The following is a 54,394-nucleotide window of genomic DNA, read 5'->3' on the forward strand; positions in this document are numbered from 1 at the left end:
CGATGTGAGAATGGTGGCAGGCGTGGTAACCAGCTCCCCATTGAGCTTGATGCGCCCCGCCTCGATCATGCGCTCTACCTCGCGGCGGCTGGCGATACCTGCGCGTGCCAGCAATTTGGCGATGCGGTCGCCATCTTTCGCGGCGGGTTGGTTGCTGTCGGATTGGCCCATGCCCCGCGCCTTAGCGCCCTTGGGACGGGCGCGAAAGCCTTCAGCCTTCGCCTTCGTGATGTTCCAACTTGCGGTCGGTGCCGTGTATATCCGGTTTGAACCGTTCCCAGCCTTCGCGGGTGCGGATCATATTGGCCTTGCAGCGACGGCATCGGCTACGAAAATCGCGTCCGTCATGCCAGACACGGTGACGGTTGATTTTATGACCGATAATGGCGCAAAGCAGTGATCCCAGCATCTAGCATTCTCCGCCAATTCGCCGGTTTCAGCGCATCCCTTCCGTGAAGTTTCTGGTTGTCCTAGGTGTTTATACCAGGTTTTGGGTCGATTGTGTGAAATTTCCCTTTTGCAGGCAGGAAAAATCCTAAATGGTTGAAAGCAATGCCAATACATCGGGGCAGAGCGGCAAGGGTGCGGATGCAGTCCACACGAAGGCCGGTGCGGCACCTTCGGGATGGCGACTTTTTCTGACCGCTTTTACTAACCGCAAATCGGGCATCATGCTGATTTACGGCATGGCGGCAGGGCTGCCTTATGCGCTGCTGCTGGGCACGCTGTACGCCTGGCTGGGCGAAGTTGGCGTTGATCTTGAGACCATGGGCGTATTTTCGCTGATCGGCCTTGCCTACGCCTTCAAGTTCCTGTGGTCGCCGCTGGTCGACAAGGGACGCGTGCCGCTTTTGTGGCGGCTGGGGCGGCGGCGCAGCTGGTTGCTGCCCATTCAGGCGATGATCGGGCTGGTGCTGATTACGCTGTCAGCCCTTAATCCCCAGACCTCGCTGGGCCTGTTCAGCCTTTTGGCAGGCATCGCGGCCTTTGCCAGCGCGACACAGGATATCGTGATTGACGCCTGGCGCGTGGAAGTGGCGGACGAAGCCGCCCCGCTGGAGGTGCTGTCCTCGATTTACCAACTCGGATATCGCCTTGCCGCGCTGGCTGGAGGAGCGCTTGCGCTGGTTGCGGCCGCGCGGGTGGGCTGGCCGCAGGTATATTTCGGATTTGGCATGTTCATGATGGTGGCGATGCTGGCAACATGGTTCGCGCCCGATACGCGCCACGCGCACGAGCAGGCTGTCGAATCCGGAGCAGGCATAGCGGCACGGCTTTCGGTTAAGGTTCGCTCGCTTGCCCTGGCGGCGGTGGGCCTGCTGTGGGGCTGGGCGCTGGTTACCGTGCTCGTCTACATGGTGCGATCACTTGCATCGGATCCCGAATTGCGTCCCGATGCCACCGCCTTCATCCGCCTCTACGGCCCGCTGATCGTAATCGCTACCGTGGTCGTGCCTGCGTTGATCGCCGGAATGCTGGACAGCTGGCTTCGAAGCGGGCGGTATCTGGCCGCCGCGGGAGAAGATGCGCCCCGGCCGTTTCTTGATCATACATTCCGGGCGCTGGTCGAGCCGCTGATGGAAATGGTGGGCCGGCTGCGCTGGGCGGCATTTCTGGTGCTGGGCATCGTGCTGTCCTACCGGCTGACAGACAGCATCTGGGGGCCGTTCGCGCTGCCTTTCTACTTGCAGGAGCTGCAATACACGAACGACGAGGTGGCCTTTGCGTCCAAGTTTTTTGGCGTGGGTATGACCATGCTGGGCATTACGCTGGCGGCGGCGCTGTTTACCTTCATCGGGCGGATGCCCACGGTGATCCTGGGGGCGATTGTCGCTGCGGCTTCAAATCTGCTCTATGCGGATCTTGCGCAGGGTGGTGCCTGGCTGGATGCGTTTGGCCGGATTACAGGGCTTTACTGGTTTGCAGCCCAATTCGGCGTTGACGACCGGCTGGCGCGGTTATTGCTGGCGATCACCGGCGAAAACCTGTCGGGCGGCCTCGCCGGGGCGGCCTTTGTCGCTTACCTTTCGGCCATGACATCCAAGAGCCACGCAGCGGTCCAGTATGCACTCCTATCCTCTCTCACCGTGCTGGTGGGGTCGCTGGGCCGCGCGGCGCTGGGTGAACGGATTGAGCAGGTGGGCTATGCGCCGGTCTTTTTCCTGACGGCGGCGCTGGGCCTGATTGCGGTCGCGCTGTGTGTGGCGGATGCGGTAAGGCAGAGGCGTGTGGCGAAGCCTGTGGGCACCTGATCGCGCAGGATTAGTCCGGAATCTCGCCATTCGCCTTCAGCACCTGGCCTGCCAGATAGAGCGAGCCGGTGATGAGCACGGTGCCCTCGCGCCCCGGTTTTGTCGCCAGCGCGGCGAGGGCATCTTCCAGCGAAGGCGCCGTGCCCACCTCGGCCACGCCCGCTTCTACCGCCATGCGGGCAAGGTCTTCCAGCGGATGATGCTCGCTGCCGCTGATCGGTATTGCGGTCAGGCTGGCGAGGTGCGGGGCAATGGTGGCAAGCGTGGTGCGCGCATCCTTGGCGCTGAGCATGCCCACTACGGCATGCACGGGCTTTGCCGCCTGCGCATCCAGAAACTTCGCCATCGCCAGCGCGGCATCGGGGTTATGCCCGCCGTCGAGCAGGAACATCGCGCCGGGGATAAGCCGGGTCAGCGGCCCGTCGCCCAGACGCTGCAGCCGCGCAGGCCAGTGCGCGGCGCGGATGCCTTCGGCCATGGCTTCCGGCGAAACAACCACCTCATCCTGATGGCGCAGCATGGCCACGGCAAGCGCGGCGTTGTCACCCTGGTGGCTGCCGGGCATTTGCGGGAGCGGCAGGGTGAGCGTGCCCTTCGCATCGCGGTAGGCAATGCCAGTGTCGGAAACCTCGGTATCCCATACGCGCCCGCGCATGAACAGCGGCGCGCCCGCCTCCGCGCACAGGCCTTCGATCATGGCCTCCATGTCCGCGCGGTAATTCTGCGTCACCATCGGCGAACCGGCGCGGCGGATGCCTGCCTTCTCGAACGCGATGCGCACCATCGGGTTGGCGGGATCGGGCGCGCCTTCTTCGGGATTGAGCAGGAAGCTTTCGTGATCGACGCCAAGGCTGGCAATGCCGCAGGCAGCAGGCTTCACCATCACATTGGTCGCGTCGAGCCGTCCGCCAAGCCCGACCTCAATCACGCAGGCATCGGCGGGAATCCGCGCAAAGGCGAGCAGCGTGGCGGCGGTGGTGACTTCAAAGAAACTGGGGCCGAGGTCTTCAGACAGGTCGAGCACTTCCTTAAGGAGGTCTGCCAACATGTCGTCCGAAATCAGCTTGCCCGCCACGCGGATGCGTTCGTTGTAACGCACCAGATGCGGCTTGGTGGCGACATGGATGGTCAGCCCCTGCGCCTCCAGCATGGCGCGCAGGTATGCGCAGGTGGATCCTTTGCCATTGGTGCCCGCGACATGGAACACGGGCGGCAACTTGCGCTCCGGATTGCCGAGGCGATCGAGGATCGTGTGGATCACCTCCAGCCCGATACGGCCCTGCGGCAGCGAGAGCGCGGACAGGCGATCGAGCTGCGCCTGCACCTTGGGATCGCCCGATGACGCGAAATCCTTCATCGCTGCGCGCCGTTCGAAATCAGGCGGCCTTGGCCGGGCTGAGATAGCCGAGCAGGCGGGCCAGCGTCTCGCGCAGGTCGCGGCGGTGCACCACCATGTCGACCATGCCGTGCTTGTGCAGATATTCGGCGCGCTGGAACCCTTCGGGCAGCTTTTCGCGGATGGTTTCCTGAATCACCCGCTGCCCGGCAAAGCCGATCAGGGCACCCGGTTCGGCAATGTGGACATCGCCCAGCATGGCATAACTGGCGGTCACGCCGCCGGTGGTCGGATCGGTCAGCACCACGATATAGGGCAGGCCAGCTTCCTTCAGGCGGCGCGTCATCACCGTGGTGCGCGGCATCTGCATGAGGCTGAGGATACCCTCCTGCATCCGCGCGCCGCCAGCCGCAGTGACGCAAATGAAGGCGCAGCGTTCGTTCAAAGCGCGCTGGGCCGCGGCGCAGAAGGCATTGCCCACCGCCATGCCCATCGACCCGCCCATGAAGGTGAAATCCTGCACGCCGACCACGGCCTTGTAGCCATCTATCTTGCCCAGTGCGGCGGTGAAGGCATCGCTGTGCGTCGAACTGGCGCGCGCGGCCTTCAGCCGGTCGGCATAGCGCTTTGTATCGCGGAACTTCAGCGGATCTTCGGCCACCACCGGATCGGGCAGCAGCGTGAAGCCGGGGTCGAGCAGTTGATCGAGCCGCGCATCCGCGCCGATTCGGCCGTGATGGTCGCAGCGCGGGCAGACCGAGAGGTTCGCCTCATATTCCTTGGTGAACAGCATTTCCTGACATCGCGGGCATTTGACCCACAGATTGTCGGGGGTTTCGCGCTTATTGCCAAAGGGCAGGGCGTTGCGGACACGGGATAGCCAGCTCATGCCGCAGCCTTTCGCGCATTGTGCACGGCCTTGGCAAGACTTGCCGTCAGTTCGCGCAGGTAATCGGGCGCGTGATTGCCGTGCTCTGCCACCAGATCGATGAGCGCAGAGCCGACCACCACGCCATCCGCCACGCGGGCAATCGCTTCGGCCTGATCGGGCGTGCGTACGCCAAAGCCGACCGCCACGGGCAGATCGGTGTGCTGCTTGATACGCTTCACATTCGCCTCGATCGATTCGATCGCCGCCTGCTGTTTGCCGGTTATCCCGGCCACGCTGACATAATAGAGGAACCCGCTCGACCCATCGAGCACGCGCGGCAGGCGCGCTTCGTCGGTGGTGGGGGTGGCAAGCCGGATCGGGCAGACGCCCTTGGCGCGCAGGGCCGGGCCAAGATCCTCGTCCTCCTCCGGCGCGAGATCGACGCAGATCACCCCATCGACGCCAGCGGCAGCGGCGGCATCGGCAAACCATTCCGGGCCCCGACGGATCATCGGGTTGGCATAACCCATCAGCACCAGCGGCACATCCGGGTGCCGCTCGCGGAAATCTTCCGCCATGCGCAGGACGTCGGCAGTCTTTGTGCCAGCGGCGAGGCTGCGCAGATTGGCCGCCTGAATCGCCGGCCCATCGGCCATCGGGTCGGTGAACGGCATCCCCAACTCGATCACATCCGCGCCGCCTTCGACGAGGGCATCGAGATTGGCGGCCGTGTCGCCGTCACCTGCCGTGATGAAGCACACCAGCGCGGGGTGCGGTTTGCTGAATGCGGATTGGAAGCGAGTCACATTTCCACTCCCAGCGCCTCGGCCACGGTGAAGATGTCCTTGTCGCCGCGCCCGCAAAGATTGGCGCAGATGATCGCGTCCTTGGGCATGGTGGGCGCGACCTTGGCGACCGCCGCGATGGCGTGGCTGGGTTCCAGCGCGGGGATGATGCCTTCGGTGCGGCAGAGCAGCTTGAAGCCTTCCAGCGCCTCGTCATCAGTCACGGCGGTGTAATCCACCCGGCCGGTTTCCTTCAGCCAGGCGTGTTCGGGGCCGATGCCGGGATAGTCGAGGCCGGCGGAAATCGAATGCGCCTCGGCAATCTGGCCGTCCTCGTCCTGCAACAGATAGGTCTTGTTGCCGTGGAGCACGCCGGGGAAGCCGCCTGCGAGGCTGGCTGCGTGCTGTTTGTCGAGGCCATGACCTGCCGCTTCCACGCCCAGCATCTTGACCGTGGGATCGTCGAGGAAGGGGTGGAAAAGGCCGATGGCGTTCGAACCGCCGCCAATCGCCGCCACCAGCAGATCGGGCAGGCGGCCCGCCCGCTCCAGCAATTGCGCGCGCGCTTCCTTGCCGATCACGCTTTGGAAATCGCGCACCAGTTCCGGATAGGGATGCGGGCCTGCCGCCGTGCCGATGATGTAGAAGGTGTCGTGGACATTGGCGACCCAGTGGCGCAGCGCCTCGTTCATCGCGTCCTTCAGCGTCGCCGCCCCGCTGCTGACGGGCACGACTTCGGCGCCGAGCAGCTTCATGCGGAACACATTGGGCGCCTGCCGCGCCACATCGGTTGCGCCCATGAAGATGGTGCAGGGCAGGCCGAAACGCGCGCAGACCGTGGCGGTGGCCACACCGTGCTGGCCCGCGCCGGTTTCGGCGATGATCTTGGTCTTGCCCATGCGGATGGCGAGCAGGATCTGCCCGATGCAATTGTTGATCTTGTGCGCGCCGGTGTGATTCAGCTCGTCCCGCTTGAACCAGATTTGCGCGCCGCCCAGTTCCTCGGTCAGGCGGGGGGCGAAATACATCGGGCTTGGGCGGCCGACATAATGCGCCAGAAGGTCCTCGAACTCGGCATGGAAAGCGGGGTCTTCCTTCGCCGCCTTGTAATGCGCTTCCAGGTCAAGGATCAGCGGCATCAGCGTTTCGGCGACATACCGCCCGCCGAACTGGCCGAAATGGCCGCGCTCGTCGGGCTGGTTGCGGAAGGAATTGAGGTTTTGTTCGGTCATCTGGTCAACTCTGAATGGCGCGGGCGGCTTGGCAGAAGGCCTTTATCCTGTCCACATCCTTGATACCCGGCGCGCTCTCCACGCCTGAGGAGGTATCGACAAGCGGGGCTTTGGTCTGGCGGATCGCTTCGGCCACATTATCGGCATTCAGCCCGCCCGCCAGCCCCCACGGGATGCGATGGCGGTATCCGGCAAGCAGCGACCAGTCGAGTGCGATGCCTTGCCCGCCGGGCAGCTTTCCAGCGGGTGCGTCATAGAGCAGGCGGTCGAGCGCGCCGGCATAGGCTTGCGCCTCCGCCAGATCGGCGGGGGTCTTGATGCCCTTGGCTTTCCACACTTCCAGCCCGCTCGCTGCGCGGAAAGCCGCGCATTCCTGCGGGCTTTCCTGCCCGTGGAACTGCACCACATCGGGCCGGATTGCGGCGACCGCCTGCGCCAGCGCATCGGGGGCCATGTTCACCACCAGCAGAACGGCCTTCACACCAGGCGGCACCGCGCGGCGCAATTGGGCGGCCTGCGCGATCTCCACATGGCGCGGGGAGGGCGCGTAATGCACCAGCCCCACATGGCTCGCCCCTGCAGCAGCGGCGGAGGCGATGCTTTCGGGCGTGGAGAGGCCGCAGATCTTGATGAGCGGGTTTGCCATGGCTGGCGCGTTAGCGATTTGGCGGGTTCTGCACCAGCCTGAGCAGCGTGCCATCCGGATCGATCAGATAGGCGATGGTCAGCCCGCTGATATCCATCTGCGGCGGGACAAGCCGGGGAATCCCTTCGCGCGCCTCCGGCACACCGGCGGCGCGGATCTTCTCCACCATCGCGTCCAGATCGTCCAGCCTTAGACAGCAGGAGTGATTGTTCTGCGCAGGGTCAAGATCGGGCCAGGGAAAGAATTCCAGCGTCATCCCGCCATTTTGAAGGATCAGCCAATGGCCGGATCGGTAGGAGGCGGAAAAGCCGAGCTTGCTGTAGAAGCGCTCGGTCTTCAGGAACTGGCGGCTGGGCAGGTTGGGCGTGGCGTGGTCGGCCAAGGTTACAGCGTCGCCTCGATCGCGCGGGCGGCGGCCACCGGGTCTTCGGCGCGGGAAATCGGGCGGCCGATCACCAGCACGCTTGCCCCGTCATCGCGCGCCTGCCGGGGTGTGACCACGCGCTTCTGATCGCCCACCGCGCTGCCCGCGGGGCGCAGGCCGGGGACGACGAAGAAGCCTTTCTTCCACTGGCGGTGCACCTCGCCCACCTCGTGGCCGGAACAGACAATCCCGTCCAGCCCCGCCGCTTCCGCCAGTTCGGCAAGGCGCAGCACATGGTCATGCGCGGTGCCCGCAACGCCGGTGCGCGCCAGATCGCGTTCGTCCAGACTCGTGAGCATGGTCACAGCCACGACCTTGCAATGCTCGCCCGCAGCGGCCTTGGCATCTTCCATCATCGCGCGCCCGCCGCTGGCGTGGACGGTAACGATGGCGGGTTCCAGCACGTGGATCGCCTGCATCGCGCCTGCGACGGTGTTGGGAATGTCGTGCAGCTTCAGGTCGAGGAAGATCGGCAGGCCGACCTGCGCAATCTCGTGCACGCCGTGGTGGCCGTGGGCGCAGAAGAATTCCAGCCCCAACTTGAACCCGCCGACATGGCCGCGCACCCTTTCCGCCAGCGCCTTTGCCGCATCCAGACGCGGCAGATCGAGCGCGAGATAGACCGGGTTGCTCATGGTTGCGGGGTTCCGGGCGGGTTTGTTGCAGGCTGCGGGGTGAGCGTTTCGACCGGCTCTTTCGCTACCGCTTCTGCGGCGACCGGTTCGGAGGCGGGGGCGGCAGGAGCAGAGCTGCGAGCGGCCACTTCCAGCGCGGCGATCTTGCGGTTGAGCTGCCATTTCGCTGCGCGGTGATACATCCACATCGGCACAAAGCCGATCAGGAAGGACAGGATCACGATTGCGGGCAGCATCGTGTCGAGCAGCAGATTGTCCCAGATCCGCACCGACACCGGGATCCAGTTGGCATAGGTGAAGATGGCCAGGGCAACCAGCAGCAGCACCCAAAGGACTGTTCTTACGGTTTGCATGGGGCGATCCTTTCCCTGTTTCAGGCAATGCTAGGCGTTAATGCCGGACAAGTGAACCCTGCGCCGCAACAATCGATCCCGCAGGATCGGCCAAACCGCCTTAGCCGAACACTCTGGCGAAGATCGTGTCCACATGGGCAAAGTGGTAATCGAGGTTGAACTTGTCCTCCAGTTCCGCCTCGCTCATCGCGGCGCGCACTTCTTCGTCCGCCTTCAGCAGGTCGAGTAGCGAGAGCGCGCCGTCCGATTCCCACACCTTCATCGCGTTGCGCTGCACCAGGCGATAGGCGTTGTCGCGCGTGATGCCCGCCTGCGTCAGCGCCAGCAGCACGCGCTGCGAATGGACGAGCCCGCCCATCCGGTCGAGGTTCTTCTGCATCCGTTCGGGATAGATCAGCAGCTTGTCCACCACCCCGGTGAGGCGGGCGAGAGCGAAATCGAGCGTGATCGTGGCATCGGGGCCGATGAACCGCTCGACACTGGAATGCGAAATGTCCCGCTCGTGCCACAGGGCGACATTCTCCAGCGCGGGCAGGGCATAGGCGCGGATCATGCGCGCCTGCCCGGTCAGGTTTTCGGTCAGGATCGGGTTGCGCTTGTGCGGCATCGCGCTCGATCCCTTCTGGCCGGGGGAGAAATACTCCTCCGCCTCCAGCACTTCGGTGCGCTGCAAGTGGCGGATTTCCACCGCCAGCCGCTCAATACTGCCTGCAATCACCGCCAGCGCGGCAAAGAAGGCGGCGTGCCGGTCGCGCGGGATGACCTGCGTGGAGACAGGCTCTACCGCCAGGCCCAGCTTCTCCGCGACATATTCCTCCACCGCCGGGTTGATATTGGCGAAGGTGCCGACCGCGCCCGAAATCGCGCAGGTGGCGATTTCGGCGCGGGCATTGACCAGCCGCGTGCGACAGCGGTCAAACTCGGCATAGGCCTGCGCCAGCTTGAGGCCGAAGGTCGTCGGCTCGGCATGGATCCCGTGGCTGCGGCCGATGGTGGGGGTGTATTTGTGCTCCTCCGCGCGGCGGCGGATCGCGGCAAGCAGCGCGTCGATATCCTCCAGCAGCAGATCGGCCGCGCGCGACAATTGCACCGCCAGCGTGGTGTCGAGCACATCGGAACTGGTCATGCCCTGATGCATGAAGCGCGCTTCCGGCCCCACTTGCTCGGCCACCCAGTCGAGAAAGGCGATCACGTCGTGCTTCAGGATCGCTTCCTTGGCGTCGATCGCGGCAACATCGATCACCGGGTTGGTCTGCCACCAGTCCCACAGCGCCTTGGCGGCGGCCTGCGGAACCACGCCCAGATCGGCGAGTTTCTGCGTGGCATGGGCCTCGATCTCGAACCAGATGCGATAGCGCGCTTCCGGCTCCCAGATCGCGGTCATGGCGGGGCGGGCGTAACGGGGGACCATGGTGAACTCCGGTGTGAATCTGGCGTTTGGTTTATGCGCGCCGCGCTAGGGAAGGGGAACAGGGATGGCAAGGGCGCGGGCATCCAGACTGTTAACCACGCGGCGCGCCGCAGCGACAGTAAGGTGGCTTCCATCCCAATAGAGCAGCGTTTCGTCTTCGCGAATGATGCACCGCCCATCGGGGCACAAGGGTGCGGCGGCATCAAGATAAACCACCCGCGGATTTCGCGCGGCATAGGCGGCGAGCAGACGGCTCTCGGCGCGCCCTTCGGCCATGGCAGCGGGATATGCGTCGGGGCAGTGCGCGTTGAGATAGGCGCGGCAGCGCAGCCATCCGCCATACATCGCATCGCCCGCAGCCCAGGCCGTCGGCGAATTGCCCACCAGCACAAGCCGGGTTTGCGGCGGGAGCCGGGACAGCAGGCGGTCAATTGCGGCAAACAGTTCCGCCCCGTCGCGATCAGCCAGCGCGCCGAGCGATTGGCCGGTCGCGCTGTCGAACAATTCCCGTTCCCACCGCTGTGCCCAGATCACCAGCGGCGGCTGGCGTTCCGTGGCCAGTTCGACCAGCCGATCGACATGGCGGGCGCAAGCTGGCTGGTCCGGCCAGCCGTTGACGCCGGGGGCGGAAAGGCAGCCATTTTCGCTCAGCAGCGCGCCATTGCCCAGCCTTTCGACAAAGGCAGGGTAATATTGCCCGGCATGGCTGTCGCCATAAAGGATGAAGGGCAGGGACGCGCCGTCCGGAATGGCAAGCGGCTGGTTGAAATGCGCGGGCCGCGCACCATCCATCTGCCGCATTACGGCGGCACTGCGCGGTTCAATCTTCCGGAAATTGCCGGCAACACCCACCGCTGCGGCGATCAGCGTGGCGGACAGGCAGACTGCCGCCAGCGCGGCACGGCTGCGCAGGGTCCGCCGCTGGCGCACGGGTTTCTCAAGCAAGGCCCACGACAGCACCGCCAGCGCGGCGGATGCGGCGATCAGGGCAGCTGTTACCCATCCAGGAAGTGCGCCCACCCATTGATATTGGGCAAAGGCGAAGAGCGGCTGATGCCAGAGGTAGAGGCCGAACGAGACAAGCCCGATGCCCACCAGCGGGCGCAGCGCCAGCAGGCGGCCTGCGCTGTTCTGCGGGCTTGCGAACAGGATCACCAGCGCGGTTCCGCCGACCGGAAGCAGCATCATGGCGCCGGGCACCGATGTGGCTTCCCCGATCAGCGCAAACCCCGCTGTGATCAGCGCCAACCCCGCCAGCGCCAGCGCGCCATGGGGCCGGACATGCCGGATCGCCAGCGCGCAGAGCGCCCCGGCCGCCAGTTCCCACATCCGCGTGGGCAACAGGTAGAAGGCCAGCAGCGGGTGGCGAGGGGCTGCAAGAATCGCCAGCGCCAGCCCGCCCACCGCAATGACAAGAATTGCCGGCCCGATCAGCCGCCGGTTGAACTTCCACAAGGTCAGCAGCAACAGCGGGAACAGCAGGTAGAACTGCTCCTCCACCGCCAGGCTCCACATATGGATCAGCGGCGTGAAGCCTTCCTGCGTGGTGAAATAATCGGCCGAGCGGGCGAACAGGAAATTGGCCCCGAACAGCGCGGTAGCGGCAAGGCTTTGCGCGAACTGGCGAAAATCGTCCGCCGTGAAGATCGCCCATGCCGCGATGGTCGTGGCAAACAGGACGGGAAACACCGGCGGCAATATCCGCCGCGCGCGCCGTTCGAAAAACCCGGCCAGGGTAAAGCGCCCCTCGGCCAATTCGCCCATGATGATTCGGGTGATAAGGTATCCGCTTATCACGAAAAACACATCGACCCCGGCAAAGCCACCGCCGAAGCCGGGCACTTTTGCATGAAACAGAACCACCGGGATGATCGCGACGGCGCGCAGGCCGTCAATTTCCGGACGATAGGCCGGCTCTGTCACAGCAATCCCTTGGCGCGCAGCGAAACCTGCCCTTCGCGGCCCACAATCACATGATCGTGCACGGTAATTCCCAACAGCCGGCCTGCCTCGGCAATCCGGTTGGTCATCTGGATATCCGCCCGGCTGGGTTCGGGATTTCCGCTGGGGTGGTTGTGCACGAGGATCAGCGCGCTGGCGCCGATATCGAGGCCGCGCTTGATGACTTCGCGGGGATGGATCGTTGCTTCGTCAATCGTCCCGTCATGCACCAGATGATCGAGCAGAAGGCGATTCTTGATGTTGAGATACAGCACGCGCACACGTTCGTGGTTCAGGTGCGCCATGTCGATGGCGAGATAATCAAGCAGCGCCTGCCAGCTTCCCAGCACTGGCTGCGCCTGCACTTCGCTGCGCGCCATGCGCCGCGCGGCCAGCGCGGCGATCTTGAGCGCGCCCACGCCCGCATCGGAGAGACCTCTCACCTGTTTGAGCGCGGCCGGTTCGGCATTAAGCACTCCCGCCAGCGAGCCAAAGCGGGCGAGCAGCGCCTTGGCCATTGGCTTGGTGTCGCCGCGCGCATTGGCGCCGAACAGCAGGTATTCGAGCACTTCGTAATCGGCCAGCGCTTCCGGCCCTCCGGTCAGCAGCCTGTCGCGCAGCCGGGCGCGGTGGCCCGTTCCGGCATGTGCCGCACCAGCGCTGTGCTGCTGGTCGCTGAAAAGATCGCCGCTCGCCAAGCTCGTGCCCCTGATTTGCTCGGCAAGTCATTGCCTTTGTGCCGACGCTCGCGCAAGTGTTGCCCCGCATGACGCCCCAGACTGCATCCGAAGAACCGCCGCCAATGCCGCCGACGCGCGGTAACTGGCCGCGCCTGCCTTGGGGCAAGGCGCTGGCGGTATTCCTGCTCATGCTGGCAGTAGCCGCGGGAATCCTGTGGTCGCAGCGCAAGGGCATTGCCGATGACTACATCGCCGCCACGCTCGATCAGATGGGGATCGAGGGCACGTACGATGTGGAGTCGATCTCGCCCGAAGTGCAGGTCCTGCGCAATATCGTGATCGGCGATCCGGCCCGGCCCGATGCCGTGATCGACAGGGCGGAAGTGCGGTTGAAGGCCACTTTCGGTCTGCCGCAGATCAGTGCGATCACGCTGGACGGGGTGCGGGTCTGGGGACGGATCATCGACGGCCAGCCCAGTTTCGGCACGCTTGATCCACTGATTTTCACCGACAGCACCGAACCTTTCGCGTTCCCGGCGATACATCTGACCCTGCGCGAAGGCCATGCGCTGATCGAGGGAGATTACGGCCCGCTGGCGGCGAGCCTGACCGGATCGGGCCGGCTGGATGACGGTTTCGCGGGGGAACTGGCAGTGGTTGCGCCGCAATTGCGGCTCGCGGGCTGCGCGGCGGATCAGGCCACGCTGTATGGACGCATTGTCATAGATGACCAGCGCCCTTCCTTTGCCGGCCCCTTGCGCTTTGCCAGGATAGCCTGCGCCGTACAGGGTGTCGCGGTGGAAGGCGGGGCGGCACAACTGGCCTTGCGCGCCGATGCCGATATGCAGGGCGTGCGCGGCGATGCCGGTCTGCGGCTTGGCGTGGTTGGCGCGCCCTCCGTCAGGTTTGCCAGCCTGACGGGCGAGACGCGCCTTGCTTACCGGGGCGGCAATTTCAACAGCGATTTCGAACTGGCGGCGGTGGATCTGGCCGCGGATGCGGTGCGATTGTCGCGGCTGGAGGCCGAGGGGCGTTTGCGGATCTTCGACAACTTCGCCCGATTCGAATTGGAGAGTGAGCTTGACGGGCGCAATCTCCAGCCCGGCGGGCAATGGGTGGCGGCGCTGACCGAGGCCGAGGCAGGCGCGGCGGGCACGCTGGCGCAGCCGTTGCTGGCGCAGTTTCGCCGGCAACTGGGCGCACAGCTTCCCGGCAGCACGCTGCTCGCCAATCTGACCCTGCGGCAGACCGCCGGGGGGCAGCTTGGTCTTGTCATTCCCGAAGCCCGGCTGCGCGCGCGCGGCGGGGAAAGCCTGCTTTTGCTGACGCGCGCGCAGATGGGTCTTACGCCGCAAGGGGTGCCGCTGTTTTCGGGCAATATCCTCACCGGCGGATCGGGGCTGCCGCAGATCGCGGGGCGGATGGAGCAGGACGCTGGCGGCGCGCTGGAACTGCGTTTGCGCATGGCGGAATACGCTGTGGGGACAGACCGGCTGGAAGTGCCCGATCTGGTCCTGCGGCAAAACGACGATGGCGCGCTGACCTTTGCTGGCCGCGCCATTGCCAGCGGCGCCTTGCCGGGCGGTTCTGCGGAACGGCTGGAAGTGCCCCTGACAGGGCGGGTTTCGGCAGCGGGGGCGGTGAGCGTGTGGCCGGGGTGCACGCCGGTGCGTTTTGCGCAGCTTCAACTTGCCAATCTGGCGTTGGATGGCCGTTCTGTCATTCTCTGTCCCCCTTCGGGCGCGCCGATCCTGCGGTATGATGCGGGTGGTCTGCGGCTCGCCGCCGGCGTTCCCGCGCTCCAGCTTACGGGGCGGTTGGGCGAGACGCCGCTGCGCCTTTCGACCGGCGCAGTCGGTTTCGCCTTTCCTGGCGTGATGACGGCCCGCACGATTGCCGTGGAACTGGGGGACACCATCGCGCCCACCCGCTTCACGCTGGCCGATCTGACTGCCCAATTGGGCGACGATATTGCCGGCTCGTTCAATGGTACCGATGTGCGGCTCGCCGCTGTTCCGCTGGATGTGCGCGATGCGAGCGGGGAATGGCGCTATGACGCCGGAGTGTTGTCGCTGGTGGGGGCTGCATTCCGACTGGAAGACCGGCAAGAAATCGACCGGTTTCATCCCCTGGTCGCACAGGGCGCGCGGCTGACACTCGCAGACAACACCATCACCAGCGCGTTTACCCTGCGACATCCCGCCACGGGAACGGCGGTAACCGAGGTTACCCTGCTCCACCGCCTCGACAATGCGACGGGCAGCGCCAGCATCGCCGTGCCGGGCATCACCTTTGGCGAGGCGATCCAGCCGCGCGACCTGTCCGAACTCGCTTATGGCGTCGTCAGCCTGGTGCGCGGCACTGTCACTGGCAACGGGCGCGTGGACTGGACGGCAGATGCGGTGACAAGCAGCGGCGCGTTCTCCTCCACCGGGCTGGATTTTGCCGCCGCCTTCGGCCCGGTCGAGCGCGCGCGTGGCACCGTGGTCTTCACCGACCTTCTGGGCCTGACCACCGCGCCGGCGCAGCGGCTGGAAATCGGCATGGTCAATCCCGGTATCGAGGTCGATAATGGCGTCGTCACCTTCTCGCTGACCGATGGCACGCGGCTGGCGCTGGAAAGCGCCGAATGGCCCTTCCTTGATGGGACGCTGTCGATGCAGCCGCTGGTCATGAATATCGGCACGGCGGAAGAACGGCGCTATGTCTTCCAGATCGAGGGGCTGGCTGCGGCGCGCCTGATCGAGCGGATGGAACTGAATAACCTTGCCGCCACCGGCCTCTTCGACGGCGTGTTGCCGGTGGTGTTCGATGCGATGGGCAATGGCCGCCTGCAGGGCGGGTTGCTGTCCGCACGGCCGCCGGGGGGGCACGTCTCCTATATCGGCCAGCTCACCTATGAAGACCTGTCCTTTGTCGGCAATTTCGCTTTCCAGTCGCTGCGCGATCTCAATTACGACCGGATGGAGGTGGAGCTGGATGGCCCGCTGACCGGCGAACTGGTGACCAAGGTGCGGCTGGACGGCGTGCGGCAGGGGGCGACCGCGCAGACCAATTTCCTCACGCGCCGTCTGGCGCGCCTGCCGATCCGGCTGGTCGTCAATCTTCGCGCGCCGTTCTACCAGATGGTGTCCTCGATGCGCTCGCTCTACGACCCGTCCAGCGTGCGCGATCCGCGCGGACTGGGCCTGATCCGCAGCGACGGGCGCGTCATCCGCAATTCGGTGAACGGCGCGGATGCACCGCCGCCAGAAACGCCCGGATTTCCTTCCGCTTCCCCTGCAACCCAGAGTGAACCCGCCATTCAGCCCCCTGAAAGAGAGGCCATGCCATGACCGTGACGAAATTGACCAGGGGTGCAATGCAGGCGCATAAGGCCACGATGATGGGGGCAGGCTTGCAACGCACCAGAATGGTGATGGCGATGATGATGGGGGCGATCCCCTTGGCCGGGTGCATCACGCTGGAAGCCCCGACCGAGCCGATCGTGATCGAACTCAACATCAACATTACGCAGGAAGTGATCTACCGGCTGGCCGACGATGCCAGCGCGGCGATTGAGCAGAACGCCGATATTTTCTGAGTTTGACCGAAGGATGACCAAGATGAGCAAACCCCGCCTCGCAATCGCCTCGGCTCTTGCCGCGCTTGGCCTCGCTGTCGCGGTGACGCCGGCAATGGCCCAGCGCGATCCTGCCTATGCCGCCGCCCGCGCTGCCGGGCAGGTGGGCGAGAAGATGGATGGCTATCTGGGGATTGTCGGCGCGTCGACGCCCGAATTGCAGGCGATGGTGAACGACATCAACAACCGCCGCCGCGCGCTTTATGTCCAGCGCGCGCAGGCCGAAAGCGCAACGCTCGAACAATATGCCTTTACGGCCGGCTGCGTGGCGATTGCCTCCACTGTCGAGGGCGAGATGTATCAGGCACCCGACGGGTCGTGGCAGCGCCGCACCTCCGCCCCGCCGCAGCGCGATTCGCGCTGCCCGCGCTGAGCGCCTGCGCGTATCGGCCATCCGGCATAGGGCACAATCGCCGCCACCCGGTTGACTTGCCCATGACCCCCGCCTAAGGGGCGCGTGCCCTTGGCGGGCACCTTGTTGCCCATGCCATATCCTTGCATTTTGAAGGGGCCGGCATGAGCGACGAGAAACCCGCACGGGAGCCTATCGAAGAAGATGCGCGAATCGACGCGCTCGAGGCGCGGCTCAAAGCCGCCCAGAGCCGCGAGGAGGAGCGCAACCGCACCAGGATGCAAGGGGCCGATGCGTCGTATCGCAGCGGCAACCGGGCCTTGGCGGATCTTCTCGGCGGGCTGCTGGGAGGAACGGTGATCGGTTATGCCATCGGCTATCTGACCGGCACCAATCCCTGGGGACTGTTGGTTGGCCTTGCCCTGGGCATCGTGGTCGCCTTCAGGAACATCATCCGGAATTCAAACCGGCCGCCCGAATGATCCCGACGGGATGATCTGGCGGCTGGCTGAGCATTTAGGGAACGGTAGACACAGTGGCAGGCGAAACGGCTAAGGTCGATCCGATGCACCAGTTCACGGTGGAGCCGATGTTTGGTTCCGCGGGCTGGGAAATCGCGGGCTTCAACATTGCCTTTACCAATTCGGCGCTGTGGATGCTGATCGCAGCAATTGCGGTATACGCCTTCATGATCGGCGGCATGAAGCGGCAGCTGGTGCCCGGTCGCTGGCAAATGGCGGTGGAAACCTTCACCGGCTTCATCGACAATCTGGTGGACGCCAACATCGGCAAGGGCGGCAAGAAATATGTCCCCTATGTCTTCAGCCTGTTCATGTTCATCCTGTTCGCCAACCTGCTGGGCCTGATGCCGCTGGGGCTGATCGGGCTGCATCCGTTCACTTTCACCAGCCACTTCACCGTGACCGGGGTGCTGGCGATCCTGTCTTTCGCGATCGTGCTGATCGTGGGCTTCTGGAAGCATGGCCTGCATTTCTTCAGCCTGTTCGTGCCCAGCGGCACTCCGCTGGTGATGGCGATCATTATCGCGCCGATCGAATTCATCTCGTTCCTGTTCCGCCCCTTCAGCCTGGCGCTGCGTCTGTTCGTGGCGATGATGGCTGGCCACGTGCTGCTCGAAGTGCTGTCCAGCTTCGTGATCAGCGGGTGGAGCGCGGGCGCCGGTTTCGGCCTGCTGGTGGGCGTGCCCAGTTTTGTGCTGATGGTGGCGATCTGCGCGCTGGAAATCCTGGTTTCGGGCATTCAGGCCTATGTGTTTGCGCTGCTGACATCGCTGTACATCCACGATGCCGAGCATCTGCACTAAGTTTCGCAATACCGTTTCTCATCAAGTTCTTTTGAAAGGATAATCTCATGGATCTCGAAGCTGCCAAGATGGTCGGTGCCGGCCTCGCTGCAATCGGTGCGGGCATGGCTGCACTGGGCGTGGGCAATGTGTTCGGCTCGTTCCTTGAATCCGCGCTGCGCAATCCCGGCGCTGCCGACGGTCAGCAGGGCCGCCTGTTTATCGGTTTCGCCGCGGCGGAACTGCTGGGCCTGCTCGCCTTCGTCGTCGCGATGATCATCCTGTTCGTCTGACGATATGTTTTTCCGGCCGGGCCCGTTGCGCCCGGCCGGGCTGAATTGCCGCCACATCGTTTTGCGCTGACAGACGGAATCCGTCCATGCCCCAGATAGCCCAATTGCCTGAAATCTGGTCGAGCCAGCTGTTCTGGCTGCTGATCATTTTTGGCCTTGTCTATTTTGTCGTTGGCAAGGGCATGGTGCCCAAGGTGCTCGACACCGTTGGCCAGCGCGACACGCAGATCGCGGCGGATCTGGCTGCGGCTCAGGCAGCACGCGATGCGGCGGACGAACAGGAGGCGGCCTGGCGGGCCCGCGAAAATGCAAACCGCGCGGCCGCTCAGGCGCTCGTTGCCGAAGCGAAGGCCAAGGCAACCGCCGCGACTGAGGCGCGTCTGGCAACGGCGCAGTCCGCGATCGACGCGCGCCTGGCCGAGGCGGAGGCGCGCATCGAAGCCGCCCGCGCCGAAGCCGCTGCCGAGATCGAAGGTGTCGCTGCCGAGGCCGCGCAGGATATCGTCGCGCGCCTCGCCGGCGTGAAAGTGACCAAGACCGCTGCATCGGCGGCTGTGAAGAAGGCTATGGCCCATGGCTAATGCGTCCACTCCTCCGATTGCCGGCCCAGATGCGGCAACGCTGGATCAGACCCCGCAGGGTGCGGTCGAAGCGCAGGTGCTGGTCGATGACGGCCATTCTCTGCCGCAGCCCGAACTCCTTGGCCTCCAGCCCTATCAGTGGGTTTCGCTGTCGATGGCGGTGCTGCTGCTGATCGCGTTCGGCGTTGCCAAGGTGCACAGGACGATTGCGCGCGGTCTTGACGGCAAGATTGCCGAAATCCGCCGCAATCTCGATGAGGCGAAGGCGCTGCGAACCGAGGCGGAAGCGCTGCGCGCGGAATATGCCGCCAAGATCGCTTCGGCTGAGAAGGACGCCGAAGCGATGCTCGCCAATGCGCGGACCGAGGCGGATGCCATCATCGCCAAGGCAGAGGCCGATACCACCGCCATGATCGCGCGCCGCGAAGCGATGGCGCAGGGCAAGATCGCCGCTGCCGAATTGCAGGCCGTAGCCGATCTGCGCGCCCGCGCGGCACAGGCTTCCACTGCCGCTGCTGCTGCACTGATTGCCGAGCGGCACGATGCGGACGCCGACGCCAAGCTGGCGGATGAGGTTATCGCTGCCCTCTGACGCTGATACGCGGCCGCTTGACGGCGGGGAGCAAGCGGGCGCAGTATCTCCTCCTGCAAAAGCGGAGGGGTTTCATGCGGTTATTTCTATTGGGCGCGGCGCTTGCGGTCATGGCGCCCGTTCCCCTGTTCGCGCAGGATAGCGGCCAGCGCGTGCCGCTGTGGCCCGATGGCGTACCTGGCTTTGCCGATCGCCGCGCAATTCCGGAAGTGTCGGCGGAATACTGGACCCGCCACGTCAACGATCCTTCAATCCATTTTTACGCTGCCGATCCGTTGCGTGCCAACGGGTCGGCGGTGCTGATCCTGCCTGGCGGGGCGCATGAATTTCTTGTCACGACATCCGAAGGCCACGATGTTGCCCGCTGGTTTGCAGAGCGCGGCGTGGCGGCCTTCGTTCTCTATTACCGGCTCGCGCGTGAGGAAGGCGCACCGTGGGATTTCGAGGATGCGCGCCAGGATGCAGATCGGGCGATGCGCCTGATCCGCGCGCGGGCGCCGGAGTTTGGCGTCGATCCGGCAAAGCTGGGCGTGATGGGCTTTTCGGCTGGCGGTGAACTGGCGCGCTGGACGCTGCTCTCGCCGCCTGCACCGCCAGAGGGGGAGGGCGACACGCTCGATACGGGCGATGCGCGGCCATCGTTCGGCATTCTTGTCTTTCCCGGCCCGCTCGCCATGCCGGGCGAGGTGATCGGGCCGGACACCCCGCCGGTCATGCTGTCCACGGCGCTGGATGATGAATGTTGTGCGCAATCCACGCTCGACATCTTTGCCGCGCTCCATGCGGGCGGCGCGCCGGTCGAACTTCACGCTTATCAGGCAGGCGGGCACGCCTATAATATGGGCGAGAACACGCCCTTCGTGTCGCTGAAGAACTGGCCGACGACGATTGAGGACTGGATGGTCGATCGCGGCTTCATGCCGCAGCCAGCCCCCTAGAAACTGTCCTTTGCCGCCCGCAACGCGGCAAAGGTCTCGCTGGGCTCGCCGCCGCCCCAGCGGGCCTGCATCGCCGGATCGTCCGCGCGCAGGAAGGGATTGGTTGCCATTTCGCGGGCGAGAGGAAAAGGCACTGTGGGCCTGCCAGCCGCGCGCAGCCGCGCGACCTCGTCCGCATAGGTTCGTAAATCGGCGTTGTCCGGATCGGCGTGCAGGGCAAAGCGCGCGTTTGAGGCGGTATATTCGTGCGCGCAATAGAGCAGCGTTTCGGGTGGGAGTGCGCGCAGGCGCAGCAGAGAGCCCCAGAATTGCGGCGGCGTGCCTTCGAACATGCGCCCGCAACCCAGCGCGAACAGGGCATCACCCACAAAAGCGACACCGGCATCGGGCAGATGAAAGGCGATATGCCCTGCCGTATGCCCGCCGACATCGATGACCTGCGCAGTCGCCGTGCCAAGCGTCACGCTGTCGCCGTCTGCCAGCGGATGGTCGAGCGGGAACCTGGCCGCGACTTCGGCGGGGCCGTAAATGCGGCATCCGGTCGCGGCCTTGATCGCTGCGTTTCCGCCGGCGTGATCGGGATGCCAGTGCGTGTTCCAGATCTGCGTGATGCGCCAGCCCTTCGCCCGCGCTTGCCGCAGATATTCCTCCGCATCGGGCGTATCGAGGCAAGTGGTCTCTCCGCTGCCAGGATCATGCAGAAGGTAGCCGTAATTGTCCGAGAGGCAGGGAAATTGGTGAATGGCGAGCGGCATCAACCGATCTCCTTGCTGTCACGCCCGCGGACATGGCGCGCCATTCCGGGCGGAATAGGCACCCAGGCATGGCGATGCTCTTCAAAGACCGAGCGTGCAGGGGCGGGAAAGTCAGGGTTGGCAATGCATCCCACCGTTACGCCGATCAGGGCAGGGTATTTCGTCGCCTTCGCATAGACCGTACTGCCGCATTCGGGGCAGAAACCGGTCGTGAAGCGGTTGCCTTGGTCGGTTGGTCGGGTGAATTCGCGCGCTTGCCCGGCAAGACTGACTGCACCCGCGGGGTAATAGGCAATTGTGCCAAAAGGGGAGCCGCTGCGCCGCTGGCAATCGCGGCAATGACACAGCACTGTCATCGGCTCGTGCCCCTCGGCGACAGAGGCGGTGAGTTGGCCGCATTGGCATTGGGCAAGCATGGTGCCCGTCTTAGCCGCACCGGCGGTGACTGGAAAGGCCCGCCTGCTCGGTTGAGCAAGCGGGCCCTTGCGTGCCGTGAGGATGTGCCGTCGGTCTGCGGGACACCCTTAAGCGGCCCGCAGAGCGGTGCTGGCTTACTCCTTGCCAGCCTTCAGTGCGGCGCCCAGGATGTCGCCCAGCGACGCGCCCGAATCGGACGAGCCGAACTGGGCCACAGCTTCCTTTTCTTCCGCGATCTGGCGCGCCTTGATCGAGAAGTTCGGCTTCTTCGAACGGTCGAAGCCGATCACCAGCGCATCGACCTTCTGGCCGACCTGGAAGCGATCGGGGCGCTGCTCGTCGCGGTCGCGGCCGAGGTCCGAACGCTTGATGAAGCCGGTCGCGCCATCGTCGCCCACCTGCACTTCGAGGCCGCCGTCACGCACTTCGAGCACGGTCACGGTGACAACTTCGTTCTTCTTCAGGCCGCTCGACGAAGCGGCGGCACCGGCAGCCGGCGCACCCTTTTCAAGCTGCTTCATGCCGAGGCTGATGCGTTCCTTTTCCACATCCACATCGAGCACGATGGCATTCACCACCTCGCCCTTGCGGTGCAGGGCCAGCGCATCTTCGCCCGAAATGCCCCAGGCGATATCGGACATGTGGACCATGCCGTCCACATCGCCCGGCAGGCCGATGAACAGGCCGAATTCGGTGGCGTTCTTGACTTCGCCTTCCACGGTGGAGCCGACCGGGTGCTTCTCGGCAAACTCTTCCCACGGATTGCGTTGCGCCTGCTTGAGGCCGAGCGAAATGCGGCGCTTGTCGGAATCGACTTCCAGCACCATCACTTCCACTTCCTGCGAGGTGGAGACGATCTTGCCGGGGTGGACGTTCTTCTTCGTCCAGCTCATTTCGGAGACGTGGACCAGGCCTTCGATACCCGGCTCCAGCTCCACGAAGGCGCCGTATTCGGTGATGTTGGTGACAACACCGCTGATCTTCGCGCCTACCGGGTACTTGGCGGCAACGCCTTCCCACGGATCGTTTTCGAGCTGCTTCATGCCCAGGCTGATGCGCTGGGTATCGGCGTTGATGCGGATGATCTGGACCTTCACGGTCTGGCCGATCTCGATCACTTCGCTGGGGTGATTGACGCGCTTGTAGCTCATGTCGGTGACATGCAGCAGGCCGTCAATGCCGCCCAGATCGACGAAGGCGCCGTAATCGGTGATGTTCTTCACTACGCCTTCGGTGATCTGGCCCTCGGCCAGCCCTTCGATAAGTTCGCTGCGCTGTTCGGCGCGGGTTTCTTCCAGCACCGCGCGGCGCGAGACGACGATATTGCCGCGGCGGCGATCCATCTTCAGGATCTGGAAGGGCTGGGGCACATCCATCAGGGGGGCCACATCGCGCACCGGGCGGATATCGACCTGGCTGCCGGGCAGGAAGGCCACAGCGCCGTCCAGATCGACGGTGAAGCCGCCCTTCACGCGGCCGAAGATGCGGCCTTCCACGCGCTTGCCTTCGCCGAATTCGGCTTCGAGCTTGTCCCAGGCGGCTTCGCGGCGGGCGCGGTCGCGGCTGAGCATGGCTTCGCCGTCAGCGTTTTCCACGCGGTCCACGAAAACTTCGACTTCACCGCCGACAACCAGGCCGTGCTCGTCCTCGCCGCGGGAAAATTCGCGCAAGGAGATGCGGCCTTCGGATTTGAGGCCCACGTCAATCACGGCAAAGCCGTTTTCAATGGCGGTAACAGTGCCCTTGACCACGCGGCCTTCGAAGCCGCCGTCGGCGCCGCCGAGCTGTTCGTCAAGGAGAGCCGCGAAATCATCGCGGGTAGGGTTGGCAGCAGATGCCATAAGGTTGGGATTCCCGTATCATCAATTTTCCGGCCAGGCGGTTGTATCCGCCGGTCTTTCTCCGCCTGCCGCACCATTGCGGAAAACGGGCCAAGAGGCCGAACCGCCACGGGGGCCGTATGCCATCCGCAGCATCCCGTGGAGCCCGCCGTTGAAAGCCTGCCTTGGGGACGCCCGCGCGCCTAGGCGAAAGGGGCTGCAAAAGCAAGGCGAATCGGCCGTGGCATCAGTGCACCCCACGCGCGCCGCGGCAGCGGGGCTTGACATGCGCGGCGCGGGCTGGCCTTCCCTTGCGCAGGAGAGAGGAGGGGCCGATGACCCGGCTGGAGCGTAGTCTCGCCGCCTATGGCGCATACCACCGGGATCGGCGCAATGTGGCGACGCATCTGGTGGGCATCCCGATGATTTTCCTCGCCGTGGTCGTGCTGCTGTCGCGGCCGGCGTGGGATGTGGGGGTGCCGGTCACTCCCGCAATCCTGTTCGCACCGGGTGCAGGACTGTTTTATCTGCGGCTCGACCTGCGCTTTGGCGCCGTGATGGCACTGCTTCTCGCGCTGTGCTGCGGGGCAGGGCTGGCGCTGGCGGCGCGTGGCACGGCTGTATGGCTGGGCTGGGGCGCGGGGCTGTTTGTTGCGGGCTGGGTGATCCAGTTCATCGGCCATGCCTTCGAAGGGCGCAAACCGGCCTTTTTCGACGACCTGAAGAGCCTGTTGATCGGCCCGCTTTTCGTGGTGGCCGAACTGGCGTTCCTGCTGGGCCTGCGGCGCGAAGTGCAGGCGGCGATCCGGCACTGATTTCAGGGGCAGGGCTGCTGACCGGTTGCCGCGTTGACCAGCTCGATCGCCCGCGCCACCGCTTCCTCGCGGTTCAGCCTGGATGTGTCGAGCAGCAGGGCATCTGGCGCCATGATGAGCGGCGCGGCGCTGCGTTGGCTATCGCGCGCGTCGCGTTCGCGCAGATCCTCGCGGATCGCAGCCAGCGTGTGATCCTCTCCGCGTGCCTGCATTTCGGCCCAGCGCCGCTCGGCCCGCGCATCGACGCTGGCGGTGACGAACAGTTTCACATCGGCATCGGGGCAGATCACCGTGCCGATATCGCGCCCGTCGAGCACCGCGCCGCCCGGCTGCGCGGCAAAGGCGCGCTGGCGTTCCAGCAAGGCGTGGCGCACCGCCGGGTGGATCGACACACGGCTGGCCAGCCCGCCAATCGCCTCGCTGCGCAGGGCAGGGTGGCCCAGCAGCTCCTCCGGAAAATTGCACGCCGCCAGCGCATCGCCCGCATCGTCCGGGTTGCCGCCGTTGAGGTCCACCTGGTAGCCGACCGCGCGGTAAAGCAGGCCGGTATCCATATGCGGCAGGCCGAAATGGCGGCCCAGCGCCTTGGCGATGGTGCCCTTGCCGGATGCGGTGGGGCCGTCGACTGCAATGATCATGCGGGCTGCTCTAGCCGCCAAATGCGGTCTTGAGAACCGGGGAGGGCGGCTCTATCTGGAACGAGCACCGGCCACGTCCGGCGTGCCCGCGATCAGGCGGGCTTTGGCAAGACCGGGACGGCCCGGCATTCTTTTGCAACAAAGGAGTGCGTAAGTGGCGTGGATTTTCCTCTTCGTCGCCGGATTGCTGGAAGTCGTTTGGGCCTTCGCGATGAAGCTGTCCAACGGATTTTCCAAACCTGTGCCTTCGGCCGTCACCATCATTGCGATGATCTTCAGCTTCGCCTTGCTGGCACTGGCGATGCGGAGCCTGCCGCTGGGCACGGCCTATACAATCTGGACCGGGATCGGCGCGGTGGGCGCGTTCATCGTTGGCATTGTGGTGTTGGGCGAAGCGGTGACGCCGATGCGCGTGCTGGCCGCCGTGCTGATCGTTTCCGGGCTGCTTCTGATGAAGCTGTCCAGTCCGGCGTGATCCTAGCCGCCCAGGCTTTCCAGCAGGCTGAGGAAGTTGGGAAAGCTGGTGGCGATGGGGCGGATATCGTCCACTTCGACGCCGCCCGTGCTTGCCAGCCCGGCCACCGCCATGCTCATCGCGATACGGTGGTCGAGATGCGTCACCACCGCTGCGCCTGCGGGCGTGCCGGGCAGGGGCGTGCCCCCGGTGCCGTGGATGACAAGGCCATCTTCGCGCTCCTCCACGCGGGCGCCGGCCAGCGTCAGCGCCTCCGCCATGGCAGTCAGCCGGTCGCTTTCCTTGACCCGCAACTCGTCGAGCCCGCTGGTCACCGTGGTGCCGTGCGCGATTGCGGCGGCGACAAACAGCACCGGAAACTCGTCAATCATGGACGGGGCGATGGCGGGATCAACGGCGATGCCGGTCAGCGCCGAATGGCGTACGCGCAGGTCGGCCACCGGCTCCCCGCCGACGACGCGCGGATTCACTTCCTCGATCTGCCCGCCCATCTGGCGCAGCACATCGAACAGGCCGGCGCGTGTGGGGTTGAGGCCGACATTGGCGATCGTCACATCGCTGCCCGGCACAATCAGCGCGGCAACAACGAAGAAGGCCGCGGACGAAGGGTCGCCCGGCACTTCGATGGTTTGTGCTTTCAGCTCGGCCGGGCCGCTCAGCGTGATGACGCGCTCTCCGTCCTTCTCTGTCACGCTCAGGTCTGCGCCAAATCCGCGCAGCATCCGTTCGGAATGGTCGCGCGTGGGCACCGGCTCGATCACGGTGGTGGTGCCGGCGGTATTGAGCGCGGCGAGCAGCACCGCGCTTTTGACCTGTGCGCTGGCCATCGGCAGGCGATAGGTGATCGGCGCGGCGGGGCAGATGCCGCGCAAGGTTAGCGGAAGGCGGTCGCCATTATCGCCCGAAAACTCTGCGCCCATCTGGCTCAGCGGTTCGATCACGCGCGCCATCGGGCGCTTGGACAGGCTCGCATCGCCCACAAAAGTGGCAGTGATGGCGTGGCTTGCCACAAGGCCCATCAGCAGCCGGGTGGACGTGCCCGAATTGCCCATGTCGAGCGGGGCACCCGGTTGCAGCAGCCCGCCAACCCCCACGCCGCTGATCACCCATTCGCCGTGCGGCAGACGATCAATTGTCGCACCCATTGCCCGCATGGCAGCGGCGGTGGCGAGCACATCCTCGCCTTCCAGCAGGCCCGTCACCCGCGTCTCGCCCACCGCAAGCGCGCCCAGCATCAGTGAGCGGTGGCTGATCGACTTGTCGCCCGGCACCCGGATCGCACCTGAAAGCGGCCCTGCGGGGGCGAAGCGACGGGGCTGGGGCAGGCTGTCATGCGCGACGGACACGGGCGATTTCTTTCACGAAGGGCGTAAATGCGGCGCGTCCTTGCCAGTGCGCAGGGGCCGTGGCAAGGCGGACGAGACAGCGATGCCCTTTTGCCGCCCCATTATCGCCCTTGATATTCACCGGCGAATCGGGAAAGGGGCGCTTCCGGCATTTTGCACGCACATCTTGCGTCCGCTGCCATTACCCACGCTGCGCGGACGAATGAAGGAATAGGATTATGGTGAAGCCTGAATGGGGCGCCAAGCGCACTTGCCCCAAATGCGGTGAACGCTTCTACGATCTGGGCAAGGACGATCCGGTGGTCTGCATCGAATGCGGCAACCAGTGGACGCCCGAACCCGTGCTCAAGTCCAAGCAGCCGATTCCGTTCGAGGAAGTGAAGAAGGAAGCCGAGCTGGAAGATGCGGACGCGGATCTGGCCGATGCCGATCTGGAGGACATCGACGAGGGTGAGGATTCGCCCGACAATGATGTGGATCTTGGCGGCGACGACGATCTGGGCGTGGACACCGGTTCGGACGACGACGCGGACGACCTGTAAGGAACGATAGGAAGTGCAAGGGGGCTGAAAATTACCTCTTGCGCTTGCCTTTGAACGGCCATATTGGGCCGCTTCCCGCAAGGGACTGCATCTCCCAGGGTGCAGATTTTGAATGGAACGGGGCCTTAGCTCAGCTGGGAGAGCGCTACAATGGCATTGTAGAGGTCAGCGGTTCGATCCCGCTAGGCTCCACCATTCCCCGGATATGCCGATATCCGGCCATTATCGGGCTGCAAACGGCAGCTTTCTGCGCTTCCGGTGCTCACGGCCATAAGGGCCGTTCCGGTTCCCGAAAGCCGCCGTTTTCGCCTCGATCCTGACCGGATCTCGACATACCCGGACGAGATTTTGGGAACGGGGGAATGATCCCCACGCTGGCTGACGAGTTTCGTCCGCCGGCGTTTTTGGTTTTGGTTTTAACGCGAAAGCGATGCGCATGTTCGATACGCTGTCCGGCAATCTTGGCTCTGTCTTCGACCGCCTGCGCGGTCGCGGCGCGCTGAGCGAAGCCGATGTGCGCGAAGCCATGCGCGAGATTCGCGTGGCCTTGCTCGAAGCCGATGTGGCGCTGCCTGTGGCGCGCGATTTCATCAACCGCGTCACCGAAAAGGCGGTTGGCGCAGCGGTTCTGAAATCGGTGAAGCCGGGCCAGCAGGTCGTCAAGATCGTCAATGACGAACTGGTCGCGATGCTGGGCGGGGATGATGCGGGCGCTGCGGATGCCGCGCCCCTCAACCTCGATGTGCGCCCGCCGGCGGTGGTGATGATGGTCGGCCTGCAAGGTTCGGGCAAGACCACCAGCACAGCCAAGATCGGCAAGCTGCTCAAGGAAAAGCAGGGCAAGAAAGTGCTGATGGCCTCGCTCGACGTGAACCGTCCGGCGGCGCAGGAACAGCTCAAGGTTCTGGGCGAGCAGGTGCAGATTGCCACGCTGCCGATCATCCCCGGTCAGCAGCCGGTCGATATTGCCCGCCGTGCGTTGGAAGCCGCGCGGCTGCAGAATGTCGATGTGCTGATGCTCGATACCGCGGGCCGCCTGCATGTCGATGCTGCGCTGATGGCCGAGATGAAGGCGGTGGCGGCGGTGGCCACTCCTGCCGAGGTGCTGCTGGTGGTCGATGCCCTGACCGGGCAGGACGCGGTCAATGTGGCGCAGAACTTCAGCGATGAAGTGCCGCTGACCGGCGTTGTCCTCACCCGGATGGATGGCGATGCGCGCGGCGGTGCGGCGCTGTCGATGCGCGCCGTCACCGGCAAGCCGATCAAGTTTGCGGGCACGGGCGAAAAGCTCGACGCGATCGAACGGTTCCACCCGGCGCGCGTGGCCGACCGCATCCTGGGCATGGGCGATGTCGTCAGCCTGGTCGAACGCGCTGCGGAAGTCATCGACAAGGAGGAGGCGGAAAAGGCGGCCCAGCGCATGATGAAGGGGCAGTTCGACATGAACGACCTTCGGATGCAATTGAATCAGATGCAGAAGATGGGCGGTCTTGGGATGCTGGCAGGCATGATGCCCGGCATGAAAAAGGCCAAGGCGGCGATGGAAGCCAGCGGCGTGAACGACAAGGTGCTGGTGCATATGGACGCGATCATCGGTTCGATGACGCCCAAGGAACGCGCGCGTCCCGAACTGCTCAACGCCAAGCGCAAGAAGCGCGTGGCGGCAGGTTCCGGCACCAGCGTGCAGGATGTGAACAAGCTGCTCAAGATGCACCAGGAAATGGGCCGCGCCATGAAGCAGATCCGCAAGATGGGCGGGATCAAGGGACTTGCCTCGCTGCTGGGCGGCGGTGGCGGCCTTGGTGCCGGCGCAGGCGGCATCCCCGGTAGCGCAGGCGGCCTGCCCAGTTTGGGCAATGGCAGCCCTGCCAGCCTGCCGCCCGAACTTCAGAATTTTCTCAAGAACAAGTAATTACACCGGTTTGCATTGGAAAGGTAACATCACATGGCAATTTCTCTTCGTCTTTCGCGCGGCGGCGCCAAGAAGCGTCCGTACTACCGCATCGTGGCCGCGGACAGCCGCTCCCCGCGCGATGGCAAGTTTCTGGAGCAGATCGGCACCTACAACCCGATGCTGGCGAAGGACGACGCCAATCGCGTGCGCCTGAACGAAGACCGCATCCGTTACTGGCTGGGCGTTGGCGCGCAGCCGACCGACCGCGTGGCCCGATTCCTCGATGTGGCCGGCATCAAGGAGCGCGCTCCGCGCAACAACCCGAAGAAGGGCGAACCGGGCGAAGCCGCCAAGCAGCGCGCTGAAGACAAGGCCGCCAAGCTGGCCGAAGCGGAAGAAGCCGCCAAGGCCGCTGCGGAAGAAGCCGCTGCCGCTGCCGCTGCCCCGGCTGAAGAAGCTCCCGCAGCTGCCGAAGAAGCCGCTCCAGCCGAGGAAGCTCCGGCTGCGGAATCCAGCGAAGAACAGGCCCAGGGCTGATCGCCTTGGCCAAGGACACGCCCGTCACGCTTGCAGCCATTACCGGCGCGCACGGCGTGATGGGCGAGGTCCGCCTGAAACTGTTTGGCGAAGGCATTGCATCGATCAAGGCGCACACGTCTTTCAACGGCGGTGCGCTCACGCTCAAATCGGTGCGCGATGACGGCAAGGGCGGGGCGATTGCCCGCTTTGCCGAATGCGCCGACCGCACCGCGGCGGAAAAGCTGCGCGGCACCGCGCTGACCGTTGCGCGCAAGGATCTGCCCCCGCTGGCAGAGGGCGAATATTACCACGTCGACCTGATCGGCCTTGCCGCCGTGTCCGATGCGGGAGAGCCGCTTGGCACCGTGATCGCCATCGACAATTACGGCGCAGGCGACGTGATCGAGATAGAGCGGCCTGCAGTTGAAGGCCAGCGCCCCAAGCGGTTCATGGTGCCAATGCGCGTGGAAGCCGTGCCGCATTGGGATGACGCCCGCCTGGTCGTGTCGGCCGATTTCGTGGAGGATTGAGCATGGCGGCGCTGATGATCCTGCTTGCACTTTGCCTGCCCGTGGGGGCGGGATTCTGGCTGGCCCGCAAACGACCCGCAATGCCTGCTTTCACCGCCGCGCTGCTTGCCAGCCTGCCCCTGATGGCAGTGTTCGGGCTCTTGGTGGCCAGTTTTGTGAGCAGCGGCAATTCCGCGCCTTTTGGCGTCGCGGCGGCGCTGGTGTTTGGCACTATGGCGCTGCTGTGCGGCTTTGGGCTTGGCATGGTGGGCCACAAGATGGGCCAGCGGGGCGACAACACGCCCGGCGGCCCTGACATCTTCCAATGACCTTTGCTGCCACCGTCCTGACGCTTTACCCGGAAATGTTCCCCGGCCCGCTTGGCGTATCGCTGGCTGGCCGGGCGCTGGAGCGGGGCGACTGGACGCTCGAAGCGATCCAGATCCGCGACTTTGCCACTGACAAGCACCGCACGGTCGACGACACGCCCGCAGGCGGCGGGGCAGGCATGGTGTTGAAAGCCGATGTGCTGGCCGCCGCGATCGACCACGCGCGCGCGGCCAATCCGAGCAGCCCGGTGCTCGCCATGACGCCGCGCGGCGCACCGATCACGCAGGCCCGCATCCGGCGGCTGGCGGCCGGGCCTGGCGCGATCCTGCTGTGCGGGCGGTTCGAGGGGTTTGACGAGCGGATTTTCGCCGCGCGCAATGTCGAGGAGGTCAGCCTTGCCGACATCGTGCTGTCAGGCGGAGAGCCTGCCGCGCTGGCGATTCTCGACGCTTGCATTCGCCTCATTCCCGGCGTAATGGGCGCGCCTTCCAGCGGTGTTGAAGAAAGCTTCGAAAGCGGCCTTCTCGAATATCCGCAATATACCCGCCCCGTTGAATGGGAAGGGCGCACGATCCCTGAAGTGCTGCGATCGGGGGATCATGCGAAAATCGCTGCCTGGCGGAAACAACAGGCAGAAGATGACACACGGTTACGCAGGCCGGACCTTTGGGAACGCCGTTGTGGCGTTCGGGACCAGCCTGCCTCTGATGCGCGGCGTGAAAACTGAGGACTGACGACCATGGGTCTGATTCAGGAACTGGAAGCCGAAGCCATCGGCGCTCTGGTAGAAGGCAAGGACATCCCCGATTTCCGCGCAGGCGACACGGTGCGCGTGGGTGTGAAGGTGGTGGAAGGCACGCGCAGCCGCGTGCAGATGTTCGAAGGCGTGGTGATTGCCCGCTCGAACCGCTCGATCAACAGCAATTTCACCGTCCGCAAGATCAGCTTCGGCGAAGGTGTGGAGCGCGTGTTCCCGCTCTATTCGCCCAATATCGATTCGATCACCGTGGTGCGCCGCGGCGTGGTGCGTCGTGCGAAGCTGTATTATCTGCGCGGCCGCACCGGCAAACGCGCTCGCATTGCCGAGCGCCGGGAGATTACCGGCCAGTAAGGGCCGTCTTCTCGAAACAACCAATTTGTATCGGTGAGAAGGGGCGCCCTGACAGTCTGGTCGGGAGCGCCCCTTTTCCATGCGCATCACTGATTTGATGGAGGATTTTGTGGGTTATCGTGTTGCAGTAGTGGGCGCCACGGGCAATGTCGGGCGCGAAATGCTCGCCATACTGGCAGAGCGCGAGTTTCCGATGGACGAGGTGGCGGCCGTCGCGTCCTCGCGCAGCGTCGGCTCCGAAGTGGAACTGGGCGACACCGGCAAGATGCTGAAATGCCAGAATCTGGAGCATTTCGACTTCGCCGGATGGGACATCGCGCTGTTCGCCGTGGGCAGCGAAGCGACCAAGATCTACGCCCCCAAGGCGGCGGCCGCGGGCTGCGTGGTGATCGACAATTCCTCGCTCTACCGCATGGACCCCGATGTGCCGCTGATCGTGCCCGAAGTGAACCCGGACGCGATCGACGATTACACAAAGAAGAACATCATTGCCAATCCCAACTGTTCGACCGCGCAGATGGTGGTGGCATTGAAGCCCCTGCACGATGCCGCCACGATCAAGCGCGTTGTCGTCTCGACCTACCAGTCGGTTTCCGGCGCGGGCAAGGCGGGCATGGACGAATTGTTCGAACAGAGCCGCGCCATTTTCGTGGGCGACCCGGTGGAACCGAAGAAGTTCACCAAACAGATCGCCTTCAACGTGATCCCGCATATCGACACCTTCCTGGATGACGGTTTCACCAAGGAAGAATGGAAGATGGTGGTCGAGACCAAGAAGATCCTCGATCCCAAGGTCAAGGTGCAGGCGACCTGCGTGCGCGTGCCGGTGTTTGTCGGCCATTCCGAAGCGATCAGCATCGAGTTCGAGAACGAAATTTCGGCCAAGCAGGCGCAGGACCTGCTGCGCGAGGCGCCCGGCATCATGCTGATCGATAAGCGCGAGGACGGCGGATACGTCACCCCCGTGGAATGCGCGGGCGATTACGCCACCTTCGTCAGCCGTGTGCGCGAGGATCCCACGGTCGATAACGGCCTCGTGCTGTGGTGCGTATCCGATAACCTGCGCAAGGGCGCCGCGCTCAATGCGGTGCAGATTGCCGAGCTGCTGGGCCGCCGCCACCTCAAGAAGGGCTGATTTGCCGATTACCCTTTGATGCGGCGCAATGTCTTTCCCTGCCAGTGCCTTAGGGCTGGCAGGGAAAGGAGCCGCATGATGGCGAAAAGCAATTTCAAAGACTGGCCGGGCATGGCCCGCGCACTGAACCCCGCGATTGGTGAACTGCACAAGAGCGCTCCGGGCGCGATGAAGGCGTTCCGCGAAATGAGCGGCGCGGTGCTGGAAGCGGGCGCGCTCGACACCAAGACCAAGGAATTGCTTGCGGTGGCGATTTCGGTCGCTGTTCGCTGCGATCCCTGCATCACCTATCATGTCGCCGCCGCGCAGCGCGCCGGCGCCACGCGCGAGGAAATGGCCGAGACGGTGGGCCTTGCCATCTATATGGGCGCGGGGCCGTCCGCCATGTATGCTGCGCAGGCGCTGGAAGCGTTTGACCAGTGGAGCGAGGCGGCGACCGGCTAAACGCCTTGCGCGGCGGCTGAAGTGCTGTTTGGGTGGCTCCGCAACTGCAATGGAGCCATCTGCGCGTGTTTGAGATCACCACCAGCCACATCGCCAGCTTTGATGGCACGCCGCTTGCCGTGCACCGGACCGGCAGCGGCAGGCCCGTGCTGCTGCTGCACGGGCTGTTTTCCAGCGCGCATATGAACTGGATCAAGTTCGGCCATGCGCAGGCGCTGGCCGATGCCGGTTTTGAGGCAATCATGCCCGATCTGCGCGCCCATGGGCAAAGCGCCGCGCCGCATGATCCCGATGCCTATCCGGCGGATGTGCTGGTGCGCGATTGCCGGCATCTGGCAGGCGCACTGGGGCTTGAGGATTTCGATCTGGTCGGCTTCTCGCTCGGCGCGCGCACGGCGGCGGCGGCGGTGATGGCGGGTCTTGCTCCCCGCCGCCTGGTGCTGGCGGGGATGGGTCTGGAAAGCCTCGACAACTGGCACCGCCGTTCGGCCTTTTTCATCGATGCGATCGACCGGTTTGACGAGGTGAAGCGCGGCGACCCGGCGTTCATGGCGGTATCCTTCATGAAAACGATGAAGGTGGATACGGTTGCCGCGCGGCTCTTGCTCGAAGCGGAAAGCGATATGGACAGGGCCGACCTTGCCCGCATCACCATGCCCACGCTGGTTCTGTGCGGCGAGGACGACCGCGACAATGGCTCTCCCGCTGATCTGGCGGCAGCCTTGCCCGATGCGCAGCTCCGCCTGATCCCCGGCACGCATATGTCGAGCGTGACCATGCCCGAAATGGGTGCGGGGATCGTGGAGTTTCTGCAGCAAGGCTGAGCCCAAGAAAAAGGGCGCCGTCCTGGTTGGGAGGCGCCCTGTTTTCGTCGAACCCGTAAAAGGGCGAGGCACGCTTATTCGCCCGCCGCTTCCTCTTCGTCCGCGGGGGGCAGTTCGCCCAGTTCGCGGTTGGGGTCCAATTCTTCGGTGAAGCCTTCGCTCTCGGCGCGGTCTTCGGCGGCGAGGTTGCCGATCACGTCGACACCCTGACGCTGCAGTTCGGCTTCGTCGTCCGAACGGGCGACATTGGCCTTCACCGTCACCTGCACTTCGGGGTGAAGCGCAACGGTCACGTTGAACACGCCCAGCGTCTTGATGGGTGCGCCCATGATGACCTGGCGCTTGTCGACCTTGTGGCCCTGCGCAACCAGCGCTTCGGCCACGTCGCGGACGTTGACCGAACCGTAGAGCTGGCCCGAATTGGACGAGGCGCGGATCAGCACGATCTCGGCACCGGCAACCGTTTCCGCCTGCTTTTCAGCGGCGGCGCGGCGGTCGGCATTTTCCTTTTCGAGGCGTTCGCGGTTGGCTTCGAAAACGCGGCGGTTGGCTTCGTTGGCGCGCAGCGCCTTCTTCTGCGGCAGCAGGAAGTTGCGCGCATAGCCGTCCTTCACATTGACGACATCGCCAATGGTGCCAAGATTCTCGATGCGTTCGAGGAGGATGATTTCCATGACTCAGTCTCCCCTCACTTCACGATGTAGGGCAGCAGGCCCAGATGGCGGGCGCGCTTGATGGCGCGGGCCAGTTCACGCTGCTTCTTGGCAGAAACGGCGGTGATGCGGCTCGGCACGATCTTGCCGCGTTCGGACATGAAGCCCTGCAGCAGGCGCACATCCTTGTAATCGATCGCGGGGGCGTCCTTGGCCGCGAACGGGCAGGACTTGCGGCGGCGGAAAAACGGACGGGCCATCAGAAGCGCTCCTCACGCGGTTCGCGGCGCTTGCGGTCGCGGTCGTTCTTGCGCATCATGGCCGACGGGCCTTCCTCGTGCTTGTCAACCGCAATGGTCAGCCAGCGCAGGATGTCTTCGTTGATGCGGTTCTGGCGCTCAAGCTCGGCCACCAGATTGCCGGGGCCTTCGATGTTGAGCAGCACATAATGCGCCTTCCGGTTACGGTCGATCTTGTAGGCGAGAGACTTCAGGCCCCAGGTTTCGGTCTTGGTGACCTTGCCGCCCATGCCTTCCACAATCTGTGTGGCATTGGCAGCCAGCGCATCGACCTGAGCCTGGCTCAAATCCTGACGCGCGAGAAACACGTGCTCGTAAAGAGCCATGTCACGCTTCCTTTCACTCTTGTGCCGATCGCTGGCATTGGCACGGCGAATTCCGTGCGCGCCCCTCCGGCTTTCTTCGATATGCCGGCAAACGCCGGTTTCCACGGAACCATCAACCGTCGTTGCCGGCCCCGCGGAAGTGGCGCACATAGACGAATTGCCCGGCAATGCAAGTGTCGCTATGCAGGTTGGTAATCGGAGAGGGGAATCTGTCGAATGAAACGTTTGCTTGCCGCCGCCCTTGGGCTTATTGTTCCGGTCACCGCCGCCGCGCAGGACGCACCGCCTCCTGAGGCAGAACCGGGGCTGGAACTGCTCTACCGCTCGGTTGTCAAACTGGGGCAAATGATCCCGGTGGGCGAAACCGCGCTGGGCATGCGGCGCATCATCCCGATCAACGGGGGCACATTCGAAGGGCCGACCATGCGCGGCGAGATCCTGCCGATGGGGTGGGACTGGCAACTTGACCGGCCCGATGGCTGCACGCAGATCATCGCCGATTATTTCCTGCGCACCGATGACGGCGTGGTGATCAACGTGGTCAATTCGGGGGCCTTGTGCCGCCCGGCCGAGGACGGAACGCCGCGCCCGGTGCGCACCAGCCCGGTGTTCGAGGCACCGCGCGGGCGTTACGAATGGCTGGGGCAGGGCGGCTATATCGGCACGCTGGGATTTGACCCTTCGGTGACCGAACCGCATGTGATAATCACGGTTTACCGGGCCAACTGACCTATCCGATTCTTCCCGTTCAAAAGGATATTCGATGCCATCTGGCCTTGTCGCTCTGCTCGACGACATTTCGCTCATCGCGCGCGCAGCGGCAGCATCCGCCGACGATATCGGGCTCGCTGCAAGCAAGGCGGGGACGAAAGCGGCAGGCGTCGTGATCGACGATGCGGCCGTGACTCCATCCTATGTCACCGGCTTCACGCCAGACCGGGAATTGCCGATCGTGGCGAGCATCGCGCGCGGCAGCCTGTTCAACAAACTGGTGCTGCTGCTTCCCGGTGCGCTTCTGCTAAGTGAGTTTCTGCCACAGGCGATCATCCCGATCCTGATGCTGGGCGGGTGTTTCCTGGCCTATGAAGGCGCGGAAAAGGTGATCGAGAAGCTGGGCGGCGAAAAGCACGGGGCCACGTTGGACGATCCGATCGAGGATGTGGCCGCATTCGAGAAGGCGCGCATTTCGGGCGCAATCCGCACCGATCTGATCCTGTCGGCAGAAATCATGGCAATCACCCTGTCCGAAGTGGCGGCGGAAAACCTGGTGACGCGCGCCGGCGTGTTGGCGGTGGTGGGGGTTGTGATTACCGTGGTCGTCTATGGCGCAGTCGGCCTGCTGGTGAAGATGGACGATGCCGGGTTGCATCTGGTGCGCAAACCTTCGCAGCTTGCCCGGCGAACCGGGCGCCTGCTGCTTCTTGCCATGCCGCGTGTGCTCGTCACCCTGTCAGTGGTGGGCACGGTGGCGATGTTGTGGGTCGGCGGCGGAATCGTGCTGCACGGGATGGAGGAACTGGGTGGTTCGTCCGTTTGGGGCGCGCTGCCGCATCTGGTGCACGATATACAGCACAGCGCGGAAGCGGCGACGGGATCAATCGGGCCGGTGCTGGGCTGGATGACTTATGCGGGCTTGTCTGCGCTGTTCGGCCTGCTTCTGGGCGTGATCATTGCGCTGCTGTGGCATAAGGTTCTGAAGGTGGGCGCGCATCAGAGCCATTGATCGTGCGCGGGGCGAGCGCACTGCGCTGCCTTTCGCGTTCCTGCGCCAGCCAATCGCGTAGGTCGTTCCAGCAACGCCCGTCGCTCGCCTCCACGCGCCCGTCGGGGTGCTGCACGTACCACGGCTCGGCGTCGCAGGCCTGCGGATCGATCAGCAAGGGCACAAGGCTGCGTTCGGAAGTGACCTGCCAGCCCAGCACATTGGCGCGCACCAGATCCACCGTCTCGCCATCGAAATAGGCACTCAGCACGTAAGTGCCCGCCACCGCCGGGAGCATCCCCACGCCTGCGGGACGGTATGTCTTGGCCATCGGTTTTCCTGCCGCTTGATCGGATTGCCCTGCCAGATTGGTGGCGCGGGCCTGAAGACCGGGCGAAGGAGGAAGGTTAACGGCAAGGAAAGGTGATGTCAGGGCAAGCGGGCAAGGATGCGTCGTGCAAATTCGCTCAAGGTGTCGTCGCGCGCGCCCATCACCACGATCCGGTCGCCAGGTTGCGCGATCTGCACGATGCGGTTGCCGCAATCCTCGCGCGATGCGAGATATTCGGCCCGACCGCCCGCATCGCGTATCAGACCGATAATCCGCTCCGTCCCTTCGCTCCGGTCCACCGTGCCGCCGAAATAGACCGGGTCGCACATGATCGTCACATCGTCCGGCCCCAGCTCTGCGGCAAAAGTGCGCGCCAGTTCGTGCCCCATCTGGCGCAAGGGGCCGTAACCGTGCGGCTGGAAGAAGGCGATGACCCGGCCCGGCTGGCTTTTCAGCGTGCGCAAAGTGGCGCGGCATTTTTCCGGATTGTGGCCGAAATCGTCGATCACGGTAATGCCGCTGGCGCTGGTGCCGACAAGGTCGAACCGCCGCGCCAGCCCCTTGAATCCGGCCAGCGCAATCGCCGCATCATGCACATCGACCCCGGCGGCGACCGATCCGGCAATGGCCGCCAGCGCATTGGCCAGATTGTGGCGGCCCGGCATCGGCAGGCGCAGCGCGTGGGCGGTATCGGTGCGTCGGTCGACGAGAATGGCGCGGATGCTGCGCGCGTCCTCGGCAATCGTGCCCGGTTCGATCCCCAGATCGGCCTTGGGATGATCGATGGCGAAGGTGACGCGCTTTTTCGCGCGTTCGCCCAGATAGCGCGTATCCTCGTCATCCAGGTTGACAGCCGCCACGCCTGCGCGCGCCACGAAATCGCCGAACAGCCGGCGCAATTCCTCGATGCTCTTGTGGTCGAGACTGACATTGAGCAGCACCGCAACCGAGGGGTTGTAGAGGTCGATCGAGCCGTCGCTTTCATCCACTTCGGCAACGAAGGTTCCGTGGTAGCCTACCCGCGCGCTGGCGAAGGGTGTTTCGGGCGTGACGAAGTTCTTCATCACCGCGCCGTTCATGATCGTGGGATCGCGTTCGGCCTGATCCATGATCCAGCCGATCATGCCGGTCACCGTGCTCTTGCCGCTGGTGCCGCCGACCGCGATCGAATGGTGCGCGGCGTTGAACAGGCGGCTGAGCAGGTCGGCGCGGGTCATCCGCGGGCAGCCAAGCGCGCGGGCGCGGGCGACTTCGGGCACCGAGTCCTCTATCGCGGCGCTGGCAACCAGAACCTGATCGGCGGAGATGATGCCGCTGCCATCCTGCGGGTAAAGCGTTATGCCTTGCGCCTCCAGCCAGGCGAATTTTTCGGGTGTCCGCCCCTGATCGCGGCTGCGGTCCGATCCGGAAACCTGCGCCCCCATGCCGCGCGCGATCATGGCGAGCGGCAGCATCCCCGACCCTCCGATCCCGCAGAAGAAGAAGGGGTGAGCGAGCAGCGTCTCGTCAGGGATGGCAGTCATGCTTCCTGCCTATTGCGGCAGTGGCGCTTTGTGAAGCGGATGTTAGATGTGCAGCATGAAGAAGACGCGAATTGCCCTTGTCTGCCCCGGAAAGCCGCTTCTGCGCGAACGGGCAGACGCCGTGCTGGCGCTGGCGGCGCGGGAATATCCGCATCTGGAGCTGCTGTTTCATCCGCAATGTTTCCTTGAGTGCGGCCACTTTGCCGGGCCGGACGAGGTGCGGCTGGCGGCGTTTCTGGAGGTGGCGAACGATCCGGCGGTTGACGGCGTGTGGTTTGCGATGGGCGGCTACGGGTCCAACCGCATTGCGGGCGAGGCCATTGCGGGCCTGCGCGAGGCGGCTGGCGGCAAGACCTATCTCGGCTATTCCGATTGCGGCACGCTGCTGGGCGCGCTGTATCGCAACGGCATCGGCCGCCCGGTGCACGGGCCATTGGCGGGCGATATCCGCCGCGACGGGGGAGAGGACGCGGTGCGCCGCGTGCTCGACTGGTTTTCCGGCAACCGGCAGGGGATCGAGGGCGGCCTCGACCATCGCCCGGCGGTGGCGTTCAACCTGATGACGCTGGCCATGCTGGTGGGCACCGAGTTCATGCCTGACCTTGCCGACCACGTGGTGTTGGTGGAGGAGGTATCCGAGCATCTTTATGCCGTGGACCGCCTGTTTTTCCATGTGACGCAGCATCTGCGCGGAATCGCCGGGCTGCGGCTGGGGCGCGTATCCGATGTGCCGGAAAATGATCGCCCCTTTGGCGCGGACGAGGAGGAAATTGCGCGTTTCTGGTGCCAGCGCATGTCCATTCCCTATCTGGGCCGCGCGGATATCGGCCACGACGCTGCCAACAGGATTGTCCCCTTCGGTCTTGCCTGAACGCGCGCATCGCCATAGGCGCGGGGCCATTGATGGAGGAGGAGGCCAGATGATCGCTTTCGTGTTTCCGGGGCAGGGCAGCCAGAAGGTCGGGATGGGCGTGGAGCTTGCCGCCGCCAGTGCGCACGCCCGCGAAGTGTTTCAGGAAGTGGACGATGCGCTGGGCCAGAAGCTGTCCGCGATCATGGCCGAAGGGCCGGAAGATGCGCTGACGCTGACCGAAAACGCGCAGCCCGCGATCATGGCGCATTCGCTGGCGATCGTGCGCGTGCTGGAGAGGGAGTTTGGCGTTTCGCTGACGCAAAAGGGTGAAGCGGTCGCCGGGCACAGCCTGGGCGAATATTCGGCGCTGGCGGCGGTGGGCGGATTCAGCCTTGCCGATTGCGCGCGGTTGCTGAAAATTCGCGGACAGGCGATGCAGGCGGCGGTGCCGGTGGGCGTGGGCGGAATGTGCGCGCTGCTGGGTGCGGATATCGATACCGCGCAGAAGCTGGCCGATGCGGCGGCCGAAGGCGACGTGTGCGAAGTCGCCAATGATAACGATCCGGGGCAGGTCGTGCTTTCCGGCCATATCGGCGCGATTGAGCGGGCGGTGGCCATGGTCAAGGATTTCGGCATCAAGCGCGGGGTGATCCTGCCGGTGTCCGCGCCGTTCCATTGCAGCCTGATGCAGCCTGCCGCCGACGCCATGGCAGAGGCGCTGTCCGCTTGCCCGGTGCAGCCGCTGCGTCTCCCGGTCTATGCCAATGTCACCGCTGCGGTGGTGACCGATCCGGCCGCAGAGCAGGACTTGCTGGTGCAGCAGGTGACCGGCCGCGTGCGCTGGCGCGAAAGCATGGCGGCGATGGGCGATGCGGGCATTACCCGTTTCGTTGAATTGGGCGGCAAGGTGGTGGGGCCAATGATCCGCAAGATCGTGCCCGACAGCACGCAGGACAGCCTAGTGACCATGGCCGATATCGAGGCCCTGGCGAAGGAGATTGGATGATGTTCGACCTGACCGGAATGAATGCCCTTGTCACCGGCGCGGCTGGCGGGATTGGTTCGGCGATTGCCCGCGCGCTGGCGGCGCAGGGCGCGCGGCTGGCACTGTCGGGTTCCAACGCGGCCAAGCTGCGCGCCTTTCGTGAGGAGCTGATCGGGGATTTTGGCGGCGATCATGTCGAAATCACCTGCGATTTGTCCGACCCTGCGCAGGTGGAGGAACTGGTGCCCGCTGCGCTCGACACGCTGGGAGGGCTCGATATCCTCGTCAACAATGCCGGCATTACGCGCGATAACCTCGCCATGCGGATGAAGGACGAGGAATGGGACGCTGTGATCCGCGTCAACCTCGAAAGCACCTTCCGCCTGATGCGCGCAGTCACGCGCCCGATGATGAAGGCGCGTTTCGGTCGCATCATCACCATCACCAGCATTGTCGGTGCCACCGGCAATCCGGGCCAGATGAATTACTGCGCGGCCAAGGCAGGCATTACCGGCATGACCAAGAGCCTTGCGCAGGAAGTCGCCAGCCGCGGCATCACCGCCAATTGCGTGGCCCCCGGATTCATCCGCACCCCGATGACCGATGTGCTGCCCGATGCACAGAAGGACGCGCTCAACGCCCGAATCCCCATGGGGCGCATGGGCGAAGGCGCGGATATCGGCGCGGCTGTGGCCTTTCTGGCTTCGCGGGAGGCCAGCTACATCACCGGGCAGACGCTGCATGTAAACGGCGGCATGGCGATGCTGAGCTGAGCTTTTTGGGAGGGGGCAGGGATTATCCCTTCCTTTATCCCCAAGGAATCGCTGCCAGCGGACAGGTTTTGCCACTGAATCCTTGCCCATGGTGCCCCCCCGGTTAAGACTGCCACGGTAATTTCCGGCGCCTGCGGGCGATTCCGGCCCGTTCGTGTCGCGAATGGGCATCAAGAGGGGTTTGTAAACGCGATGAAGGCCACCATCGAACGCGCGAAGCTGCTGCGCTGCCTGTCCCATGTCCAGTCGGTCGTGGAACGGCGCAACACGATCCCGATCCTGTCGAATGTCCTGATCGAGGCTTCGGGCGACGGTCTGGTGAAGATCATGGCAACCGACCTGGATTTGCAAGTGGTGGAGAGCCTCACTGCCAACCGGGTGGACAGCGCGGGCGCGATCACCGTTTCGGCGCATCTGCTGTTTGATATTGCCCGCAAGCTGCCCGACGGCAGCGAGGTGAGCCTGGAAACGGCGGATAACCGCATGGTGGTGAAGGCCGGGCGCACCCGCTACCAATTGCCCACCTTGCCGCGCGACGATTTCCCGGTGATCGTGGAAGGCGACCTTCCGACCAGCTTCACGATCCCAGCCGCAACGCTGGCCGAACTGATCGATCGCACCAAATTTGCCATATCAACCGAGGAAACCCGCTATTATCTCAACGGCATTTTCCTCCATGTAGCCGAAGACGCGATGGGCGGCCCGGTTTTGAAGGCCGCCGCAACCGATGGGCACCGCCTTGCGCGGTTCACGATTGCCCGGCCCGACGGCGCCGAGGGGATGCCCGACGTGATTGTGCCTCGCAAGGCGGTGAATGAAATCCGCAAGTTGCTGGAGGAATGTCTCGACAGCGCGGTGCAAATCGACCTTTCGCCCTCGAAAATCCGCTTCACGCTGGGCGGGGCAGGCGGGGTGGTGCTGACATCCAAACTGATCGATGGCACATTCCCCGATTACAGCCGCGTGATCCCCACCGCGAATGACAAGCTGCTCAAGCTCGATCCCAAGAGCTTCTTTGCCGGCGTTGACCGCGTGGCCACCATCGCCACCGAAAAGACCCGCGCGGTGAAGATGGCGCTGGAAGCCGACAAGGTGACGCTTTCGGTCACCAGCCCGGACAACGGCAATGCGGCAGAAGAACTGGCCGCCGATTATCGCAGCGAGCCGATGGAGATCGGCTTCAACGCCGGATACCTCAAGGATATCCTGCAACAGATCGACAGCGACACGGTGGAACTGCATCTGGCCGATGCCGGCGCGCCCACGCTGATCCGCAAGGATGAAAAGAGCCCGGCGCTCTACGTCCTCATGCCAATGCGCGTCTGATGCGCCGCGCCCTTGCCCTTGCGGCTTTTGCACTGTCGCTCATGGCTGTTCCGGCTTCGCCTGAGGTCGCGCAGGCCCGCGAGCAGGAGCGCGTGACGATCACGGCCGAGGATGCGCGGCAATGCGCCATCTGGGCCTCATTCCTCAGCACCGAACTGGCTGACGATCAGGAGACTGCGCAGGCGCTGCTGTTTGCGGTCAACTATTTCGTCGGCGTCTACGAAGGCAAGACGGGACGCAGCATTGCCACTGGCGACAATATGGCGGCGGGCAACGCGTTGGCTGCGGACATGGAAGGCGTGACCCAGCGCTGCGCCGATCACATGACCGGCTATGGCGAACGAATGGTCGCGTGGGGGGCGGTGCTTGAACGATTGGGCACGCAAGGGGCCAACCGTTAGGTTCTGGCCCTGATCATCGCTTCCACATCGACGAACTTTTCGCGCGGGGCGCCTTCGCGTGCGGCCTTCTGCTCGGCTTCCTCGATCTTCTTCCAGTCGCGGAAGGTGACGATGTCGAGCGCGCGGCTTTTTGCAATGGCGTCAAAGCCTTCGCGGCCCTGCTTGCCGCCGTGTCCCAATTGGCCGGCGGCCATGTCCTCGGCGATCTTTTCTACTATGCCATAGCCATCGGGGCGGTTGGTTCCGATTGTACCCGAAGGCCCGCGCCGGGCCCAGCCCACACAATAGAGGCCGGGAAGGATGCGCCCTTCATCATTGGCAAAACGGCCCTCGCGTTCCTCGAACGGCACGCCGGGAATGGGCACGCTGCGGTATCCGATGCAGGAGATGACCAGATCGGCGGCCAGCGTGCCGCGCCGCCCGGTGGGCACGGCCTTGCCTTTGACCACCTCGGTCTCCTCGATCACGACGCCGGTGACGCGGCCATCCTTGCCCAACAGTTCAACCGGCTGCGCGCAGAACGCAAATTCGATGGCCACAGGCTTTTCGCCGCGGATATCTTCGGGGATGGCGGCAAACTGGCGCAGGACGGCCACGCTCTTGCGCAGGCCCGGCTCCAGAATGGCATCCTCCGCTTCGGGCGGCAGGTCGCCGCGCTGCACATGCGGGGCGGCGCGTTCCAGATGGCCAAGCTCGCCCAGTTCCTTGGGTGTCATCATGATCTGGTGCGGCCCGCGCCTGCCCAACAGCACGATCCGTTCAAAGCAAGAGGCACGCAAGGCGTCGAGCGCATGCGCCACGATATCGCTGCCGACAAACTCTGCCTCGGTCTTGGCCAGAATGCGCGCCACATCCAGCGCGACATTGCCCATGCCGATCACCACGGCAGTCCTGCCTGACAGGTCGGGATCGAGCGAAGCGAATTGCGGGTGGCCATTATACCAGCCGACAAAGGCCGCGCTGCCAAAAACGTTAACCAAATCTGAGCCGGGTATATCCAGCGGGCGGTCTTTAGGTGCGCCGGTGGCGAGCACCACCGCGTCATACAGGCTGCGCAGTTCCTCCACCGAAATGTCGCGGCCCACGGTCACATTGCCGACAAAGCGGACATTGTCGGTCAGCGCGACCTGTTCATACCGGCGCGCCACGCCCTTGATCGACTGGTGATCGGGCGCAACGCCGGTGCGGATGAGGCCATAAGGCACGGGCAGGCAATCGAAAATATCGATCCGCACATCCTCGCCGAATGCCTTTTGCGCGGCTTCGGCGGTGTAATATCCGGCCGGGCCCGAACCGATGATCGCGATGTGCCGCATAGCCATATGCCTGCTCTCTTTCCCGCCTGAGGGCGCCCGCCGATAGTAAAGCAGAACGTCTGCCGCTCAAGCCAAGATGCAGCGGCGCGGAAAGTCGTCGAAAAGCGGTCAGAAGTTAACCGATTTTCAAGCGCGCAGCGGGCATTGCATGGCCATGAGCGGGCCATCATCCCACCGACGCCAGGAAGGCGCGTTTTCGCGCGCCCCGGCTGGCGTGCCTGCGACGCGGGTTCCGGCCCAGACACCATCGCCCGGCGTGCAGGGCGTGCCGAAGGATCGCCGCAACGGGGCGCGCCGCCAGCCTGCCCCTGATCGCGCCTTTGCCCCGCTGGACGAGGTCGGCCCGGTGGAAACGCCCTCTGCCGGTTATGGCTGGGCCATGGTCATCGTCATGGGCGCATCGGTTGTGACCGCAACCCTGTTCACATGGAGCTGGCCCGGCGCGATGGGATCGGCGGCGCTGGTCGCCGCGCTGGGGCTGGTTGCGCTGTCGGTGCGGCTGCACACAATCTTGGGTCTTTCGGACAGTATGCGCAGCAAGGAATTGCTTGGACGCAGCGCGAGCTTTGCCCTTCCGCTGGTGCCGCTGTTCCTCTTCGGCATTGGTATGGGCGGCTTTGTCACCATCGCAGGACTGGCGTGGGAGATTGCGGTGTGCGCGCTGGCGACGACCGGCGCCCTGGCGGCCGTCTATCTGCGTCGCAAGCCCGCCTTGCTGATGGCGGGCCAGTGGCTGCTGTGGTTCGGCTTCAGCCTGTCCGACCTCTCGCCGGGGGTGTTGGCCGGTCTTGCGGCGGGCCTAGGCGTGGTGGCCTTTGCCGGGCGCGAGCAGGTCGCCATGCAGGAGCGCGAGGATCGACGCCGTGCCGCACAGGAACGGGCGCAGAACCGTGCGCGGGATATTCTCTCCGATTACGAGGAAGGCGGGCAGGGCTGGTTCTGGGAAACCGACCGCCGTGCGCAGATCACCTATGTGTCCGATGCCGTGGCGCGAATTCTGGGCACCAAGGCCGGCGACCTTATCGGCCGTCCGCTGGTCTCCTTGTTCAATCTCGCCAATTCGAATGAAGCGAGCGAGCGGACGCTGATGTTCCACCTTTCCACCCGTTCGGCGTTCAAGGAACTGGCGGTGCGCGCGGCGGTGGACGGGGACGAGCGTTGGTGGTCGATCAGCGGCCGCCCGATTTATGACAGCTTCAGCAATTTCATCGGCTTTCGCGGCGCGGGCACCGACCTTACGGAACGCAAGCGGAGCCAGGAGGAGGTGTCGCGCCTTGCCAATTTCGATTCGCTCACCGGGCTGGCCAACCGTTTCCGCATCTCGCTGGTGCTGGAAAAGATCCTCTCCTCGCCGCATGAAGCGAGCCGAGCTTGCGCTATTTTCTTGCTCGATCTCGACCGGTTCAAGCATGTGAACGACACGATGGGCCATCCGGCGGGCGATGCGCTGCTGAAGCAGGTGGCGCAGCGGCTGGAACGCACCATCGGCAAGCTGGGGCAGGTGGGACGCCTGGGCGGTGACGAGTTCAAGGTGGTCATCCCCGGCCGGCACGAAACACCGATGCTGGCCGATCTGGCGCGCGAGGTGATCAATGCGCTGTCTCAGCCTTACGCGATCGAAGGGCAACGGGTCATTATTGGCGCATCGATTGGCGTGGCGATTGCCCCGCAAGATGGCGAAAAGGCCGATGATCTGGTGCGCAATGCCGATCTGGCACTGTATGCGGCCAAGGATGGCGGGCGCGGGCGCTATCACTTCTATTCCAACGACCTGCACGCCGAGGCCGAAGCGCGGGCGCAGTTGGAGGAAGACCTGCGCGATGCCATCACCAAGGGCGACCTGGAACTGTTCTATCAGCCGGTCGTGTCGGTGGACAACGAACAGATCACCGGCCTTGAAGCGCTGCTGCGCTGGCAGCATCCGGTCAAGGGATGGATCCCGCCCGATCGCTTCATTGGCACGGCGGAGGATGCCGGATTGATTACCCAGCTGGGCGAATGGGCGCTGCGCACGGCGTGCATGGATCTAGCCGGGATGCCGCCGGAAGTGCGCGTGGCGGTGAATGTGTCGCCGCTGCAGTTTTCCAGTCCGCAACTGCCTGCCGTGGTCACGCAGGCGATTGCGCGCGCCGGTATCCGGCCTGACCAGCTGGAACTGGAAATCACCGAAAGCGTGTTCCTGTCGGATGACGAGGGCACCGACGCGATGTTCAAGGCGCTCAAGCGCATAGGCGTGCGGCTGGCGCTGGATGATTTTGGCACCGGCTATTCCTCGCTTGGCTATCTGAAGAAGGCGCCGTTCGACAAGATCAAGATCGACCAGAGCTTTGTGCGCGGTGCCACGCAGCCGGGCAGCCGCAACGGCGCGATCATCGCGTCCATCACCAGTCTCGCCAAGGCGCTGGGGATGGAAACCACTGCCGAAGGCGTCGAGACGATGGACGAGCTGGAACTGGTGCGTCGCCACGGATGCAGCCATGTGCAGGGCTATATCTACGAACGCCCGCTGACCAAGGAGGCGACACTCGCCCGACTGCAGCAAGGCTTGCAGGCCGAGGCGAAAGGGCCGCGATCCGCACGCGCGCCGCGCCAGACCATGCTGCGCAAAGTGGTGCTGGAGCATGGCAAGAACCGCTATGACGGCACCATCCGCAACATCTCCACGACCGGCGCGATGATCGAAGGGCTGTGGCATGTTCCCGTGGGCACAATCTTTCGTCTGCAGATTTCGCAGACATTCTTTGTCACCTGCACCGTTCGCTGGGCCAAGGACGACCGGATGGGCGTGGAATTTGCCAATCCGCTCCAGCGCGACGGTTCGGGTCAATTGCTGGCCATGCAGGGTGCTGCGCCCGTCCGGCAGGTCGCCGCACCAAACGCAGCGCCGCCTGCCGCCACGCCTTCGTCCCCTGGGCCTGATTATATCCCGCGCTATCCAGCGCAGGCGGGGCGTCGCAATTAGCGGCAACCGAGCGACTTAAGGGCACCCGTGGCTCTGGCCTTTGAACCCTGCTGACAGCGGGCACGATGCCCGCTAGAGGGCAGCCCCATGTCCACTGACCTTTCCCTGATCCGCAATTTCTCGATCATCGCGCATATCGACCACGGCAAGTCGACGCTGGCCGACCGGCTCATCCAGTTCACCGGCGGCCTGACCGACCGCGAGATGAGCGAGCAGGTGCTCGACAACATGGATATCGAGCGCGAACGCGGCATCACCATCAAGGCGCAGACCGTCCGCCTGAATTACACGGCCAAGGACGGCAAGACCTACGAGCTCAACCTCATGGACACGCCGGGCCATGTCGACTTCGCCTATGAAGTCAGCCGTAGCCTTGCCGCCTGCGAAGGCGCGCTGCTGGTGGTGGACGCAGCGCAAGGCGTCGAGGCCCAGACATTGGCTAATGTCTATCAGTCGATCGAGCATGACCACGAGATCGTGCCTGTCATCAACAAGATCGACCTGCCCGCCGCCGAGCCGGAAAAGGTGAAGGCCGAGATCGAGGATATTATCGGCCTCGATGCCTCCAACGCGGTGCTCACCAGTGCCAAATCGGGCATCGGGATCGAGGATGTGCTCGAAGCCGTGGTGGAACGCATCCCGCCGCCCAAGGGCGACCGCGAGGCGCCTTTGCGCGGGCTGCTGGTGGACAGCTGGTACGACCCCTATCTGGGCGTCGTCATCCTTGTGCGCGTGCTCGACGGCGTCATCAAGAGGGGCCTGCAAGTCAAGTTCATGCAGGGCGGGACCGAGCATCTGGTCGACCGCGTGGGTTGCTTCACGCCCAAGCGCACCGACCTTCCCGAAATCGGCCCCGGCGAAATCGGCTTCATCACCGCGCAGATCAAGGAGGTGGAGCAGGCCCGCGTGGGCGATACCATTACCACGGTGAAGAATGGCGCGACCGAGGCGCTGCCCGGCTACAAGGACGTGCAGCCGGTGGTCTTCTGCGGCCTGTTCCCGGTGGATGCGGCCGATTTTGAGAAGCTGCGCGAAAGCATCGCCAAGCTGAGGCTGAACGACGCCAGCTTCAGCTATGAAATGGAATCGAGCGCGGCGCTGGGCTTTGGGTTCCGCTGCGGCTTTCTGGGCCTGCTGCATCTGGAAATCATCCAGGAACGCCTCAGCCGCGAATATGATCTGGATCTGATTACCACGGCGCCTTCAGTGGTTTACCGCATCCAGCTATCCGCCAGCCGCACTGATGATGCGCGCGAAATCTATCTGCACAACCCGGCCGATTATCCCGATCCCAACCGGATTGAGGTGATCGAGGAGCCGTGGATCAAGGCGACGATCTATACGCCGGACGAGTATCTGGGCAGCATCCTCAAGCTGTGTCAGGACAGGCGCGGTATCCAGACCGATCTGACCTATGTGGGCGGGCGCGCGCAGGTGACTTACGAATTGCCGCTGAACGAAGTGGTGTTCGATTTCTACGACCGGCTGAAATCGATCAGCCGCGGCTATGCCAGTTTCGATTACGAACAGATTGGCCTGCGCGAAGGCGATCTGGTCAAGATGAATATCCTCGTCAACAACGAGCCGGTCGATGCACTCAGCATGATCGTGCATCGGGGCGTGGCCGAGGAGCGCGGGCGCGGCATGTGCGAGCGGCTCAAGGACCTGATCCCGCGCCACCTGTTCAAGATTCCGATTCAGGCGGCGATCGGGGGCAAGGTGATCGCGCGCGAGACGATTGCGGCGCTGCGCAAGGATGTGACCGCAAAGTGTTATGGCGGCGACATCACGCGCAAGAAGAAGCTGCTGGAAAAGCAGAAGAAGGGCAAGGCGCGGATGCGCGAATACGGCAATGTCAGCATCCCGCAGGAAGCTTTCATCGCCGCATTGCGCATGGGCGAGGAATAGGGGATCCGCGCCGGGCTAGTTTCCGGCGTTTTCCATGCTGCTTTCAATCTGGTTGAAATTGCTGTCGACCTGATTGCCCAGCGTCACAAAGGCCCCCACGGCAGCCACAGCCAGCAGCGCCGCAATAAGGGCATATTCCACGGCCGTGGCGCCGCCTTCATGTGCGTGAAGGCGGCCAGCCCGTGCGATCAGGCGGCGTATCATCATCGGCAAATCCCCAAGTCTTCTGGCGGGGTTTGTGCCATCCGATTGTTCCATCGCCGCTAGGGCGGGCCTAGGTATTGCCGCTTAAACCTGCTTGCTCGTCATGGCTTCACCGCGCTGACCAGCGAAAAATATCCGCCCCCGGTGCGTTCGGCCGTAACCTGCGTGAAGCCCGCGCTTTCCAGAATGTCGCGAAACTCGGCCAGCGAATATTGCTTGCCCAGCGTGCCGATCAGCATCAGCAGGCTGAAGGCTGCGGCGGGGAAGGGGCCGGTGCCCTCGTCATCCATCAGGATTTCGTTGAGGAAGATGCGCCCGCCGCTGGGCAGCGCCTCGAAGCTCTTGCGCGCCAGCAGGCGACAGGTTTCGTCCGACCAGTCGTGAAACACATTGGAGAAGAAGTGCCCGTCAGCCTCGCGCGGCCATTCCTGCGTGAACATGTTGACCCCGGCGGTGGTCACCTGCGCACCCATGCCCGCGCGTTCCACATAGGATTGCGCTTCGGCCGCCATTTCGGCCAGATCCATCAACACGACCTTTAGCGTTGGATTGGCGCGGGCAATCTCGATGCCGTAAACGCCCGATCCGCAGCCCACATCCATCAGGCATTTGAGGGTAGAGAACACGGGCTGGGTCGCCGCGCCCAGTGCCGGGGCCTGGCTGTGTGCATGCATGAAGGCGGCAATGCCCCGCGCGGCCTCTGCGCTCATCGTGCCGCGTTCCCATTCGGCGGGCCGGGCCACGAATTCGCCGTCGCTCTGTGCCGCCTCGCCGGGGCGACGGCCCGTCTTGAGCGATTCCAGCAATTGGCCTTGCAGATGCGTATTGCGGTCGATCTGGCGGCAGAAATAACCCCAATAGCCTTCGCCATCGGGATGCAGCCACCTGCGCGCCAGATGCGTTGCGCGCCACATCCCCAGCCGCTTTTCGGCAAGGCCCATCGCGCACAGCGCGGCCAGGTGCATGGCCAGCGCGCGCGCATCGACCCCCAGATGCGCGGCCAGATCCTCGCATGTGCGGGGGGCCTCGGCCAGCGCGGCAAAGGTGCCGACCTGGGCATTCACATTGACGATCGGCAGGCGGAACTGGCTCAGCCATATGTCCCAGATGGCGCAATCATCCGGCGTTGGCGGCAAGGCGTTGGTGTGTGCGGCGCTCATGCGCTCTCTCTCCATGTTACTCCCGGCTACAGGTGTAGCGGGCGCGCTTGCCTCATGCCAGTGGGGCGTGGCACAATTCTAACGAGCGATAGAGTCGCAATGGAAATGGCGGCCGCAGCCAAGCGTGGGAGAGTGAAGAATGGCAACGCAGGTCAGGCAGGATGTCGAGGAGAGCGCGCGGCAGGTGCGCGCCATGCTGCGCTATGTCGATGAAGGGGATTTCGTGACCCGGCGCTATGTCAGCCAGGGGCAGGAGATCAACACCGGCACCTATTCCGACCATGCCGTGATCGTGCGCGACGCCATGCCGATCCGCGATCATTTCACGCTCGACACGCATGGTTTCATGATCGCCAAAGTGCCCAGCAAGGTGCGCGATTTTCACGACAAGGCCAGCGTTGATGCCTTGTATGAGCGCGAGGTGGAGCAGGCGGTGCTGGCGCTGACGGGCGCAGACAAGTGCGTGGCGCGCGGATGGATGCTACGCACCAGTGCCGACCTGTCGCAGCGTGCCGCGCAGAAGGTTCAAAATTACCAGCACAATGGCGGCATCCAGCCCACGGCGGGCGAGGTGCATGTCGATATCAACGGCCCCACCGCGCGGCGCATGGCGGAGATGACCTATGCCAAGCATTTTCCCGATGGTCCGGGCTACAGACGTTTTTTGATCTCCAGCTTCTGGCGCACCTTCTCGCCCCCGCCGCAGGATGTGCCGCTGGCACTGTGCGACGGGCGCACCAGCTTTGGCGGGGAGGAGAAGTCGAACACGCTGTTCATCGTGGATGATTTCCCGGTGGGCGATGCACTGACCGCCCCGGTGGAGGGGGAGGACCAGAAGCTGGCCGCCACCATCTTCAGCTATCACCCCGGCCACCGCTGGTGGTATTTTCAGGGAATGGAGGCAGACGATGCCCTGCTGTTCAAGTTCCACGACAGCGACCATTCGGTGACATGGCGCTGTCCGCACACCGCCTTTCACGACACCAGCCTGAATGGCACCGGCAATATCCGCGAAAGCATCGAATGCCGCAGCGTCGCCTTCTGGGAATAGGCGCGGCGGCCAGCAAAGCGGTCGAAAAGCGCCGTTAGTCGGCCGACTTCACTTGGCGTTCACCTGTGTGCTGGCTATAGGCACAGGCCATGAAGATCGCGAAGAACTCTGTCGTGTCGCCCAAGGCGGCGTTGATTGGCCTTGTGGCTGCCTCTGTTCTGGCACTGCCCGGCTGCGCCTCGATGGGTGGGCGAGGGGGCGGGGCCACCGAAACCGCCTATGTCGCGCGCGACGTGGAAACGCTCTACAACGCGGCCAAGGAACGGCTCGACCGCGGCGATACCGCAATTGCCGCCGCCCTGTTTGACGAGGTGGAGCGGCAGCACCCCTATTCGCCCTGGGCTCGCCGCGCCCAGTTGATGAGCGCCTTTGCCTATTATTCGCGCAAGCAATACAATCAGGCGATCCAATCGGCCTCGCGCTTTCTGTCGATCCATCCCGGCAACCGCGATGCGCCCTATGCCTATTATCTCATCGCCATGTGCTATTATGAACAGATCAGCGATGTGGAACGCGATCAGGCGATCACGCTTCAGGCACAACGCGCATTGAATGAAGTCATTCGCCGTTATCCGGCCAGCCAGTATGCCTCTGACGCGCGGCTGAAGCTCGATCTGGTGAACGATCACCTCGCGGGCAAGGAAATGGAAATCGGCCGCGCCTACGAACGCGCAGGCCATTGGTTGGCGGCGCAATTGCGTTTCCGCCGCGTGATCGATTCGTACCAGACCACCAGCCACGCGCCCGAAGCGCTTTATCGCCTGACCGAAACCAGCCTGGCGCTGGGTATTCCCGAAGAAGCGCAGCGTTATGCCGCCGTTCTGGGGGCGAATTATCCCGGCAATGACTGGTATGCGCGCGCCTATGCGCTGATTGCGCGCCACGGCCCCGCCGTGGGCTTGCCGGCGGTTGCTGCTGCTCGCTGATCCACCGGGTTTGCTCTTGGGGTGATTGCGATTCGGCAGGGGGCACCGTAAGCCTGTGCGCCTGCCATGCTGACCTCTCTTGCGATCCGTAACATCGTGCTTATCGAAGCGCTGGACCTGTCCTTCGGGCCGGGCCTCGGCGTGCTGACGGGTGAGACGGGGGCAGGCAAATCCATCCTGCTCGACGCGCTGGGGCTGGTCTTGGGGAACCGGGCGGACAGCGCCTTGGTGCGGGCCGGGGCCGATGCGGCTGGCGTTGCTGCCACTTTTGAATTTGCCAATTTGCCCGATATGGTCGCCACCGCGCTGGCCGAGGCAGAAATTGTGCTGGAGCCGGGTGAGGCTCTGGTTATTCGCCGCAGCCTGAAGGCCGATGGCGGCAGCAAGGCCTTCATCAACGATCAACCCGTCGGCGTCGCGCTGCTGCGCGAGATTGCGCCCGCTCTGGTTGAACTGCACGGCCAGCACGATGATCGCGGCCTAGTGAACCCGCGCGGGCATCGCAGCCTGCTCGATCGCTATGCGGGGGGCGATGCGGCAGGGGTTGCAGCCGCCTACGCCAATTGGCGCGCGGCGCAAGATGCGCTGGATAAGGCGCGTGCGGTAATCGCCTCGGCCAAGGCGGAGCAGGATCTGCTGTTGGCGCATCTGGCCGAACTTACCGCCATCGCGCCAGAAGAAGGGGAGGAGCAGGACCTCGCGCTCGCCCGTGCCGATATGCAGAAGGGCGAAAAGCTTTCGGGCGAATTGGAGGATTTGCGCGGTTTCTGGGACGGGTCGGACAGCGCGCTGGCGCAATTACGCGTGGCGGCGCGCAAGCTCGACCGGATTGCCGACCAGCACCCTCTGCTCGCTGAAGCGCTCGCCGCGCTCGACCGGGCGGTGATCGAAGCGGGTGAGGCCGAGGTAAAGTTGGCTGCTGCGGCCGAGGCCATGCTGTTCGATCCTGCGGAACTCGACCGGATCGAAACGCGGCTGTTCGAACTGCGCGCTCTGGCCCGCAAGCATGGCTGCCATGTCGACGATCTGCCGCAGGTGATGCAGCGGATGCGCGCCGCGCTCGACGCAATCGAACATGGCGAGGCGGATATTGCCGACCTGACGCAGAAGGTGGCGCAGGCGCGCGCCACTTATGAAGAGCAGGCACGCCGTTTGCACGATCTGCGCGTGGCGGCCGCTAAACGTCTCGATGCGGCGGTTGCGGCAGAACTCGCCCCGCTGAAACTGGATGCGGCGCGGTTCCGCACCGAAATTACCTTGCTGGAGGAGGAGCGCTGGGGCGCGCATGGCATGGACGGGGTGGAGTTTCTCATCTCCACCAATCCCGGCGCGGATTTTGCTCCGCTGGGCAAGATTGCGAGCGGCGGGGAATTGTCACGCTTCATCCTCGCGCTGAAAGTGGCGCTGGCCGAACAGGGCGGGGCGGCCACCATCATCTTTGACGAAATTGACCGGGGCGTGGGCGGCGCGGTCGCCAGCGCGATTGGCGAGCGGCTGGCGCGGCTCGCAACAGGCGGGCAATTGCTGGCTGTCACGCACAGTCCGCAGGTCGCCGCGCGCGGCAACCGGCATTACCTGATTGCCAAATCGTCGGAAGGCACGGTTACGCGCACATCGGTTGCGCTGCTCGATGCAGGTGGCCGGCAGGAGGAGATTGCGCGGATGCTGTCGGGCGCGGAAATCACCGCCGAAGCGCGCGCGCAGGCGGATCGCTTGTTGGAAGGGGTGTGAGATGAAATGCGTGATCGTCGCTTCCGTGGCTCTCGCTCTTGCCGGTTGTACCAGCGCCGAACAGGACCCATCGGACAGCCCGCCCGCTCTACCCCCGCTCGATAGCGATATCGAGAAGCCGCAACTGGCGCTGGCCGATCACG

At 64.4% G+C, this 54,394-nt stretch carries 61 protein-coding genes and 1 tRNA gene (2 of these 62 cut by a window edge); 36 read left to right on the forward strand and 26 right to left on the reverse strand.

The window, feature by feature from the left end:
• On the reverse strand, positions 1–171 hold the 5' portion of the coding sequence (locus WFP39_RS10910) for a pseudouridine synthase (RefSeq protein ID WP_336919612.1). Its footprint begins 603 nt before the window's first position; the window shows 171 of its 774 coding nt (coding positions 1–171); its start codon is at positions 169–171; its stop codon lies beyond the left edge, outside the window.
• 40 nt (positions 172–211) lie between these two features.
• On the reverse strand, positions 212–409 hold the full coding sequence (locus WFP39_RS10915) for a hypothetical protein (RefSeq protein ID WP_336919613.1): 198 nt from the start codon (positions 407–409) through the stop codon (positions 212–214).
• 130 nt (positions 410–539) lie between these two features.
• On the opposite strand from WFP39_RS10915, the gene WFP39_RS10920 reads away from it, so the two are divergent.
• On the forward strand, positions 540–2,252 hold the full coding sequence (locus WFP39_RS10920) for an AmpG family muropeptide MFS transporter (RefSeq protein ID WP_336919614.1): 1,713 nt from the start codon (positions 540–542) through the stop codon (positions 2,250–2,252).
• A gap of 10 nt (positions 2,253–2,262) precedes the next feature.
• Here WFP39_RS10920 and WFP39_RS10925 read toward each other — a convergent pair whose 3' ends face one another.
• The 11 genes from WFP39_RS10925 to radC form a co-directional block, all read right to left on the reverse strand.
• On the reverse strand, positions 2,263–3,609 hold the full coding sequence (locus tag WFP39_RS10925; protein WP_336919616.1) for a bifunctional folylpolyglutamate synthase/dihydrofolate synthase: 1,347 nt from the start codon (positions 3,607–3,609) through the stop codon (positions 2,263–2,265).
• Positions 3,610–3,628: 19 nt separating this feature from the next.
• The gene (gene accD, locus WFP39_RS10930) at positions 3,629–4,477 is read right to left on the reverse strand and encodes an acetyl-CoA carboxylase, carboxyltransferase subunit beta (RefSeq protein ID WP_336919617.1); all 849 of its coding nucleotides are present in this window, start codon (positions 4,475–4,477) and stop codon (positions 3,629–3,631) included.
• On the reverse strand, positions 4,474–5,265 hold the full coding sequence (gene trpA, locus WFP39_RS10935) for a tryptophan synthase subunit alpha (protein WP_336919618.1): 792 nt from the start codon (positions 5,263–5,265) through the stop codon (positions 4,474–4,476). The genes accD and trpA overlap by 4 nt, the downstream gene beginning before the upstream one ends.
• On the reverse strand, positions 5,262–6,476 hold the full coding sequence (trpB, locus tag WFP39_RS10940) for a tryptophan synthase subunit beta (RefSeq protein WP_336919619.1): 1,215 nt from the start codon (positions 6,474–6,476) through the stop codon (positions 5,262–5,264). The genes trpA and trpB overlap by 4 nt, the downstream gene beginning before the upstream one ends.
• 4 nt (positions 6,477–6,480) lie before the next feature.
• Entirely contained in the window at positions 6,481–7,122 is a 642-nt protein-coding gene (locus WFP39_RS10945; RefSeq protein WP_336919620.1) for a phosphoribosylanthranilate isomerase, read from the reverse strand.
• A gap of 10 nt (positions 7,123–7,132) precedes the next feature.
• Entirely contained in the window at positions 7,133–7,504 is a 372-nt protein-coding gene (locus WFP39_RS10950) for a bleomycin resistance protein (RefSeq protein WP_336919622.1), read from the reverse strand.
• A 2-nt stretch (positions 7,505–7,506) separates the two neighbouring features.
• Positions 7,507–8,181 (reverse strand): orotidine-5'-phosphate decarboxylase, encoded by a 675-nt coding sequence (gene pyrF, locus WFP39_RS10955; RefSeq protein WP_336919624.1) that lies wholly within the window; start codon positions 8,179–8,181, stop codon positions 7,507–7,509.
• Entirely contained in the window at positions 8,178–8,534 is a 357-nt protein-coding gene (locus WFP39_RS10960) for a DUF1049 domain-containing protein (RefSeq protein WP_336919625.1), read from the reverse strand. Before WFP39_RS10960 ends, pyrF begins: the two co-directional genes overlap by 4 nt.
• Before the next feature lie 100 nt (positions 8,535–8,634).
• Entirely contained in the window at positions 8,635–9,945 is a 1,311-nt protein-coding gene (gene purB / locus WFP39_RS10965) for an adenylosuccinate lyase (RefSeq protein WP_336919627.1), read from the reverse strand.
• A gap of 45 nt (positions 9,946–9,990) precedes the next feature.
• Positions 9,991–11,868, reverse strand: coding sequence for an acyltransferase family protein (locus WFP39_RS10970; protein WP_336919628.1), 1,878 nt, complete (start codon positions 11,866–11,868; stop codon positions 9,991–9,993).
• The gene (gene radC / locus WFP39_RS10975; RefSeq protein ID WP_336919630.1) at positions 11,865–12,584 is read right to left on the reverse strand and encodes a RadC family protein; all 720 of its coding nucleotides are present in this window, start codon (positions 12,582–12,584) and stop codon (positions 11,865–11,867) included. The genes WFP39_RS10970 and radC overlap by 4 nt, the downstream gene beginning before the upstream one ends.
• Positions 12,585–12,652: 68 nt before the next feature.
• Between radC and WFP39_RS10980 the strand changes: the two genes are divergently transcribed.
• The 9 genes from WFP39_RS10980 to WFP39_RS11020 all read left to right on the forward strand — a co-directional run bounded on the left by WFP39_RS10980 (position 12,653) and on the right by WFP39_RS11020 (position 20,247).
• Entirely contained in the window at positions 12,653–15,901 is a 3,249-nt protein-coding gene (locus WFP39_RS10980) for an intermembrane phospholipid transport protein YdbH family protein (protein ID WP_336919631.1), read from the forward strand.
• A gap of 26 nt (positions 15,902–15,927) precedes the next feature.
• A complete protein-coding gene (locus tag WFP39_RS10985; protein ID WP_336919632.1) occupies positions 15,928–16,149 on the forward strand; it encodes a YnbE family lipoprotein in 222 nt (73 codons plus the stop codon).
• 22 nt (positions 16,150–16,171) lie between these two features.
• On the forward strand, positions 16,172–16,561 hold the full coding sequence (locus WFP39_RS10990; RefSeq protein WP_377923274.1) for a YdbL family probable chaperone protein: 390 nt from the start codon (positions 16,172–16,174) through the stop codon (positions 16,559–16,561).
• A gap of 143 nt (positions 16,562–16,704) precedes the next feature.
• Positions 16,705–17,022, forward strand: coding sequence for an AtpZ/AtpI family protein (locus WFP39_RS10995; RefSeq protein WP_336919635.1), 318 nt, complete (start codon positions 16,705–16,707; stop codon positions 17,020–17,022).
• A gap of 53 nt (positions 17,023–17,075) precedes the next feature.
• Positions 17,076–17,864 (forward strand): F0F1 ATP synthase subunit A, encoded by a 789-nt coding sequence (locus WFP39_RS11000; RefSeq protein ID WP_336919636.1) that lies wholly within the window; start codon positions 17,076–17,078, stop codon positions 17,862–17,864.
• 47 nt (positions 17,865–17,911) lie between these two features.
• Positions 17,912–18,136: a F0F1 ATP synthase subunit C gene (locus WFP39_RS11005; RefSeq protein ID WP_048885460.1), complete on the forward strand. Its 225-nt coding sequence runs from the start codon at positions 17,912–17,914 to the stop codon at positions 18,134–18,136.
• A gap of 86 nt (positions 18,137–18,222) precedes the next feature.
• Entirely contained in the window at positions 18,223–18,717 is a 495-nt protein-coding gene (locus WFP39_RS11010) for a F0F1 ATP synthase subunit B family protein (RefSeq protein ID WP_336919642.1), read from the forward strand.
• Positions 18,710–19,309 carry a F0F1 ATP synthase subunit B family protein gene (locus WFP39_RS11015; RefSeq protein ID WP_336919643.1) on the forward strand — a complete coding sequence of 200 codons (600 nt, stop codon included), beginning with the start codon at positions 18,710–18,712 and terminating at the stop codon, positions 19,307–19,309. The genes WFP39_RS11010 and WFP39_RS11015 overlap by 8 nt, the downstream gene beginning before the upstream one ends.
• Before the next feature lie 110 nt (positions 19,310–19,419).
• On the forward strand, positions 19,420–20,247 hold the full coding sequence (locus WFP39_RS11020; RefSeq protein WP_336919644.1) for an alpha/beta hydrolase: 828 nt from the start codon (positions 19,420–19,422) through the stop codon (positions 20,245–20,247).
• Here the strand turns inward: WFP39_RS11020 and gloB are convergent.
• The 3 genes from gloB to rpsA form a co-directional block, all read right to left on the reverse strand.
• Entirely contained in the window at positions 20,244–21,002 is a 759-nt protein-coding gene (gloB, locus tag WFP39_RS11025) for a hydroxyacylglutathione hydrolase (RefSeq protein ID WP_336919645.1), read from the reverse strand. The two genes, WFP39_RS11020 and gloB, sit on opposite strands and share 4 nt — an antisense overlap.
• Entirely contained in the window at positions 21,002–21,418 is a 417-nt protein-coding gene (locus WFP39_RS11030; protein ID WP_336919647.1) for a GFA family protein, read from the reverse strand. The genes gloB and WFP39_RS11030 overlap by 1 nt, the downstream gene beginning before the upstream one ends.
• Positions 21,419–21,553: 135 nt before the next feature.
• Positions 21,554–23,260: a 30S ribosomal protein S1 gene (gene rpsA / locus WFP39_RS11035; protein ID WP_336919649.1), complete on the reverse strand. Its 1,707-nt coding sequence runs from the start codon at positions 23,258–23,260 to the stop codon at positions 21,554–21,556.
• 314 nt (positions 23,261–23,574) lie between these two features.
• Between rpsA and WFP39_RS11040 the strand changes: the two genes are divergently transcribed.
• Positions 23,575–24,054 carry an Mpo1 family 2-hydroxy fatty acid dioxygenase gene (locus tag WFP39_RS11040; protein ID WP_336919650.1) on the forward strand — a complete coding sequence of 160 codons (480 nt, stop codon included), beginning with the start codon at positions 23,575–23,577 and terminating at the stop codon, positions 24,052–24,054.
• A gap of 2 nt (positions 24,055–24,056) precedes the next feature.
• Here WFP39_RS11040 and WFP39_RS11045 read toward each other — a convergent pair whose 3' ends face one another.
• Complete coding sequence (locus WFP39_RS11045; protein WP_336919651.1) at positions 24,057–24,692, reverse strand: (d)CMP kinase; 636 nt, start codon at positions 24,690–24,692, stop codon at positions 24,057–24,059.
• A 154-nt stretch (positions 24,693–24,846) separates the two neighbouring features.
• Here WFP39_RS11045 and WFP39_RS11050 point away from each other — a divergent pair, with 154 nt between their 5' ends.
• Positions 24,847–25,167, forward strand: coding sequence for a DMT family transporter (locus WFP39_RS11050; protein ID WP_336919653.1), 321 nt, complete (start codon positions 24,847–24,849; stop codon positions 25,165–25,167).
• A 2-nt stretch (positions 25,168–25,169) separates the two neighbouring features.
• Here WFP39_RS11050 and aroA read toward each other — a convergent pair whose 3' ends face one another.
• On the reverse strand, positions 25,170–26,513 hold the full coding sequence (gene aroA / locus WFP39_RS11055; protein WP_336919654.1) for a 3-phosphoshikimate 1-carboxyvinyltransferase: 1,344 nt from the start codon (positions 26,511–26,513) through the stop codon (positions 25,170–25,172).
• 218 nt (positions 26,514–26,731) lie between these two features.
• On the opposite strand from aroA, the gene WFP39_RS11060 reads away from it, so the two are divergent.
• The 11 genes from WFP39_RS11060 to WFP39_RS11110 all read left to right on the forward strand — a co-directional run bounded on the left by WFP39_RS11060 (position 26,732) and on the right by WFP39_RS11110 (position 33,821).
• Complete coding sequence (locus WFP39_RS11060) at positions 26,732–27,055, forward strand: TIGR02300 family protein (RefSeq protein ID WP_336919656.1); 324 nt, start codon at positions 26,732–26,734, stop codon at positions 27,053–27,055.
• A gap of 119 nt (positions 27,056–27,174) precedes the next feature.
• Positions 27,175–27,250: transfer RNA gene (locus WFP39_RS11065), tRNA-Ala, on the forward strand.
• Between the two features lie 241 nt (positions 27,251–27,491).
• Positions 27,492–28,967 (forward strand): signal recognition particle protein, encoded by a 1,476-nt coding sequence (ffh, locus tag WFP39_RS11070; protein ID WP_336919658.1) that lies wholly within the window; start codon positions 27,492–27,494, stop codon positions 28,965–28,967.
• 33 nt (positions 28,968–29,000) lie between these two features.
• A complete protein-coding gene (rpsP, locus tag WFP39_RS11075; protein WP_336919659.1) occupies positions 29,001–29,486 on the forward strand; it encodes a 30S ribosomal protein S16 in 486 nt (161 codons plus the stop codon).
• Between the two features lie 5 nt (positions 29,487–29,491).
• Positions 29,492–29,998 carry a ribosome maturation factor RimM gene (gene rimM / locus WFP39_RS11080; protein WP_336919660.1) on the forward strand — a complete coding sequence of 169 codons (507 nt, stop codon included), beginning with the start codon at positions 29,492–29,494 and terminating at the stop codon, positions 29,996–29,998.
• A 2-nt stretch (positions 29,999–30,000) separates the two neighbouring features.
• Positions 30,001–30,306 carry a hypothetical protein gene (locus tag WFP39_RS11085; protein WP_336919661.1) on the forward strand — a complete coding sequence of 102 codons (306 nt, stop codon included), beginning with the start codon at positions 30,001–30,003 and terminating at the stop codon, positions 30,304–30,306.
• Positions 30,303–31,034, forward strand: coding sequence for a tRNA (guanosine(37)-N1)-methyltransferase TrmD (gene trmD / locus WFP39_RS11090; protein WP_336919662.1), 732 nt, complete (start codon positions 30,303–30,305; stop codon positions 31,032–31,034). The genes WFP39_RS11085 and trmD overlap by 4 nt, the downstream gene beginning before the upstream one ends.
• Before the next feature lie 12 nt (positions 31,035–31,046).
• Positions 31,047–31,418 (forward strand): 50S ribosomal protein L19, encoded by a 372-nt coding sequence (rplS, locus tag WFP39_RS11095; protein WP_336919663.1) that lies wholly within the window; start codon positions 31,047–31,049, stop codon positions 31,416–31,418.
• 109 nt (positions 31,419–31,527) lie between these two features.
• Positions 31,528–32,553 (forward strand): aspartate-semialdehyde dehydrogenase, encoded by a 1,026-nt coding sequence (locus WFP39_RS11100; protein ID WP_336919697.1) that lies wholly within the window; start codon positions 31,528–31,530, stop codon positions 32,551–32,553.
• Positions 32,554–32,628: 75 nt separating this feature from the next.
• On the forward strand, positions 32,629–32,997 hold the full coding sequence (locus WFP39_RS11105; RefSeq protein ID WP_336919665.1) for a carboxymuconolactone decarboxylase family protein: 369 nt from the start codon (positions 32,629–32,631) through the stop codon (positions 32,995–32,997).
• A 32-nt stretch (positions 32,998–33,029) separates the two neighbouring features.
• Complete coding sequence (locus tag WFP39_RS11110) at positions 33,030–33,821, forward strand: alpha/beta fold hydrolase (protein ID WP_377923273.1); 792 nt, start codon at positions 33,030–33,032, stop codon at positions 33,819–33,821.
• A 74-nt stretch (positions 33,822–33,895) separates the two neighbouring features.
• On the opposite strand, the gene rplI is transcribed toward WFP39_RS11110, so the two are convergent.
• Genes rplI through rpsF form a run of 3 tightly spaced genes read right to left on the reverse strand, consistent with a single transcriptional unit; the run spans position 33,896 to position 35,099 of the window.
• Complete coding sequence (gene rplI, locus WFP39_RS11115) at positions 33,896–34,495, reverse strand: 50S ribosomal protein L9 (protein ID WP_336919666.1); 600 nt, start codon at positions 34,493–34,495, stop codon at positions 33,896–33,898.
• A gap of 14 nt (positions 34,496–34,509) precedes the next feature.
• Entirely contained in the window at positions 34,510–34,734 is a 225-nt protein-coding gene (rpsR, locus tag WFP39_RS11120; protein ID WP_336919668.1) for a 30S ribosomal protein S18, read from the reverse strand.
• Positions 34,734–35,099 (reverse strand): 30S ribosomal protein S6, encoded by a 366-nt coding sequence (rpsF, locus tag WFP39_RS11125; RefSeq protein WP_336919669.1) that lies wholly within the window; start codon positions 35,097–35,099, stop codon positions 34,734–34,736. Before rpsF ends, rpsR begins: the two co-directional genes overlap by 1 nt.
• Positions 35,100–35,315: 216 nt before the next feature.
• On the opposite strand from rpsF, the gene WFP39_RS11130 reads away from it, so the two are divergent.
• Together WFP39_RS11130 and WFP39_RS11135 are read left to right on the forward strand one after the other, a co-directional pair.
• Positions 35,316–35,828, forward strand: a complete 513-nt coding sequence (locus WFP39_RS11130; protein ID WP_336919671.1) for a DUF3237 domain-containing protein — start codon at positions 35,316–35,318, stop codon at positions 35,826–35,828.
• Positions 35,829–35,862: 34 nt separating this feature from the next.
• Positions 35,863–36,822, forward strand: a complete 960-nt coding sequence (locus WFP39_RS11135; RefSeq protein ID WP_336919672.1) for a DUF808 domain-containing protein — start codon at positions 35,863–35,865, stop codon at positions 36,820–36,822.
• On the opposite strand, the gene WFP39_RS11140 is transcribed toward WFP39_RS11135, so the two are convergent.
• Both WFP39_RS11140 and WFP39_RS11145 read right to left on the reverse strand, forming a co-directional pair.
• Complete coding sequence (locus tag WFP39_RS11140) at positions 36,767–37,132, reverse strand: hypothetical protein (RefSeq protein WP_336919673.1); 366 nt, start codon at positions 37,130–37,132, stop codon at positions 36,767–36,769. The two genes, WFP39_RS11135 and WFP39_RS11140, sit on opposite strands and share 56 nt — an antisense overlap.
• Positions 37,133–37,230: 98 nt before the next feature.
• Positions 37,231–38,655 carry a glutamate ligase domain-containing protein gene (locus WFP39_RS11145; protein ID WP_336919675.1) on the reverse strand — a complete coding sequence of 475 codons (1,425 nt, stop codon included), beginning with the start codon at positions 38,653–38,655 and terminating at the stop codon, positions 37,231–37,233.
• A gap of 55 nt (positions 38,656–38,710) precedes the next feature.
• Between WFP39_RS11145 and WFP39_RS11150 the strand changes: the two genes are divergently transcribed.
• The 5 genes from WFP39_RS11150 (at position 38,711) to WFP39_RS11170 (ending at position 42,993) form a co-directional block, all read left to right on the forward strand.
• The gene (locus WFP39_RS11150) at positions 38,711–39,526 is read left to right on the forward strand and encodes an LD-carboxypeptidase (RefSeq protein WP_336919676.1); all 816 of its coding nucleotides are present in this window, start codon (positions 38,711–38,713) and stop codon (positions 39,524–39,526) included.
• A gap of 49 nt (positions 39,527–39,575) precedes the next feature.
• Positions 39,576–40,514, forward strand: coding sequence for an ACP S-malonyltransferase (fabD, locus tag WFP39_RS11155; protein ID WP_336919677.1), 939 nt, complete (start codon positions 39,576–39,578; stop codon positions 40,512–40,514).
• Positions 40,514–41,266 (forward strand): 3-oxoacyl-[acyl-carrier-protein] reductase, encoded by a 753-nt coding sequence (fabG, locus tag WFP39_RS11160; RefSeq protein WP_336919701.1) that lies wholly within the window; start codon positions 40,514–40,516, stop codon positions 41,264–41,266. Before fabD ends, fabG begins: the two co-directional genes overlap by 1 nt.
• 192 nt (positions 41,267–41,458) lie before the next feature.
• Positions 41,459–42,592: a DNA polymerase III subunit beta gene (gene dnaN, locus WFP39_RS11165; protein WP_336919679.1), complete on the forward strand. Its 1,134-nt coding sequence runs from the start codon at positions 41,459–41,461 to the stop codon at positions 42,590–42,592.
• A gap of 41 nt (positions 42,593–42,633) precedes the next feature.
• The gene (locus WFP39_RS11170; RefSeq protein WP_336919680.1) at positions 42,634–42,993 is read left to right on the forward strand and encodes a hypothetical protein; all 360 of its coding nucleotides are present in this window, start codon (positions 42,634–42,636) and stop codon (positions 42,991–42,993) included.
• Here WFP39_RS11170 and WFP39_RS11175 read toward each other — a convergent pair.
• Positions 42,990–44,309: an FAD-dependent oxidoreductase gene (locus WFP39_RS11175; RefSeq protein WP_336919702.1), complete on the reverse strand. Its 1,320-nt coding sequence runs from the start codon at positions 44,307–44,309 to the stop codon at positions 42,990–42,992. The genes WFP39_RS11170 and WFP39_RS11175 overlap by 4 nt on opposite strands.
• 154 nt (positions 44,310–44,463) lie before the next feature.
• Between WFP39_RS11175 and WFP39_RS11180 the strand changes: the two genes are divergently transcribed.
• Both WFP39_RS11180 and lepA read left to right on the forward strand, forming a co-directional pair.
• The gene (locus WFP39_RS11180; RefSeq protein ID WP_336919682.1) at positions 44,464–47,271 is read left to right on the forward strand and encodes an EAL domain-containing protein; all 2,808 of its coding nucleotides are present in this window, start codon (positions 44,464–44,466) and stop codon (positions 47,269–47,271) included.
• 87 nt (positions 47,272–47,358) lie between these two features.
• Positions 47,359–49,179 (forward strand): translation elongation factor 4, encoded by a 1,821-nt coding sequence (gene lepA / locus WFP39_RS11185; RefSeq protein WP_336919683.1) that lies wholly within the window; start codon positions 47,359–47,361, stop codon positions 49,177–49,179.
• Positions 49,180–49,194: 15 nt separating this feature from the next.
• On the opposite strand, the gene WFP39_RS11190 is transcribed toward lepA, so the two are convergent.
• Together WFP39_RS11190 and WFP39_RS11195 are read right to left on the reverse strand one after the other, a co-directional pair.
• Positions 49,195–49,386 carry a Flp family type IVb pilin gene (locus WFP39_RS11190; RefSeq protein ID WP_336919684.1) on the reverse strand — a complete coding sequence of 64 codons (192 nt, stop codon included), beginning with the start codon at positions 49,384–49,386 and terminating at the stop codon, positions 49,195–49,197.
• A 98-nt stretch (positions 49,387–49,484) separates the two neighbouring features.
• Positions 49,485–50,543, reverse strand: a complete 1,059-nt coding sequence (locus WFP39_RS11195; RefSeq protein ID WP_336919685.1) for a methyltransferase — start codon at positions 50,541–50,543, stop codon at positions 49,485–49,487.
• A 139-nt stretch (positions 50,544–50,682) separates the two neighbouring features.
• Between WFP39_RS11195 and WFP39_RS11200 the strand changes: the two genes are divergently transcribed.
• The 4 genes from WFP39_RS11200 to WFP39_RS11215 all read left to right on the forward strand — a co-directional run.
• On the forward strand, positions 50,683–51,594 hold the full coding sequence (locus WFP39_RS11200) for a CmcJ/NvfI family oxidoreductase (RefSeq protein WP_336919686.1): 912 nt from the start codon (positions 50,683–50,685) through the stop codon (positions 51,592–51,594).
• Positions 51,595–51,683: 89 nt separating this feature from the next.
• Positions 51,684–52,520 (forward strand): outer membrane protein assembly factor BamD, encoded by an 837-nt coding sequence (locus WFP39_RS11205; RefSeq protein WP_336919687.1) that lies wholly within the window; start codon positions 51,684–51,686, stop codon positions 52,518–52,520.
• Between the two features lie 66 nt (positions 52,521–52,586).
• On the forward strand, positions 52,587–54,251 hold the full coding sequence (gene recN / locus WFP39_RS11210) for a DNA repair protein RecN (RefSeq protein ID WP_336919688.1): 1,665 nt from the start codon (positions 52,587–52,589) through the stop codon (positions 54,249–54,251).
• A gap of 10 nt (positions 54,252–54,261) precedes the next feature.
• Positions 54,262–54,394: the 5' portion of a hypothetical protein gene (locus WFP39_RS11215; RefSeq protein WP_336919689.1), read on the forward strand. 365 nt of this gene lie beyond the right edge of the window; 133 of the gene's 498 nt are visible here — the first part of the coding sequence; it begins with the start codon at positions 54,262–54,264; its stop codon lies beyond the right edge, outside the window.

Source organism: Alteraurantiacibacter lauratis (assembly GCF_037154155.1).
Lineage (GTDB): Bacteria > Pseudomonadota > Alphaproteobacteria > Sphingomonadales > Sphingomonadaceae > Alteraurantiacibacter > Alteraurantiacibacter lauratis.

What these genes read in the sequence shown, in the direction of transcription:
- WFP39_RS10915 (WP_336919613.1), bottom strand. Translation starts at nt 409, where the DNA reads ATGCTGGGATCACTGCTTTGCGCCATTATCGGTCATAAAATCAACCGT.
- WFP39_RS10920 (WP_336919614.1), top strand. Translation starts at nt 540, where the DNA reads ATGGTTGAAAGCAATGCCAATACATCGGGGCAGAGCGGCAAGGGTGCG.
- WFP39_RS10925 (WP_336919616.1), bottom strand. Translation starts at nt 3,609, where the DNA reads ATGAAGGATTTCGCGTCATCGGGCGATCCCAAGGTGCAGGCGCAGCTC.
- accD (WP_336919617.1), bottom strand. Translation starts at nt 4,477, where the DNA reads ATGAGCTGGCTATCCCGTGTCCGCAACGCCCTGCCCTTTGGCAATAAG.
- trpB (WP_336919619.1), bottom strand. Translation starts at nt 6,476, where the DNA reads ATGACCGAACAAAACCTCAATTCCTTCCGCAACCAGCCCGACGAGCGC.
- WFP39_RS10945 (WP_336919620.1), bottom strand. Translation starts at nt 7,122, where the DNA reads ATGGCAAACCCGCTCATCAAGATCTGCGGCCTCTCCACGCCCGAAAGC.
- pyrF (WP_336919624.1), bottom strand. Translation starts at nt 8,181, where the DNA reads ATGAGCAACCCGGTCTATCTCGCGCTCGATCTGCCGCGTCTGGATGCG.
- WFP39_RS10960 (WP_336919625.1), bottom strand. Translation starts at nt 8,534, where the DNA reads ATGCAAACCGTAAGAACAGTCCTTTGGGTGCTGCTGCTGGTTGCCCTG.
- purB (WP_336919627.1), bottom strand. Translation starts at nt 9,945, where the DNA reads ATGGTCCCCCGTTACGCCCGCCCCGCCATGACCGCGATCTGGGAGCCG.
- WFP39_RS10980 (WP_336919631.1), top strand. Translation starts at nt 12,653, where the DNA reads ATGACGCCCCAGACTGCATCCGAAGAACCGCCGCCAATGCCGCCGACG.
- WFP39_RS10985 (WP_336919632.1), top strand. Translation starts at nt 15,928, where the DNA reads ATGCAGGCGCATAAGGCCACGATGATGGGGGCAGGCTTGCAACGCACC.
- WFP39_RS10990 (WP_377923274.1), top strand. Translation starts at nt 16,172, where the DNA reads ATGAGCAAACCCCGCCTCGCAATCGCCTCGGCTCTTGCCGCGCTTGGC.
- WFP39_RS10995 (WP_336919635.1), top strand. Translation starts at nt 16,705, where the DNA reads ATGAGCGACGAGAAACCCGCACGGGAGCCTATCGAAGAAGATGCGCGA.
- WFP39_RS11005 (WP_048885460.1), top strand. Translation starts at nt 17,912, where the DNA reads ATGGATCTCGAAGCTGCCAAGATGGTCGGTGCCGGCCTCGCTGCAATC.
- WFP39_RS11010 (WP_336919642.1), top strand. Translation starts at nt 18,223, where the DNA reads ATGCCCCAGATAGCCCAATTGCCTGAAATCTGGTCGAGCCAGCTGTTC.
- WFP39_RS11015 (WP_336919643.1), top strand. Translation starts at nt 18,710, where the DNA reads ATGGCTAATGCGTCCACTCCTCCGATTGCCGGCCCAGATGCGGCAACG.
- WFP39_RS11020 (WP_336919644.1), top strand. Translation starts at nt 19,420, where the DNA reads ATGGCGCCCGTTCCCCTGTTCGCGCAGGATAGCGGCCAGCGCGTGCCG.
- gloB (WP_336919645.1), bottom strand. Translation starts at nt 21,002, where the DNA reads ATGCCGCTCGCCATTCACCAATTTCCCTGCCTCTCGGACAATTACGGC.
- WFP39_RS11030 (WP_336919647.1), bottom strand. Translation starts at nt 21,418, where the DNA reads ATGCTTGCCCAATGCCAATGCGGCCAACTCACCGCCTCTGTCGCCGAG.
- rpsA (WP_336919649.1), bottom strand. Translation starts at nt 23,260, where the DNA reads ATGGCATCTGCTGCCAACCCTACCCGCGATGATTTCGCGGCTCTCCTT.
- WFP39_RS11040 (WP_336919650.1), top strand. Translation starts at nt 23,575, where the DNA reads ATGACCCGGCTGGAGCGTAGTCTCGCCGCCTATGGCGCATACCACCGG.
- WFP39_RS11045 (WP_336919651.1), bottom strand. Translation starts at nt 24,692, where the DNA reads ATGATCATTGCAGTCGACGGCCCCACCGCATCCGGCAAGGGCACCATC.
- WFP39_RS11060 (WP_336919656.1), top strand. Translation starts at nt 26,732, where the DNA reads ATGGTGAAGCCTGAATGGGGCGCCAAGCGCACTTGCCCCAAATGCGGT.
- ffh (WP_336919658.1), top strand. Translation starts at nt 27,492, where the DNA reads ATGTTCGATACGCTGTCCGGCAATCTTGGCTCTGTCTTCGACCGCCTG.
- rpsP (WP_336919659.1), top strand. Translation starts at nt 29,001, where the DNA reads ATGGCAATTTCTCTTCGTCTTTCGCGCGGCGGCGCCAAGAAGCGTCCG.
- WFP39_RS11085 (WP_336919661.1), top strand. Translation starts at nt 30,001, where the DNA reads ATGGCGGCGCTGATGATCCTGCTTGCACTTTGCCTGCCCGTGGGGGCG.
- trmD (WP_336919662.1), top strand. Translation starts at nt 30,303, where the DNA reads ATGACCTTTGCTGCCACCGTCCTGACGCTTTACCCGGAAATGTTCCCC.
- rplS (WP_336919663.1), top strand. Translation starts at nt 31,047, where the DNA reads ATGGGTCTGATTCAGGAACTGGAAGCCGAAGCCATCGGCGCTCTGGTA.
- WFP39_RS11105 (WP_336919665.1), top strand. Translation starts at nt 32,629, where the DNA reads ATGATGGCGAAAAGCAATTTCAAAGACTGGCCGGGCATGGCCCGCGCA.
- rplI (WP_336919666.1), bottom strand. Translation starts at nt 34,495, where the DNA reads ATGGAAATCATCCTCCTCGAACGCATCGAGAATCTTGGCACCATTGGC.
- rpsR (WP_336919668.1), bottom strand. Translation starts at nt 34,734, where the DNA reads ATGGCCCGTCCGTTTTTCCGCCGCCGCAAGTCCTGCCCGTTCGCGGCC.
- rpsF (WP_336919669.1), bottom strand. Translation starts at nt 35,099, where the DNA reads ATGGCTCTTTACGAGCACGTGTTTCTCGCGCGTCAGGATTTGAGCCAG.
- WFP39_RS11130 (WP_336919671.1), top strand. Translation starts at nt 35,316, where the DNA reads ATGAAACGTTTGCTTGCCGCCGCCCTTGGGCTTATTGTTCCGGTCACC.
- WFP39_RS11135 (WP_336919672.1), top strand. Translation starts at nt 35,863, where the DNA reads ATGCCATCTGGCCTTGTCGCTCTGCTCGACGACATTTCGCTCATCGCG.
- WFP39_RS11140 (WP_336919673.1), bottom strand. Translation starts at nt 37,132, where the DNA reads ATGGCCAAGACATACCGTCCCGCAGGCGTGGGGATGCTCCCGGCGGTG.
- WFP39_RS11145 (WP_336919675.1), bottom strand. Translation starts at nt 38,655, where the DNA reads ATGACTGCCATCCCTGACGAGACGCTGCTCGCTCACCCCTTCTTCTTC.
- WFP39_RS11150 (WP_336919676.1), top strand. Translation starts at nt 38,711, where the DNA reads ATGAAGAAGACGCGAATTGCCCTTGTCTGCCCCGGAAAGCCGCTTCTG.
- fabD (WP_336919677.1), top strand. Translation starts at nt 39,576, where the DNA reads ATGATCGCTTTCGTGTTTCCGGGGCAGGGCAGCCAGAAGGTCGGGATG.
- fabG (WP_336919701.1), top strand. Translation starts at nt 40,514, where the DNA reads ATGTTCGACCTGACCGGAATGAATGCCCTTGTCACCGGCGCGGCTGGC.
- dnaN (WP_336919679.1), top strand. Translation starts at nt 41,459, where the DNA reads ATGAAGGCCACCATCGAACGCGCGAAGCTGCTGCGCTGCCTGTCCCAT.
- WFP39_RS11170 (WP_336919680.1), top strand. Translation starts at nt 42,634, where the DNA reads ATGGCTGTTCCGGCTTCGCCTGAGGTCGCGCAGGCCCGCGAGCAGGAG.
- WFP39_RS11175 (WP_336919702.1), bottom strand. Translation starts at nt 44,309, where the DNA reads ATGCGGCACATCGCGATCATCGGTTCGGGCCCGGCCGGATATTACACC.
- WFP39_RS11180 (WP_336919682.1), top strand. Translation starts at nt 44,464, where the DNA reads ATGAGCGGGCCATCATCCCACCGACGCCAGGAAGGCGCGTTTTCGCGC.
- lepA (WP_336919683.1), top strand. Translation starts at nt 47,359, where the DNA reads ATGTCCACTGACCTTTCCCTGATCCGCAATTTCTCGATCATCGCGCAT.
- WFP39_RS11190 (WP_336919684.1), bottom strand. Translation starts at nt 49,386, where the DNA reads ATGATGATACGCCGCCTGATCGCACGGGCTGGCCGCCTTCACGCACAT.
- WFP39_RS11195 (WP_336919685.1), bottom strand. Translation starts at nt 50,543, where the DNA reads ATGAGCGCCGCACACACCAACGCCTTGCCGCCAACGCCGGATGATTGC.
- WFP39_RS11200 (WP_336919686.1), top strand. Translation starts at nt 50,683, where the DNA reads ATGGCAACGCAGGTCAGGCAGGATGTCGAGGAGAGCGCGCGGCAGGTG.
- WFP39_RS11205 (WP_336919687.1), top strand. Translation starts at nt 51,684, where the DNA reads ATGAAGATCGCGAAGAACTCTGTCGTGTCGCCCAAGGCGGCGTTGATT.
- recN (WP_336919688.1), top strand. Translation starts at nt 52,587, where the DNA reads ATGCTGACCTCTCTTGCGATCCGTAACATCGTGCTTATCGAAGCGCTG.